Here is a 55513-nt window from a genome sequence, read left to right on the forward strand (position 1 = left end):
ACGGCGTGATCGATGGGGCGATGGCCGCGCGCAGCGCCCTGATCGTCGAGAATGGCCGCACCTTCTCCTATCTGCTGCATGACGGTACGCCGCGGATCACCGTCACGCAGGGCGACGTGCGCGCCATACAGCTTGCCAAGGCGGCCCTTTATGCGGGCGTCAAGCTGCTGCTGGACAAGCAGGGGGTGGATCACGTCGATGGAATAGGGCTGGCCGGTGCCTTCGGCACGTTCATCGATCCGAAATATGCGATGGTGCTGGGCCTGATCCCAGATTGCGACCTCGCGCAGGTGAAGGCTGTCGGCAATGCCGCCGGTACCGGTGCCCGCATGTGCCTGCTCAACCGGGATTACCGGCGCGAAATCGAAAAGACGGTCACCGTGATCGAAAAGGTGGAGACGGCGCTGGAGGCGAAATTCCAGGAGCATTTCGTCGCAGCGATGGCGCTGCCCAACAAGGTCGATGCGTTTCCCCATCTCGGCATGGTCGTGACATTGCCGGAGCGCAAGGCGGTTGCCGACGCCGGTACCGACGGTGGACGCCGCCGGCGGCGCTCGCGCGAGTGAGCACCGCCGTGCAGCGGCTTTGTCGTGACAAGATCAGGCAGCGACCGCATCCAGCGAGCTGAACGTGTCCCTGATGCCCTCGGCGACGGCCTTGGCCGGTACCGACAGGTTCGGCGCGGTCATCAGCCTGATATCGAAGCTGATCAGTTCCGGCATGCCCTCCTTGGAGCCGAGCACCTGCATGTCGTCGGTTATGTAGGAGAGCGGGAACGGCGCGATGGCGAGGTCGGAAACGACCGCCGCGCGTTGCGCCATCGTGTGGGCGCTCGCATAGGCGATGCGATAGGGACGCTTCTGCCTGTCCAGCTGCGAGATCGCATCCTGACGCCAGACGCAGCCCTCTTCCCATACGGAAATGGGCAATGGATCGCGCAGATAGGCGGTGCCGCATTTGGCGCCGGCCCAGACCAGCTTTTCGGTGTGGATGATCTCGCCACCGGTCGGGAACGGACGCGTGGCACAGTTGATCAGCGCCAGATCGAGGCGCTGCTCCTCCATCCGCTTCCTCAGAAGCAGGCTCTGATCGACGGTGACATCGACCATGATGCCGGGAAACTGCTCGCCGAAATCCTTCAGGAGCCTCGGCAGCAGACGCTCGGCTATGTCGTCCGGCGCGCCAAGCCGCACCACGCCCGACAATTCCGGCATGACGAAGCGCGACACCGCCTCGTTGGACAGCGCCAGCATGCGCCGTGCGTAGGATAACAGCATTTCGCCGCTCTGGGTCAGCGATACCGAGCGCGCATCGCGCAGGAACAGCGTCGTCTTCAGCTGCTCTTCGAGTTTCTTGATCTGCATGGAGACAGCCGATGGCGTTCGCAGCACCACTTCGGCGGCGGTGGAAAAATTGCCGGTCTCGGCAATCGCGACGAAGGTGCGCAGGACATCATTGTCGAGCAATGGCAGAGGGGTTCTGAACGGGACGGTCATGGCGATATCCATCAATTTTTCTGAACATAAGCACCATATCATTTCGTTTGATTGAAAGTCAAACCCGGCAGATAGTCTCAATCATCGAAATGAGGCGCTGATCCACCACCCTCATGAATGAAACACCCCTCACCCATCCGAAGACATGATGGATGAACGACGTGCGGCTCTGTCGACCACCGATGGCCCGACAGATACGCAGAGCACCAAGGAGCAGAAACATGACCATGATAACCTATCTCGACGAACATAGAGTATCGGCCCGTGCACAGGGCAAAACAGCCAGGAAGAGCTGGATTTCCGCCTTCTCCGAACGCGTTCATGCCAACTGGAACCGCCGCAAGACCGAGCGGATGCTGGAAGGCCTGCCGCAGGAAATCCGCAAGGACATCGGCTGGCCGACAATGGCTGGAAAATGACGATCGCCCCTGTCGCATGCGCCACAACACGGCAAGGGCGGAGGCCAAAGTGAGATCTATAGCCTTCTAGACATGGTCCGCAGCACGTCGCGCGGGCCATGTCGCGTTTCGGCAACCACCGCATCCGGCAGAAAGCCGACCACATGTCACGACAGCGACGCCTATATGTCGCAAAAATGCCATTTCCCTGTCGTCAAAAGCTCTTCTAATCGCTAGCATCCATGCGAGTGTCGCATTCACGACGTGCAAGACCGTAACAAGCGGCAGCAAGGGGAACGACGACAATGGATCTTACCAGCAAGAATCCCGGCAAGAAGCGCGCGATCGTCTTCTTTCTGGTCCCGCATTTCACCATGCTGCCGTTTTCGGCGGCCGTGGAGACGCTTCGCATCGCCAACCGCATGCTCGGCTACACCGCCTATACATGGCGGCTCTGTTCCGCCGACGGCCAGAAGGTATATTCGTCGAGCGGCATCGGCATAGAGGTCAATTCGTCGCTGGCCGACGAGCGGCGTCATCTCGGCGGCGAGAACCGGCCGAACATGGTGCTGGTCTGTTCCGGCGTCTATGTCGAGGAATTCAACAACAAGTCGGTAAATGCCTGGCTGCGCGAAACCTATAACCGCGGCATTGCAGTGGGCAGCCTGTGCACCGGCGCGCATGTGCTGGCGCAGGCGGGGCTTCTCAACGGCAAGCGATGCGCCATCCATTGGGAGAACCTGCCGGGCTTTGCCGAAGCATTCCCGCAGGCGGAGGTCTATGCCGATCTCTACGAGGTCGACGGCAATCTCTATACCTGCGCCGGCGGCACGGCATCGCTCGACATGATGCTCAACCTGATCGGCCAGGATTTCGGCGACAACCTCGTCAACCGGGTCTGCGAGCAGCAGCTGACCGACCGGGTGCGCAATCCGCATGATCGCCAGCGCCTCCCCCTCAGGGCGCGTCTCGGCGTACAGAACTCCAAGGTCCTGTCGATCATCGAGCTGATGGAGAACAATCTGGCCGAGCCGCTGTCGCTGATCGAGATCGCCGACGATGCAGACCTGTCGCGCCGTCAGATTGAGCGGCTGTTCCGCCAGGAAATGGGCCGTTCTCCAGCCCGCTACTATCTGGAAATCCGGCTGGACCGGGCACGGCACCTGCTTGTGCAGTCCTCCATGCCGGTGGTGGAAGTGGCGGTCGCCTGCGGCTTTGTCTCGGCGTCACATTTTTCCAAATGCTACCGCGAGGTCTATAACCGCTCGCCGCAGCAGGAACGCGCCGAACGCAAGCTGACGATCAACACGTCACGCACCGGCGTGGTGGTGTAAGGGCAGAAGGCCGCGTCGAAAGCCGCTGGCTATCATGCACCTCGGGCGCGACCCGAGGTGCCATTCCCGCAGAACAAGACTAGACGTTGAAATACTCGGGACGAGCCCGAGCATGACTTAGGTGAGCGATGCCACATTCTGCGGCGACGCGCCTCAGGACTCGTCCTTGACCGTTTCCTTCTGGGTGATCAGGCGAGCGCTGTGCTGGCCGGACAGATAGATCCACAGCCAGCTCCAAGCGACGGCTGCGCGTGAGCGGGTGCCGATCAGGAAGTAGATATGGGCGAGACCCCATATCCACCAGGCGAGCCCACCCTTCAGCTTGAACTTGCCGAAATCGATGACGGCGGCGCGCTTGCCGATCGTCGCCAGGCTGCCCTGGTGCTTGTACTTGAAGGGAGCAGGCGCAGCCTTGCTCTGAAGCCGTGCCTTGATGACGTTGGCAACATAGGAACCCTGCTGCTTGGCGGCGGGCGCAATGCCGGGAACCGGCTTGCCGTCTTCCTGGGTGACAAGCGCCGTGTCGCCGATGACGAAGATGCTCGGATCCGTCTTGACCGCCAGATCGGGACCGACGACGGCGCGCCCTGCCCGGTCGGCCTCGGAGCCGATCCATCGGGCGGCCGGCGACGCCTGGACGCCGGCGGCCCAGACGACGGTACGGCACGGAATGAACGTATCACCGACGGTGACACCTTCCTCGGTAATGGCGGTGACCGGCTTGCCGACATGCACTTCGACGCCGAGCTTTTCGAGCGCCGACTTGGTGTAGGCCGACAGGTCTTCGGTAAAGGCCGGCAGAACGCGCGGGCCGGCCTCGATCAGCAGAACCCGTGTGCGGGTCGTATCGATGCGGCGAAATTCCTTCGGCAGAACCTTGTTGGCAAGTTCGGCGATCATGCCGGCCATTTCAACGCCGGTCGGACCGGCACCGATGATGGCGAAAGTCAGCTGCGAATCGAGATCGGCCGTCTTTTCGGCGGCTTCCGCACGCTCGAAGGCGAGCAGGATGCGGCGGCGCAGCGTCGTCGCGTCCTCCAGCGTCTTCAGACCGGGAGCAACGCTTTCCCATTCGTCACGGCCGAAATAAGCATGGCGGGCGCCGGTTGCCAGAACGAGCGTGTCGTAATTGACCGTGTGGCCCGAGCTGAGCCTGACGGCCTTTGCCTCCGTATCGACGTCGAGCACTTCATCGAGAAGCGTCGTGACATCCTTGCGATCGCGGTACAGCCGGCGGATCGGCCAGGCGATTTCGGAGGTCGCAAGGACGGTCGTCGCGACCTGATAGAGAAGCGGCTGGAAGAGATGGTGATTGCGCCGGTCGATCAGCGTAATCTCTGCCCCGGCTCCCGCGAGCCCATGGACAGTTTGCAGTCCTCCAAATCCTCCACCGACGACGACGATCCTGTGCTTGGTCACCTTAGGCATTTCCCTGACTGACGAATGACAACTTATTGCTGCATGGCAGCGTGCTCTTAGTCCGAGTTGCGGCAAAACCGAACTGCGGCACATTGTCTTATCTTGATCGGAATCAAGGACAAATGCGCTGAGCGCATATCTCCAATCCACCTGACGCGGGTGCGCGGCCGCGAATCGGGTCGTGGATCAGTCGATCTTCTGGCCGCAGGCGCGGCGGAAACGACGCACCGTTTCAGCCATTCCGTATTCCAGGGCATCGGCCGTCAGACCGTGGCCGATCGAGACTTCGGCCAGCCGAGGGATACGCTTGACCAATGCGGGGAGGTTTTCGACCGTCAGGTCATGGCCGGCATTGACCCCGAGCCCGAGCGCCAGCGCGGCATCTGCGGTCCTGCCGAGATCCTCGAGGATGTCGGCGGCGCGTTCGGGCGCATCGAAGCAGCCGCCATAGGGGCCGGTATAGAGTTCGATCCGATCGGCGCCCGTCGCCCTGGCAAGCCCGACCGCCTGCTCGTCGCCGTCGCCATCGGCAAAAAGCGAGACGCGCATGCCGGATTTCTTCAGCCGCGCCACGACCGGCTTCAGCATTTCGCCATCGCGGCGGAAATCGAATCCGTGGTCGGATGTCGCCTGCGACGGATCATCCGGCACGAGCGTGACCTGTTCCGGCTGGATGCGTTCGCAAAGTGCCAGAAAATCCTCGCTCGGATAGCCCTCGATATTGAACTCGGCCTGAGGAAACTCGTCGTCGATCAGGGCGCGGATGACAGGCAGATCGGCAAAGCGGATATGCCGCTGATCCGGGCGCGGGTGGACTGTTAGACCAGACGCACCCGCCTTCAGCGCAATCCGGCCCAGAGCCTCGACACTCGGCCATGGCAGATCACGGCGATTGCGGAGCATGGCGACTGCATTGAGATTGACGGAGAGCAAGGTGGGCATGGGGCGGGCATCCGGGCTTCGACTATGACGCCATTCCTACGTCATGAGAACGGCAATGACCACCGGCTGAGCGCGATGATTTTCATCAAGATTCTTAATGCGTAGCGTGCCGTACGTGAGTTTACGCCTTACGCGGGCTTGGCTTGAATCGCATTTTATATTAGATTTATCTAACAGAATTCGCCACGTCACCCACCGGACTGACGGCGGCGGCGGACCGGGCCTGTCGGGGCGAATTCTGTCACCGTTCTTTTCGTCGGGTCTGGAATTCCAAGATCTCTTACTTGGCGCGGCATCTGGTCCGCTCGCTCTCGCCACACGATCAATCCCACACTGCGCGCGCAACATGCATTGGCGCGCTACGTTCAGCGCTACATCCTATTGATATGATGGGAAAACTTGGTCGGAGTGGAGAGATTCGAACTCCCGACCCTCTGGTCCCAAACCAGATGCGCTACCAGACTGCGCTACACTCCGTATCCAAGGTGGAGGCGAGATACACGGTTACGGGCAAGGCCGCAACTGCAAAATTCGATTTTTCTCTCTCAGTATCAGCCGCTGCCCGGAATTGCCTTGCCGATGACCTTGTCGCCGACGCGAATGCCGAGCTTTCGTGTCGCACCTGCATTGAGTTCAAGCACATAGCGGACGGGTCCGTGCGAATCGATGACTTCGCGCGAATAGGGAACCGCGTTCTGGCGAATGTGTGAAATCGTGCCGTCCAGCTGGATGAACAGCATGTCGAGCGGCAGGACGGTGTTTTCCATCCACATGGCAACCGGGCGCACGGCGCCGAAATCGAACAGCATGCCGGCATCCGCCGCCATCTGGGTGCGGAACATCAGGCCGTGAGCGCGCTGATCATTGTTCAGCGCCAGTTCGACGGTGAAAGGATGATAGCGGCCGGCCTTGGTCTGGATGGTCAGTTCGGACTTGCCGAACACGACCTGCTGATCTTGCGTCTGCGCAATGGCATTTCCTGCCGTGGCGACGCCTGACAATGCTATGGAGACCGCGAGTACGGCCGCTTTTGAAACCAAGGCCACCCGTGACGCGACGGAAGACTGGGCTACTGCGGATGACGCCCGCGACATCAGTGCGACCGGCTTGCCGGGACAACGTTGTCCGGGTGGATTTCTGCCGCCATGAGCCCCTTGTCGCCGGGTCCGAAGCGGACGAGAACGACCTGTCCGGGGCGCAGTTCGGCCAGACCGAAGCGACGCAGCGTTTCCATATGGACGAAGATGTCCTCGGTCCCCTCGCCGCGCGTCAGAAAGCCGAAGCCCTTGGTGCGGTTGAACCATTTGACCAGAGCGCGCTCCAGCCCGCTCGTCGGCGTGACCTGAACATGGGTGCGCACCGGCGGCATCTGCGACGGGTGAACAGCCGTCGACTGGTCCATGGAGAGAATGCGGAAGACCTGGTAGCCGCGTTCGCGTCGCTGGACGAGCGCCACGATGCGCGTGCCTTCCAGAATGGTCTGGTAGCCGTCGCGGCGCAGGCAGGTGACATGCAACAACACGTCCTGCATGCCGTTGTCCGGTACGATGAAGCCAAAACCCTTGGCGACATCGAACCATTTCACCACGCCGGTGATCTCGACGAGGTCGACTGGTTCGCCTGCGAGTTCCTCGAACGTCGCAATGCCCTTCGATGACATCCTGTCTGCCATATTCAATCGGCCCCTCGGTTACGCGTCACAACACGACGGTTAACTGATTCTTAGACATTAGATTAACATTGCGCCAACCGTCCAGCGCAAGTCTCGTGTTCTTCTTATTCACTCCCTTTCTAGTCGCGGTGGCTTGCTCCAGGCTGGCGGCTGATCCATATCGGGTGCGGTCGCACTGCATCAATGAGGAGACCAGAATGCGCTATCTCCACACCATGGTCCGGGTCAAGGATCTGGAAACCTCCCTTCATTTCTACACAACGGTGCTCGGGTTGAAAGAGATCCGCCGCATCGAAAACGACAAGGGACGCTTTACGCTCGTTTTCCTGGCTGGTGACAAGGATGTCGCCCAGGCGAGCGAGACCCAGGCGCCCTGCCTCGAACTGACCTATAACTGGGACACCGAGGATTATACCGGTGGCCGCAATTTCGGTCATCTCGCCTATGAGGTCGACAACATCTACGAGTTCTGCGAGCACCTGCAGAAGAACGGCGTGACCATCAACCGCCCGCCGCGCGAGGGTCGCATGGCGTTCGTGCGCTCGCCGGACGGGATTTCGATCGAACTTCTGCAGAAGGGCGAAAACCTGCCGGTCGCCGAACCCTGGGCATCCGCGCCGAATATCGGCAGCTGGTAAGCTTTGAAATTGCGACAGCGGCGTGTTGCGCGCCGCCGTCTTCTCTCCTCACTCATATCTGCCCCTTGCCCGATCGGGTCATTCGGGCGATTCTTCGGACATGATTCGCCGGCGCATGAGGCGCAGAACGGCCAAGAGGCATGTCCATTGAAATTCGCCCCTTCCCCTCAACCATCCTTACCGCCCGTATCCTTGCCGCCCAAACGGACGGCGCTTGTTCGCGGCGCGCTCATCATCGGCATGGCAACGGTTCTTGCCGGCTGCTCGACCAGCAAGGAGGCTGCCGACACGGGTGATGGCGCGACTATTCCTCTGGTCGGCACGGCGCCCGGCGCCGATGGCACGCCTGACGGCAGCCGCGCATCTCGTTCCGGCCGTTATGTCGATCCCATGATCTCGACAGCAGGCGGGCAGACGTCGGCGCGCGCCGGCGCGCAGGCGGGACGTTCCGCCGCCTCGCCGGCTGCGGCGACCAACGCATTCCCCGAAGCACCGCCGTCGATCGCCGGCATGACGACTCAACCGACCGGGGTGCAGGCCGGCAGTTTCAGCATATTCTCGTCCGCACAGCCGCAGGCTCAGGCTCCTGTGGCGCAAGTACCGGCGAATGGTACTGCCTCGATGGCGCCGGTCGCGCCGCAAGGTGGGGCCGGCGTCAGCGCGGCGCGGCGCAGCGTATTCAGTTCGAATACGCCGGCAACCGTCCCGACTTGCGGAACCGACGCTCAAGGGGTTCCGCTAAGCTGCTGATTGCGCGGCTTATTCCGCGATTTCCCACAGGCGCAAGGCGGCTGTCATTTTTTTGAAGAAAAGCGCGTTTTGGCGCTTGCGGGAAAGAAATCCCCTCTCTATAAGGGCGCCACAGCACGCGCCCTTCGTCTATCGGTTAGGACGTCAGATTTTCATTCTGAAAAGAGGGGTTCGACTCCCCTAGGGCGTGCCACTCCCCTTTTCCCAAGTATTTGTTTCCAAACAGATATCCGCGTCAATCCACGGGTTTGGAGCGCTTCTAAAATTGTCGTCCGAAAGTGCATTTTTGCGCTTGCGGTCTTTCAAAACCGCCCCTATAAGGGCGCCACAGCACGCGCCCTTCGTCTATCGGTTAGGACGTCAGATTTTCATTCTGAAAAGAGGGGTTCGACTCCCCTAGGGCGTGCCACTCCCCTTCTCCCAAGTTATTACGATCACAGACGAAAAGCGGATTTGCACGCGTATTGCCGCGCTGTAATTTTTCTGTCGCACAGATACATTTTTCGCTTGCGGACTCATCAAGCAGCCCCTATTAGAGCGCTCACCGCACGCGCCCTTCGTCTATCGGTTAGGACGTCAGATTTTCATTCTGAAAAGAGGGGTTCGACTCCCCTAGGGCGTGCCACTCCCCTTCTCTTTTTCGACGTTGATCAAGACGCCTTCACGGCATCCAGAAGCCTGATCTGCATGCGGCGATTGCCCTGCCAGTAATCGGCGCTCAGCGTGCCGGCGGCATGGATCTGCAGTCCACGGGAATTCATCAACAGGTCACCGAGCGGCGTATCGGCAGCGCGGAACGCTATGCCATCGAGACGCGCGCCATCAGCGGCTTCGAGCGTGATCTTGATGTGCGCCGTACCGACCGGGCGCACATCGCGCAATCGGTGGGCGGGAATGGCGAAGATCGGCTGCGGGTGGCCCGAACCATAGGGACCGGCCTTTTCCAGCTGGTCGAACAGCGCCAGCGTTGCGCCCGAGGCGGAAAGCGCACCGTCGATCTTGAGCGAATGGCTGGAGACGAGCGCCGGCACGCGGGATGCCGCCATTTCCTCGAAGAAGGCGCGCAGCGCACCGAGTTTGGCGCGCTCGACGGTGAGGCCGGCCGCCATCGCGTGACCGCCGCCCTTGACCAGCAGGCCGCCATCCACGGCGGCGCGGACCATGTGGCCCATGTCGAAACCGTTGATCGAGCGGCCGGAGCCGGCACCCTTGCCTTGCGAATCGAAAGCGATGGCAAAGGCCGGGCGCTTGAACTTTTCCTTCAGGCGCGCGGCGAGAAGGCCGACGATACCCGGATGCCAGCCATCATGGGCGGTCACGAGGACGTTGGCGCCCTCGCCGTCTCCATACTCGGCCAGAACCTCGGCTTCCGCCTCGGCCAGCATCGCAGCTTCCATCGTCTGACGATCGCGGTTGAGTTCGTCGAGGCGCGCGGCGATTTCCTCTGCCTGCACGTCGTCGTCGAGCGTCAGGAGGCGGCTGCCGAGCGCCGCATCGCTGATACGGCCGCCGGCGTTGATTCTCGGACCGATCAGAAAGCCGAAATGATAGGGCGTGACGGGGCCGGAGAGCCCCGCCTTCTTGAACAGAGCGGCCAGGCCGGCATTGCTCATGTGACGGGCGGCGATCAGACCTTTCACCACATAGGCGCGGTTCAGGCCTTTCAGCGGAACGACGTCGCAGACAGTGGCGAGCGCCACGAGATCGATCCAGGAGAGGAGATCGAGATCGGCCGCACGCCTGTCACCGGCCTCGCGCAGCACGCGGGCCGTGGCGACGAGCACGAGAAAGACGACGCCGGCGGCACAGAGATGCCCCTGACCGGAGAGATCGTCCTCGCGGTTCGGATTGACGAGCGCGGTTGCAGGCGGCAGTTCGGTGCCCATCTGGTGATGGTCAATGACGACGACGTCGCAGCCTTTTGCCGCCGCTGCGGCCAGTGATTCGTGGCTGGTCGAGCCGCAGTCGACGGTGACAATCAGTCCGGCACCGCGCTCGATGAGCTGTTCCATGGCCGCGACATTGGGGCCATAGCCTTCGAAGATGCGGTCAGGGATGTAGATTTCGGCATCGACGTCGAAATGCTTGAGGAACCGGTAGAGCAGTGCCGAGGAGGCCGCGCCATCGACGTCATAGTCACCGAAGATCGCGACGCGCTGGCGCCTGGCGATCGCTTGCGCAATCCGGGCTGCGGCCTTGTCGCAATCGGTCAAGGTCAGCGGATCGGGCATCAGCGAGCGGATGGTCGGATCGAGAAATGCCGGCGCGTCGTCTATTCCCACGCCACGGCCTGCGAGCACGCGTGCGACGATCTCGGGGACGCCGTGAACCTGGGCGATCGCCAGCGCCCGGTTCTGGCCGCCCTGATCGAGGCGCGACATCCAGCGCTGGCCGGATGCCGAGCGCTCGACGCCGAGAAAGGCGCGCTGCACGGGGTCGGCCGGCTCTGGCGGAACGATGGGGGAAAAGATCTTCGTGTTCATCCGCTATCCTTAGCCGATGATTTTCAAAACCGGAATCGGTTTTAAACGAAAGGCCGGGCATCGCGGCGATACCCGGCCTTTCAAACAGAGAGCGTCTTTCAGGATCAGAGCGCCTTGGGGCGCTCGATGCGGATCACCTGCGGTTCGCCGACCAGATAGGTCTCGGCCTTGATGCCTTCGACCGCCTTGCGGACCGACGCCTCGGTCGTGGCATGGGTGACGAGGATGATCGTCTTGTCGGTTTCGCCCTCGGCCGGCTTGGCGCGCTGAACGATCGATTCCAGCGAGATGCTGTTTTCGGCCATGCGGGTGGCGACGCTGGCAAACACGCCGGCGCGGTCGGCGACCGTCAGGCGGATGAAATAGCCACCTTCATGGCTGCGCATCTGCGCCTGCCTGTAGGGCGCAAGGCTTGCCGCCGGCTTGCCGAGAACCGGGACCTGCTGGGCGCCCGGACGGCTCTTGGCGATGTCGGCGATATCGCCAAGCACGGCGGATGCCGTCGCATTGCCGCCGGCACCGGGGCCGACCATCAGCAGCTCGCCGAGAATGTCGGATTCGATCGCCACTGCATTGGTAACGCCATCGACCTGGGCAATGACGCTGTCATGCGGCACCATGGTCGGGTGGACGCGCTGCTCGATACCGCTTTCGGTGCGCTGGGCAACACCCAGAAGCTTGATGCGGTAGCCGAGATCGGACGCCGCATGGATGTCGTCGATCGAGATATTGGTGATGCCTTCAAGATAGATCTCGTCCGCGGCAATCTTCGTGCCGAAGGCGAGTGTCGTCAGGATCGACAGCTTGTGGGCCGTGTCGTTGCCCTCGATGTCGAAGGCCGGATCGGCTTCTGCATAGCCGAGACGCTGGGCTTCCTTGAGGCAATCCGCGAAGGAAAGGCCTTCCTTCTCCATCTTGGTGAGGATGTAGTTGCAGGTGCCGTTCATGATGCCGTAGACGCGCGACACGGTGTTGCCGGTCAGCGATTCACGCAGCGCCTTGATGACCGGGATACCGCCGGCAACGGCTGCTTCGAAATTCAGCAGCGCACCCTTTTCCTCGGCGATCGTCGCAAGTTCGACACCCGAGGCGGCGAGAAGCGCCTTGTTGGCGGTCACCACATGGAGACCACGCTGAAGCGCGGTGCGGACCGAGTTTGCGGCAGGGCCGTTGGCACCACCGATCAGCTCGACGAAAACGTCGATATCGGCTTCGGCGGCAAGCTGTTCAGGCGTATCGAACCAGGTGATGGCGGACAGGTCGACGCCACGGTCACGGCTCTTGTCGCGCGCCGTGACGGCGGTAATCGTAATGGCCCGGCCGCAGGTCGTCGCGAGTTCACCCGCGCGCTCTTGGAGGATCCGGACGAGCGAGGCACCCACGGTGCCAAGACCCGCAATGCCGACTTTCAGGGCATCAGCCATTCTTGTACTTCCTGCGGTTTTCATGGAAAAAATGACGGCCGGAAAACGGCCGCCACGGGAGTGTAACTTCAGCGGCGGGTGTTGAGCGAGACGACGTTGTGCATCGTGTCGTCGGCCGTCGAGAAGAACTTCTTGATGTTGCGCGCAGCCTGACGGATGCGGTGCTCGTTTTCGACGAGCGCCAGACGGACGTAATCATCGCCCATCTCGCCGAAGCCGATGCCGGGAGCAACGGCCACATCTGCCTTCTCGACGAGCAGCTTGGAGAATTCGAGGCTGCCGAGATGGCGGAACTTTTCCGGGATCTTTGCCCAGGCGAACATGGTGGCTGCCGGCGGCGGAACCTCGAATCCGGCCTTGCCGAACGTGTCGACCATGACGTCACGGCGACGCTTGTAGACATTGCGGACTTCCGCGATGTCGGAACCATCGCCGTTCAGCGCATGGGTGGCAGCGACCTGGATCGGGGTGAAGGCGCCGTAATCGAGGTAGGACTTCACGCGTGTCAGGGCCGCAATCAGGCGCTCGTTGCCGACGGCAAAGCCCATGCGCCAGCCGGGCATGGAAAAGGTCTTGGACATCGAGGTGAACTCGACGCAGACATCCATCGCGCCCTGCACTTCGAGCACGGAAGGCGGCGGATTGTTGTCGTCGAAATAGATCTCCGAATAGGCAAGGTCGGAGAGCACGATGAGATCGTGCTTCTTCGCGAACGCGATGACGTCCTTGTAGAAATCCAGCGAGGCGACATGCGCCGTCGGGTTGGACGGGTAATTGATGATCAGCGCCAGCGGCTTCGGGATCGAATGCTTGACCGCGCGTTCCAGCGGCGGGAAGAAGCTTTCGTCCGGCTCGACCGACATCGAACGGATAACGCCGCCTGCCATCAGGAAGCCGAAGGCATGGATGGGGTAGGTCGGGTTGGGGCAGAGAATGACGTCGCCCGGCGCGGTGATCGCCTGCGCCATGTTGGCGAAGCCTTCCTTCGATCCGAGGGTGGCGACAACCTGCGTATCCGGGTTCAGCTTGACGCCGAATCGACGGGCATAATAGGCAGCCTGCGCACGGCGCAGACCGGGAATGCCCTTCGACGAGGAATAACGGTGGGTGCGCGGGTCCTGGACCACTTCGCAGAGCTTGTCGACGATCGCCTTGGGGGTCGGCAGGTCGGGATTGCCCATGCCGAGATCGATAATGTCCGCGCCGCCCGCTCGCGCGCTGGCTTTCAAACGGTTGACCTGTTCGAAAACATAGGGCGGCAGTCTGCGGACTTTATGAAACTCTTCCATCTCTCTTCCCATTGGGCGCAAGGCCATCGAGGCGCGGGGCAAAGCGGCGCAAACCATGCGCCGCATCCGCCTGCTTTGCGGCCAAACGGTGCGAAACGCAAGAGCTATTTGGAAAAGCCGATCAGGCCGCCGTCAGGCCCCGATCAACGCCTGACGGTCAGGGGGACTTGGTGATCGTGCCGAGCGCATCGGTGCCGTGCTCGGCTGCGAGCTTGCGGTATTCGACGACGCGTCTGCGATACTCGGCTTCCGAAATGTTGCCGGCGCGGCGGGCGCGGGCAAGCGCGGCAAGGCGCGGCTCGGTGCTTTCGTAATCGGCATCCTCGATCTGTTCGTTGGCGGCGACAAGCGTCCGGTCGAAGGTGGGATAGGTGCCGGTATCCTTCCTGGCCAACGGACCGGGCTCACGCACGGTGGTCGTTTGCGAGATCACCGCGGGCGGCGGCGTATTCGGGCGACCGTCATCGAGCGCAAAGCTCTGGCTGTTGCAGGACGCCAGGAAGGGCAGCACCGCCAAAGGCGCCATGATGGACGCGCATCGCATTCCGTGCCTTACAAATCCCATAAGCCTGCCCCATCTCCGTCGAAACTGATGACGGGCCGTGCATCGGCGCAAAGCATGGCACAGACCCGTTTGCGGCACTTGTATTCGCTTTCACGGCCATTGTACAAACGAAAACAACGGTCATGCACGGGAGGCTGCGATTGGCCCACAAGTCCGACGATCACGGACCTGCCGGACAGGATTCTCCAGGCTTCGACACCAAGGGGTTCGGCGCCGGGTTCGATGCGTTGTTCGAGGCCTACACGATCAAGGACCCGCAATCGCTGATGATGAACGGCGCGCGGGCGCTGGAGAATCTCGGCCGCGCCGCCGCCGAATGGCTCGGACCACGCGAGCGCGGCGAGATTACCGACGACATGTTCGCCGCCCCGGTCGGCGATTTCATCAATACGATGTCGGCGCTGACCGAGTACTGGATGTCCGACCCGAAGCGGCTGATCGAGGCGCAGACGCTCATTCTGTCCACCTATGTCGAGATCTGGATGCGCAATGTGCAGCAGATGGGCGGCGTGGACGAATCCGGTGCCGCGGCAATGGCCAAGGCCGAGATGGCTGCGAACAAGGATCGTCGCTTTGCCGACGAGGACTGGTACAAGAACCCGTTCTTCGCCTTCCTGCGGCAGGTGTTTCAGGCCAGTGCTTCATGGGCCGACCGGCTGGTGACCGAGGCGGACGGCCTCGACGAGATCACACGATACAAGGCCCGTTTCTATATGCGGCAGATGACGGCGGCATTTTCACCGGCCAATTTTGCAGTCACCAATCCGGAAGTCTATCGCAAGACGGTGGAAAGCCACGGGATGAATTTCGTGACCGGCATGCGGATGTTTGCCGAGGACATCGTCGCCGGCGGCGGACATCTGCGGCTGCGCCAGACGGATAGCGAAGGGTTTGGCGTCGGACGCAATCTGGCGATCACGCCGGGCAAGGTTATCGCCCGCAACGGGCTTTGCGAAGTGCTGCAGTATGCGCCGGCGACGGAGACGGTACTGAAACGACCGCTCGTCATCGTGCCGCCGTGGATCAACAAGTTCTACATTCTCGACCTCACACCGGAAAAAAGCTTCATCAAGTGGTGTGTCGAGCAGGGGCATACGGTGTTCGTCATCTCCTGGGTCAACCCAGACAAAAGCCACGCGGCAAAGGACTGGGAGGCCTATATCCGTGAGGGCATAGACTTTGCGATCGCCGCCGCCACAGAGGCGACGGGCGAAAGCAAGGTGAACGCCATCGGCTATTGCGTCGGCGGCACGCTGCTTGCGGCGGCTCTTGCGCTGCATGCACAGGAGAAGGACGAGCGTGTCGCATCGGTCACCTTCCTGACGGCGCAGGTTGATTTCGAGGAGGCGGGCGACCTGAAGGTTTTCGTCGATGAAGAGCAGCTCGCGGTGATGGAAAAGCAGATGGCCGCGACCGGTTATCTGGCCGCCTCGCAGATGGCGGCCGTGTTCAACCTTCTGCGCTCGTCGGAACTGATCTGGCCCTATATGGTCAATAGCTACCTGATGGGCCGCGATCCCCTGCCCTTCGATCTTCTCTACTGGAATTCCGATTCCACCCGCGTGGCCGCCGCCAACCACGCCTATTACCTGCGCAACTGCTATCTCGACAACGCGATGAGCGGCGGGCGGATGACGCTCGGCGGCACGACAATCGACCTCAAGGACATCACCATTCCGATCTTCAATCTCGCCACGCGCGAAGACCATATCGCCCCTGCCCGCTCCGTCTATCGCGGCAGTGCCGCGTTCGGCGCACCGGTGGAATTCGTGCTCGCGGCGTCCGGCCATATCGCCGGCGTGGTCAATCCGCCGTCGCGCCACAAGTATCGCTACTGGAGCGGCGGCGGCAAAGCCGAGACGCTGGACGGCTGGCTCGAGACGGCTACGGAAACCGGCGGCTCGTGGTGGCCACACTGGCAGCGATGGGTGGAAGCGCAGGACGACGCGCGTGTTCCCGCTCGTCAGCCGGGCGATGGCGACCTGTCACCGGTCGGAGATGCGCCCGGTGCTTATGTTCTGGCGCGCGGCTGACGAGACCGGACATTCATGAAATTCGATCCGCCGCTTACACCCGCAACGCTGGTGCAGCGCTACAAGCGCTTTCTGTTCGACGCCGTGCTGAAAGACGGCACGCCGATTACCGGTTCGTGCCCCAATACCGGCTCGATGCGCGGGCTGACCACGCCCGGATCACGCATCTGGCTGTCCGAACATGACAGCCCGACGCGCAAATACCGCCATGTTTTCGAGATGATCGAGGCGGATGGCCAGATGGTCGGCGTCAATACCGGCATGCCGAACCGATTGGCCGAGGAGGCAATCCGGGCCGGCCTCGTGCCCAGCCTCTCCGATTATTCGACGATCCTCAGGGAACAGAAATACGGACGCAGTTCGCGCATCGACTTCCTTCTGAAAGAGGCCGGATTGCCGGACGCCTATGTCGAGGTGAAGAACGTGCATTTCAGCCGCGAACCGGGGTTTGCCGAATTTCCCGATACGGTGACGAAACGCGGCGCCAAGCATCTGGAGGAACTCGGCGACATGGCAGAGGCCGGTCACCGGGCGGTGATGATCTATCTGATCCAGCGGGCCGACTGCAAACGCTTTGCAATCTGCGCCGATCTCGACCCCTTCTATGCGGTGTCGTTTCAGCGGGCCAGGCTGCGCGGCGTTGAGGCCTATGCAATCCGCTGTGCCGTATCGCAAGAAGGGATCGCGGCGACCGGGCTGGTACCGGTTCTGGAGACACAAGGCGGCGTCCTGATCTAGCGCTTTCTGGCAGCCTCATAGACGGCATTGCGATCACGGCGGCCGATTGCGACAACGAGCACGATCAGTTGCCCATCCCTGACCTCATAGACAAGCCGATAGCCGGCGGATCGCAACTTGATCTTGTAGCGATCCTTGCTGCCATGAAGCTGAGCGGCCGGCACCCGAGGGATCTCCAGCCGCTCGGCAAGCTTCTTCCTGAACTGCTCGCGGATATTGGCGTCCAGTTTGCGCCATTCCTTCAGAGCCGCGTCGAGAAAAGCCAGCTCATAGCTCATCAAGCCTGACCTTGACGACGGGCTCATTGACCCGGCTGTCAGCCAGCGCATTGAGTTCCATGTCTTCCAAGCGCTCCAGCATGGCTTCATATGCGGCAGCAGGCACGCAGTAGAATGCCGGTTCGTTGCGGTTGAGGATAGCAACCGGCGAACCGTCTCCCGCAGCGACGGTTCCCATCGGGTTGCGCTTCAATTCCGAGATGCTGGCCGTCACTTCGGCAAGGACGATGCTGACCATGAATTTTTCTTTCGTGCCTTTAAGAGCACTCTATATAGCACTTGCAACAGGCAGATGGAATATGCGCTCAAGCGCGCTCGAACGACAATCCGGTCGAACTCGCTCAACGGCATGGACGAACCCCGCCATGCTGCATTATGAACGGGTAAGCGAAGAGAGAAACATGATGGTAAATTACATTGAGGCGGCTTCCGCCCCCCTGAAGAACACAGGCGCGATCCGTCTTTACAACACGACCGACGATTTTGCCGGGATGCGCAAGGCATGCCTTCTGACGGCACGATGCCTCGACGAGCTGGCATCGATCGTCAAGCCGGGCGTTACCACCAGCGCGATCGACCGCTTCGTCTTCGAATTCGGCATGGATCACGGCGCGCTGCCCGCGACGCTGAACTATCGCGGCTACAAATATTCCGTCTGCACCTCGATCAACCACGTCGTCTGCCACGGCATGCCCGACGACAAGCCGCTGCGCGAAGGCGAGATCGTCAATATAGACGTGACCTACATTCTCGACGGCTGGCACGGCGATTCAAGCCGCATGTATCCGGTCGGCGAAATCAAGCGCGCAGCAGAGCGGTTGATGGAAGTGACCTATGAGTGCCTGATGCGCGGCATTGCAGTGGTCAAACCCGGCGTGCGCACCGGCGCAATCGGCGAAGCGATCCAGACCTATGCCGAGGCCGAGCGCTGCTCCGTCGTGCGCGATTTCTGCGGCCACGGCGTCGGGCGGCTGTTCCACGACACCCCCAACATCCTGCATTACGGACGCGCCGACGAAGGCCCGGAATTGAAGGAAGGCATGATCTTCACGATCGAGCCGATGATCAATCTCGGCAAACCGCATGTGAAGGTGCTCGCCGACGGTTGGACGGCGGTGACCCGCGACCGATCGCTTTCGGCACAGTACGAACACGCCATCGGCGTGACCGCCACAGGCTGCGAAATCTTCACCCTATCGCCCGGCGGCTTCGATCGCCCCGGCCTGCCGCCGCTTCAGGGCTGACCGATGAACAAGCGCCCCCTTTCCTCGCAGGATCCTTCCGAACCGAACGAGGACATGGGGCGTGACGACCTGTTTGCCGACGAACGTGGATATTTTGCCGAACAGCCGGCAAAGCGCGCTTCCCTGAAGACGGGCCCGGCTGCCGAGGCCGACGAGCACTATCACGGCCACCGCGAACGCCTGCGCGAAAAATATCGCGAACACGGCGATACCTCGCTGGCCGATTACGAGATCCTCGAACTGCTGCTGTTCCGCTCCATCCCGAGACGCGACACCAAGCCGCTGGCGAAAGCGCTGCTTGCGCGGTTCGGTTCGCTTGCGGGTGTCTTCGGTGCGCCGGTAGCCCTGTTGCAGGAGGTGAAGGGGATCGGCGAGACGGTGGCACTGGACCTGAAACTCGTCGCCACCGTCGGACAGCGCATTCTGCGGAGTGAACTGCGCGAGAAGCAGGTTCTCTCATCCTGGTCTTCGGTGATCGACTATTGCCATGCGGTGATGGCGTATGAAGCCCGCGAACAATTCCGCGTCCTGTTTCTCGACAAGCGCAATGCGCTGATCGCCGATGAAATCCAGGGCAAGGGAACGGTGGATCACACGCCCGTCTATCCCCGTGAAGTGATGCGGCGGGCGCTGGAGCTTTCGGCGACGGCGATCATATTGGTGCACAACCACCCGAGCGGCGACCCGACGCCGTCACGGGCCGATATAGACATGACGAAGACGATCATCGAGACGGCCAAGCCACTCGGCATCACCGTCCACGATCACATCATCATCGGCAAGGATGGTCATGCCAGCCTCAAGGGACTGAGGCTGATCTGAGGCCAACAAAAAGCCGGCGCGATGGCCGGCTTCCGTTTGTTACGCCATCTGAACCATGTGGCCCGGCGATACTTCGCGGTATTCCCGCTTCGGGGGCTGGTAGTCCATGCCGCGCACCGGGCTTTTCAGTTCGTCGTTGGAAATGCCACGGCGGATGCCACGGCGCGACGGGTCAGGCACTGGAACGGCCGACATCAGCTTCTTGGTGTAGGGATGCTGCGGATTGTCGAAGACGGCAGCGCGCGGGCCGATCTCGACGATCTCGCCGAGATACATGACCGCGACACGATGGCTGACGCGCTCGACCACCGCCATGTCATGGGAGATGAACAGGAAGGCGAGGTTGAGGCTCTGCTGCAGGTCGAGCAGAAGATTGCAGACCTGCGCCTTGATCGACACGTCGAGCGCCGAGACGCTTTCGTCGGCGACGATGACCTTCGGGTCGAGGGCTAGCGCACGGGCAATGGCGATACGCTGGCGCTGGCCGCCCGAGAATTCATGCGGATAGCGGCTCGCCATGTCGGCTGCAAGGCCGACCTTTTCGAGCAGATCAGCCGTCTTTTCCTTGGCCTGTTTCGCAGTGCCGAGCTTGTGCTTGATGAAGGGCTCGGAGATCGCCGTGCCGACCGTCATGCGCGGGTTAAGCGAGGAGAACGGGTCCTGGAAGATCATCTGCACGGACTTGCGCATGTTGCGCAACGCCACCGTATCGAGCTTCATCACATCGTAGCCGTCGAGCGACACGTCGCCGGCTGTCGGCTCGACGAGGCGCATGATCGAACGGCCGGTCGTGGACTTGCCGCACCCGGATTCGCCGACGAGCGACAGCGTCTCGCCCTGGAAGAGATCGAAGGAGACGTTCTCGACCGCATGGACCGCACCGGTCTGGCGCGACAGAAGGCCTGACTTGATCGGGAAGCGGGTAATGAGGTTCCTCACCTGCAGAACCGGCGTCTTGCCGCCGGCCACCGTGTTGGCGACCTCGACCGGCTCTGCCGTCTCGCCGGTCGTAGCATCGAGAACCGGAAAACGCGTCGGCCACTTGCGGCCCTGCATCGAGCCGAGCTTCGGCACAGCCGACAGGAGTGCGCGGGTATACGGGTGCTTGCCGCGCAGGAAGATGTCTTCGGTCGGGCCGGTTTCGACTTCATCCCCGCGGAACATGACGATCGTGCGGTCGGCGATTTCGGCAACGACGCCCATGTCGTGGGTGATGAAGAGGACCGACATGCCCTCCTCTTCCTGCAGGATCTTGATCAGGTCGAGGATCTGTCCCTGGATGGTGACGTCGAGTGCCGTCGTGGGTTCGTCGGCAATCAGGAGCTTCGGGCGCGAGGCAAGCGCCATGGCGATCATGACGCGCTGGCGCATGCCGCCGGAAAACTGGTGCGGATACTCGTCAAAACGGCCGGCGGCGTTCGGGATACGGACCTTTTCGAGAAGACGGATCGTCTCGGCGCGAGCCTCGGCCTTCGACATGGCCTTGTGGCGGATCAGAACCTCAGAGATCTGTCGGCCGATGGTGAAGATCGGGTTGAGCGAGGTCATCGGCTCCTGGAAAATCATCGAGACTTCGTTGCCGCGCACCGCCCGCATCTCTTGCTCAGAAAGAGCGAGGAGATTGCGGCCGTTCAGCATGACCTCGCCTTCGATACGGCTCGCCGCCGGATTGAGGAGGCGCATCAGCGACAGCGAGGTGACGGACTTGCCGGAACCAGATTCGCCGACGATGGCAACGGTTTCGCCCGGCGCAACGTCGAAGGACATGTTGCGCACGACGCTCTTCCATTGGCCGTCAACCAGGAAGGAGGTGGAGAGGTTCTTGACGGAGAGGACGGGAGCTTGGGTCATAGTGGTTTCCAGGGGGTAGCAAAGGAAGCGGAGGCACGGCCTTCCGCGTCGCGGGCAGCTTCGAGCGCTGCGATTTTCTGATCGATGACGCTGCGGTCGATCATCCCGTGCGGGTTGTCGCGGGTGGGCATGGTCTCGGCAACATGAAGGTATCGCTCCTGCGCCACGGCATAGAGCCTGCGCAGTTCGACAAGCGGCTCTGCGTGGTCATCGGCATGGATGCGCAGCCAGGGATAATCCTGATCGCGGTAGATGACGATCGCTGCCGACTGACGCCCGCGCTTGTCGCCACCAGCGGCCTCGCCGGCATCCATCGCGTCGAGCAAGCATTCCGCCATCGGCTTTCCCGATGCGGCACGGTCCTTGTAGACCCGCAACGTCTCGGCGATAACCTCCGGTCCGGCGAGCATGTTGCCGGCGACGGAGACGTTGTCGTCCACCAGATGACCGGCCCAATCGACGCATTTTTCACCGGTGAAGGCGGCGGTGCGGCCTCGCCCGTCGATCAGGTGCATCTGGCGCTGGCGATAGCCGTCGTCGCGGGCGGTGAGCGTCGCGATGATCTCGTCCGGCGACTTGCCATCATCGAGAAGCGTCAGGCCGTCGGTGCCGTAGAGCGGGCTGACAAAGGCCTGGGTGGCGATTGCTCCCACCCCGCCCCTGACATGCGGCACCGTGCCGCCGACCGCGAAGAAGCGGCTGGCGACGGCGATGCCCAGATGGCCCGTCTTTTGATCGCGTGCGACGATCGACCAGGTCATGGCTTAGCGTCCAATCGCATAGGCCTGCATCAGGCGCGGGGTTGCAGCGGCGTGCAGCAGGCCGTCGGCATCACGGCGCGCAGCCGTCAGGCGACCCACCGTCCACGGATCGGCGACCTTGACCTTGTGGCCACGGCTGCGCAGCGCTTCGAGCGTCGCCTCGCCGATCGTGCTTTCCACCATGATCTCGCCCGGCGAACTGGTGCGAGGATAGAAAGAGCCGGGAAAGTGCGACGTGTGGAACAGCGGCATGTCGATCGTCGCCTGCAGGTTCTTTCCGTGATGGGCATAACGCAGGAAGAAGGGCAGTTGCCACTGGTCCTGCTGGTCACCACCCGGCGTACCGAACACCATTGAGGGCTTGCCCTGATGCAGTGCCAGCGACGGGGTGAGCGTCGTGCGCGGGCGCTTGCCCGGCGCGAGCGAGGTCGGCAGACCTTCCTTCAGCCAGAACATCTGGGCGCGGGAATTGAGCGCGAAACCGAGGCCCGGCACGATCGGCGAAGACTGCAGCCAGCCGCCCGACGGGGTGGTCGAGACCATGTTGCCCCAGCGATCGATGACGTCGATATGGACGGTGTCGCCCTTCTTCTCGGTGAGGTGCGACATGGTCGGCTCGTAGACCGTGCCGGTGCCGCTCATCTCGGCAAGCATGGCCATCGTCGCATCGACCTGGCGCTCATAGCCCGGTACGGTGCCGGGACGCAATTCGAGCGATGCGGTCGAGCCGATCAGCTTGCGGCGCTCGGCATTGTAGCCTTCCGACAGAAGATATTCGGTCGGGATCTGGCCGAATTCCGGATCGCCGTAGTACACCTCGCGGTCGGCATAGGCGAGCTTCATGGCTTCCACGATCGTGTGGACGAAATCCGGGCCGGAAGGGTCCATGGCGGCGAGATCGAAACCCTTGAGCAGCGCCAGCGACTGCAGGAGCACCGGCCCCTGCCCCCAGGCCGGCGTCTTGGCGATCGTCCAGTCCTGGTAGTCGAGCGTCTGCGGTGCTTCCACCGTGGCGCGCCAGTTGGCCATGTCTTCTGCCGTCAGCACGCCCTTGTGCTTCGAGCCGGAGGCATCCATGACCTCGGCGGTCCGGACGTAGCGATCGATCGCCTCGGCGACAAAGCCGCGATAGAAGGCGTCGCGAGCGGCTTCCACCTGATTTTCGCGACCTGTCTTCGCCTCGGATTCGGCGATGATGCGCTTGTAGGTTTCGGCCAGAACCGGGTTCTTGAAATTGGCATGGGCTTCCGGTGCAGCACCGCCGGGCAACCATGTCTCGTAGGAGGTCGGCCATTCCTTCTCGAAGAATTCGGCAAGGCCCTTGATCGTGGCGGATACGCGCGGCAGCGTCGGGTGGCCATGCTCGGCGTAGTAGATTGCCGGCTCAAGCACTTCGCGGACGGTCATCGTGCCGTAGTCGCGCAGCATCAGCATCCAGCCGTCGAAAGCGCCGGGAATGACGGTCGCCAGCAGGCCGTCGCCTGGGATCAGCTTCAGGCCTTCATTCGTGTAGTGCTCGATCGTGGCGCCAGCCGGCGCCGGAGCCTGAGCGCAGATGACCTCGACCTTGTCGGTCTTCTTCGAATAGAAGACGGCCGGCATGTCGCCGCCGGGACCGCACAGATGCGGCTCGACGATCTGCAGCACGAAGCCGGTGGCAACAGCCGCATCGAAGGCGTTGCCGCCCTTTTCGAGGATCGCCATGCCGACAGCGGACGCAATCCAGTGGGTGGAGGTGACGACGCCGAATGTGCCGAGGATTTCGGGGCGCGTGGTAAAGTCACTCATTATCGCATTCCTTGAGGATTAGTTTTCACGCGGGTCGAGCGCATCGCGCAGACCGTCGCCGAGCAGGTTGAAGCCGATCACCACGAAGAAGATCGCGATACCGGGCCACAGCGTCATCCATGGCGCCTGGCTCAGGAAGTTCTTGGCCGTGTTGAGCATGGAACCCCAGGAAGGCGCCGGCGCCTGCTGGCCGAGACCGAGGAAGGAAAGGCTCGCTTCGGCGATAATGGCGGTGGCGACCGTCAGGGTTGCCTGAACGATGATCGGGGCAAAGACGTTCGGCAGGATGTAGCGGACCATGATGTCCATGTGGTTGAGGCCGATCGAACGAGCGCCTTCCACATAGTCTTCCGTCTTGACGGCCAGAACCTGGCCGCGGGTCAGCCGCACGAAGATCGGCATGGCGGAAAGGCCGATGGCGATCATCGCGTTGGTCAGGCTCGGGCCGAGGAAGGCTGCGAGCGCGATCGCCATGATCAGGAACGGCATGGCCAGCAACGCCTCGGTGACACGCGAGATCACCATGTCGACCCAGCCGCCGAAATAGCCGGAGATCAGGCCGAAGGGAACGCCGATGGCAACCGCGATGAAGACCGAGATGACGCCCGCCATCAACGAGGCCTGCGCGCCCCAGATCATGCGCGAGAGGATGTCGCGGCCGAGATCGTCGGTGCCGAGCCAATGAGCGGCGGAAGGCGCACGGCGGATCGCACCCCAGCTTGTGGCGATCGGATCGGCGATCGGCAGGATAGGTGCCGCAACGGCGAGAAGGCTGAAGAAGGCAACGATGACGAGGCCGACAAGCGCCGACTTGTTGCGCTTCATCTTCTTCCAGGCGCGGCTTTCCTGTCGCTTGACCGGGACGGGAACGGTGGAGTTGAGTGCGGTCATATCGTCAGCCTCAGATAGTCGCCCTGAGGCGCGGATTGAGCATTACATAGGCGATGTCGGCGAGCAGGTTCATCAGGATGAAGCCGATGGCGGTGCACAGCACGATGCCCTGGACGACGGCGTAATCGCGGGTGAACACGGCATCGACGGTCATCTTGCCGAAACCCGGAATGGTAAAGATCTGTTCGGTCAGGACAGCGCCGCCCAGGAGTTCGCCGAAGAGCAGCGCAAGAAGCGTGATGACCGGCAGAAGCGCGTTGCGGAAACCGTGCGACATGACGATCTGCCAGGGTGAGAGACCCTTGGCGCGTGCCGTGCGGATGTAGTCGGAGCTCATGACTGCAAGCATGGCCGAGCGGGTATGGCGCATCAGCGTTGCAGCAAGCGCCGTGCCCAGTACGAAGGCCGGCATGATCATCGTCTCGATAGAGCGAACCGGATCGACAAAGATCGATTCGTAGCCCGAGGCCGGCAGCCAGCCGAGCTGGACGGAGACCAGCAGGATCAGCATGATGCCGAGCCAAAAATTCGGAATGGAAAGCCCCGACAACGCCACGATATTGGCCGTGTAGTCGATCCAGGTATTCTTCTTCACGGCCGCCAGAATGCCCATCGGGATGCCGATCATCATCGCGAAGATCATCGCCATGATGGAGAGCTGGATGGTGACAGGCAATTTCTGGCCGATCAGTTCCAGCACCGGCTGGTTGGTGCGCAGGGAAATGCCGAAATCGCCTGTCACGACGCCGCCCAGCCAATTGACGTACTGGATCGGCAGAGGATCGTTGAGGCGATACTTCTCGCGCAGGAATTCGATGGTCGCCGGATCGCGCTCTTCACCGGCCATGGCCAGGATAGGATCACCGGGCAGAAGCTTCTGCAGGGAGAAGACGAAGATCGAGATGATCAACAGGGTCGGGATGGCGACCAGCAGTCGCTTGCCGATGTAGACAGGCATGGCATTGCCCTCGTTTAGGGTAAGTCTGGCAGATAGGGATATTCCGGCCGCACGGAAAACGCGTGCGGCCGGAACGGATGCGGATTAGTCCTTGGAAACGCCGAGAAGGCGGATCATGCCGTCCGGCGAAGGCTTCCAGCCCTTGACGCTGTTGGAAACAGCATAGGCATAGGGCTGGTGGCCGAGGTAGATGATCGGCATGTCGTCCGCGAGGATGACGGATGCTGCGTCATACTTTTCCTTGCGAGCGGCATCTTCTGTCGAGGCGCGAGCTTCGTCGAGCAGCTTGTCGACTTCCGGGTTGCAGTACTTCACGTCGTTGATGCCGCCCTTGCAGGTGACGAACTGGTGAAGGTTACCGTCCGGATCGATACGGCCCGACCAGTCGGAACGCGACAGCTGGTAATTACCGGCGGTCTGCTCGGACAGAAGCGTGGCGAATTCGGTCGCCTTCAGCGTGACGTTGAAGCCGGCTTCCGCCACCATAGACTGGATGACCTGCATCATCTGCGTCTGCGTGGTGTTGTTGGCGTGCTGAAGCTCGACGTCGAGCGTCTCGTAGCCCGCTTCCTTCATCAGTTCCTTGGCCTTCTCGATATCACGAGCCGGGACCGGCAGGTTCTGGTTGAACCACGGGCTGGTCGGCGGATAGGGCTGGTTGCCGGCCTTGGCGGTGCCTTCATAGACGATCTGGCTGATCGCTTCGCGGTCGATGGCGAGCGAGAAGGCCTGACGCAGGCGCTTGTCCTTGCCGAGCGGGTTATCTGCACGCGCGCCGTTACCGACGTTGACATACATCGCCATGTAGCCCGGACCGATAACGTCGGCATAGGTCAGGTTCGAATCACTCTTCACCGACTCTGCGTCGGAGGCCGAGATGCGCTCCGCCATGTCGAGATCGCCCGAACGAAGGTTGGCGAGCTTTACGGTCGTGTCCGGGATCGGCAGGTAGGTTACCTTGTCGACGAGAACCTTGTCGGCATCCCAATAGTCGGCGAACTTTTCAAGCACGATGCGGTCCTGCGCGATGCGCTCGACGAACTTGAACGGACCAGCACAAACCGGAGCGCTGCCGAAGTTGGCGCCGAGTTCGGCTGCCGCCTTCGGAGCAACGATCATGCCGGCGCGGTCGGTCAGCTGGGCAAGCAACGTAACATCGGCAGACTTGAGCGTGAACTTGACTTCCAGCGGGCCGGTCGCCTCGACCTTTTCAACCGAGGACAGCTCGCTCTTGCGGCGCGATTCGGGCAGGGTCATGTTGCGAACGATCGTGGCGACGACGGCTGCTGCATCGAGCGCTTCGCCATCGTGGAACTTGACGCCTTCGCGGATCTTCATCGTCAGAACCTTGCCCTCTTCGGACCAGGCCCATTCGGTGGCGAGCTGCGGGACGATCTTCATGTTCTCGTCGATGTCGACGAGCTTGTCGCACATGGCGGTGTAGACGATACGGCCGACGAAGGTGCGCGACTGTGCCGGATCCAGCACGTCGGCATCGTCGTTGAGGCCGATTCGCAGTTCCGATGCCATGGCCGGGGCGGCCAGGAAGGCACTGGCGAGAAGCGCCGCAGTGAGAGTGGAGAATTTCTTCATGATTGGTCCTCTGGTCTGACTATCTCTGGTGGCTATTGTTGTTATTGGCCGGCAAGCGCCGGCGGGTGTTTCCGGCGGTTCACGATGCGGCGCTCAAGGGCGACGCGTCGGTCTCCGCAAGTTCTGAGGGGCCGCCTGCCGCCCCAACCTCGTCGAGAGCCTCGAGCGAGGTGGCGCGGATCAGGCGTTCCTGGTGCATGAGAAGATGCTGGCGCATTGCCTCGCCCGCCCTGCCCGGATCGCGGGCGGCAATTGCATCGACGATGGCCATATGCTGCTCGTAGGAGGTGCGGCCATTGGTGCCGGTGCGACGCGCGCGCTCGCGGATCGACTGCCAGGCTTCGTCCTGACGAATGCGGTTGATGACGTCGAAGATCGACAGGAAAAGCTTGTTGCCGGCGCTCTGGGCGATCTGGCGGTGCAGCGATCCGTCCCACAATTCCTTGCTGTCGGCATCGGTGCTCTGACCGGTCTTTTCGGCGAGGGCGCGCATGCGCTCGATCTCCGCCGGTTTGGCCCGCATCGCGGCAAGCTGTGCCAGCTGCGGCTCAATGCGCAGGCGCACTTCCATGATTTCCATGATGTCGGTACCCGCGACCAGCGCCTCCACATGGTCGCTCCAGCCATCCGGCTTTTCGCCGACAAAGGTCCCAGCGCCCTGACGACGCCAGATCAGGCCTTCCGACTCCAGCACTTCAAGCGCACGACGAACAGCCCGGCGACTGACGCCGAGCGCATCCGTCAGCGCGCGCTCGGTCGGCAAGCGGCCTTCGCTGCCGAATTCGTTCGAGGCGATCATCGCCCGCAAGCGCCCTAGAGCATAAGTTGAGTTGTCTGCGGCCAATTCGCCTACCGGACCATTCATTGAACCAATTATCGATTGGTCACAAAAAACCCGATCGCACCTCCGAGGTCAAGCCACTTTTTCATCAATTTTTTACTTGCCCATTTTTTGATCTTTTAGCTGCTTTTTGAGGCTTGTGCGCTGCAATCAAAATTTTAGAATAGACCTGTAGGTTTTCAGCGGTGGGCCAAGCCTAACCAGCAGTTTCAAGCGGAGAATTTCATGCACCAGTACGATCTGATCGTTGTCGGCAGCGGACCGGCCGGGCGCCGCGCGGCCATTCAGGCGGCCAAGCTCGACAAGAAGGTACTTGTGGTGGAACAGGGCCGCCGCGTCGGCGGGGTCTCCGTCCATACGGGCACGATCCCGTCGAAGACATTGCGCGAGACGGCACTGAACCTTTCGGGCTGGCGCGAGCGCGGATTCTATGGTCGCTCCTACCGCGTCAAACAGGAGATCAGCGCCGAAGACCTGCGCCGTCGCCTGCTGATCACGCTCGACCATGAGGTCGACGTTTTGGAACACCAGTTCGCCCGCAACCGCGTGCAGCACATTCGCGGCAAGGCAAGCTTCGCCTCCAAGGACACGCTGCAGATCGTCAAGGATGACGACGATATCGTCCATGTTACGGGCAAGAGCATACTGCTTGCCGTCGGCACCCGGCCCTACCGCCCCTCCTCTATCCCCTTCGACAACAAGACGGTTCTCGATAGCGACGAACTGCTGGAAATCCACAATCTGCCGCGATCGATCGTCGTCATCGGCGCGGGCGTCATCGGCATCGAATATGCGACGATCTTCTCGGCGCTCGATGCGGCCGTGACCGTCATCGATCCGAAGCCGACATTGCTCGACTTCATCGACAAGGAAATCATCGAGGACTTCACCTACCAGCTGCGCGACCGCAACATGAAGCTGCTGCTCGGCCAGAAAGCCGAGAAGGTGGAGAAGATGGCGGACGGCAAGATCGCCGTCACGGTCGATACCGGGCGCAAGATCATCGCCGACATGGTGCTCTATGCAGCCGGCCGCGTCGGCGCCACCGATACGCTGAACCTTGCCGCCGCCGGCCTCGAGGCCGACAGCCGCGGGCGCCTGCGCGTCAACCCGGAAACATTCGAGACGTCGGTTCCCGGCATCTATGCCGCCGGCGACGTCGTCGGCTTCCCGAGCCTTGCATCCACCTCGATGGAACAGGGTCGCATCGCCGCCCGCGTCGCAGTCGGTGCGATCGCCATGGAACCGCAGAAATACTTCCCCTACGGCATCTATGCCGTGCCGGAAATTTCCACCTGTGGCCTTACCGAGGAAGAGATGAAGGAGCGCGGCATTCCTTATGAATGCGGCGTCGCGCGTTTTCGCGAAACCTCGCGCGGCCATATCATGGGTCTCGACAGCGGCCTTCTGAAATTGATCTTCTCGCTGAAAACCCGCCGCCTGCTTGGCGTCCACATCGTCGGCGAAGGCGCGACAGAACTCGTGCATATCGGCCAGGCGGTTCTGAACCTCAAGGGAACGGTCGAGTATTTCGTCGAGAACACGTTCAACTACCCGACGCTTGCCGAAGCCTACAAGATCGCCGGCCTCGACGCCTGGAACCGGATGGGCGAGAAGAAGGACCAAGACGGCGCCAATACGGTAAAGACGACGGACGTGACGACAGCGACCACGGTCGAAAAGACCGTTACCTCGGAAAAGAAGACCTCCACCAAATAGGAGTGCCTTGCGGCAACACAACAAAAAAGCCGCTCCTTTTGGGGCGGCTTTTTTGTTGCTTTCGGCAGATACGAAAATGGCCCCTTGCGGGGCCATTCGTATTCCAGAATTTTCGTCGCGATTAACGCGAGTAGAATTCGACGACCAGCGACGGTTCCATGATGACCGGGTACGGTACATCAGACAGAGCCGGAACGCGGGCGAAGGTGGCAACCATCTTGTTGTGGTCGACTTCGATGTAGTCCGGAACGTCGCGTTCAGCGAGCGAAACGGCTTCGAGAACCGTAACGAGCTGCTTCGACTTCTGGCGGACCTCGATGACGTCGCCGGCCTTGCAACGGTAGGAACCGATGTTGACGCGGACGCCGTTGACCGTGACGTGGCCGTGGTTGACGAACTGACGGGCAGCAAAGACCGTCGGAACGAACTTGGCGCGGTAGACGATGGCGTCCAGACGGGCTTCGAGCAGACCGATCAGGTTTTCACCGGTGTCGCCCTTGCGGCGGTTGGCTTCTTCGTAGATCGCGCGGAACTGCTTCTCGCGGATGTCGCCGTAGTAGCCCTTCAGCTTCTGCTTGGCGCGGAGCTGAACACCGAAGTCGGAGAGCTTGCCCTTGCGGCGCTGACCGTGCTGGCCAGGGCCGTATTCGCGGCGGTTAACCGGGGACTTCGGGCGGCCCCAGATGTTTTCGCCCATACGGCGGTCAATTTTGTACTTGGACGATTCGCGCTTGCTCATCGCATTTCCTTTCAAACGGTTTCACCGGTTTGTTGCCAAACCGGATCAAGGAAACACGCCCTCCTCTGAACCCTCTATTTCAAGAGCTCTGACAGGTCTCTCACGACAGCGATCGGAGATGACCACGGGACATGTCAACAAAAACACCGGGCGTTGCCACCCGGCGCTGGCGGGTCTTTAGGCGGCTGTCATGGAATTGTCAACTGCTTCGGGCCGTTGTGCGCGCGATCTGCGGCGTTCGCCCCGTTGTTTTTGCAGCTGAACATCCGATGTCTGCCCCGCCTGCTTCAAACACGGCGGCCGACATCCGCCGCCGCGTTGGCGGCGTGGCATGCTGCGGTATTATTCCGCAGCGATCTTGGCGTCGACCTCGTCCGGGGCCTCGGCGGCTCCGGGGGCGGTTTCGGCCTGCAGATCCGGGAAGGCGACGATGCGCTTGCCGGCGAAATCCGCATGCACGACGATCAGCCCCTGCTCCTCGAAATAGCCGAGAAGGCGGCGGGCGCGGCGGGCGGAATGGGTGCCGTAGGCACGGGCAATACGGGCATCGGACGGGCAGGCCTCACCGCCGAGCGCTGCCTTCGCCATCATCAGGAAAACGCCCTGCAGATCGTCGGAAACGCCGTTCGACAGCGACAGAACGGTTGCCCAGGCATCGCTTGCGGCCATGGCTGCATCGACACCGGAACGGGCGATTGCGGTGCGGCGGCGGAAATCGCTGAGCGAGATCGGCGGGCCGGGCAGACGACGCATGCGGGCGCGGACGAGGAAATCCTGATAAAGTACGCTGTCGGTGCGATAGGCCGATTGCGGATCATCTAGGATTTCCGACAGAACCGCCATCAACCGCTCCTCCCGCTCCTCGTCGGTAAGCTCCGGCATCGGCACCCGCGCGTCGTTGGCGGCGGGCTGGATGGCTGCGGGCGTCGAGCGCGAAAGTTCGGCCAAGATATCGGTCGTCGGACGCGGTGCGGGCGTCGGGCGGCGCACGGCCGTCAGCGGCCTTGCGAATTCTTCCGGGTCCGGCGTGAAGATCAGATCCTCGACATCCTGCGGCGCATCCGGCAACGGCATCAGCTTCGGGCTAGACGAGCGGGCCGAGGTCTCGACATGGCCGATGACGATCGGCAGCGGTCGACGCGACAGAGCCGGGCCGAGGGCGACGAAATTGCCGCGCTTCAGATCGCGGAACATTTCCGCCTGGCGACGATCCATGCCGAGCAGATCTGCGGCGCGCGCCATGTCGATATCGAGGAAAGTCCGGCCCATCAGAAAGTTCGACGCTTCGGCCGCGACGTTCTTGGCAAGCTTTGCCAGACGCTGGGTGGCGATGACGCCGGCCAGACCGCGCTTACGGCCGCGGCACATCAGGTTGGTCATCGCGCCGAGCGACATCTTGCGGGCATCTTCGGACACATCGCCGCCGACGGAGGGCGCGAACATCTGCGCTTCATCGACGACGACGAGGACCGGATACCAGTAATCGCGATCGGCATCGAACATGCCATTCAGGAAGGCGGCGGCGGCACGCATCTGCTCTTCGAGGTCGAGACCTTCGAGCGTCAGCACGCAGGAAACGCGGTTCTTGCGGATGCGGTTGGCAATGCCGGCAAGCTCGGCCTCGGTGCGCTCGCCATCGACAACGACATGGCCGTACTTATCCGAAAGCGTGACGAAGTCGCCTTCCGGATCGATGACGACCTGCTGCACCCAAGGGGCCGATTGTTCGAGAAGGCGACGCAGAAGATGCGATTTTCCCGAGCCGGAATTGCCCTGCACCAGCAGACGCGTTGCCAGAAGCTCCTCGATATCGAGCTTGGCCGGCGCGCCGCCGGACACAGTTCCCATATCGATGCCGACCTGCAATGCCCTACCTCGTATGCTGTATTATGCTGTTCGTTCGGCGGTCTCTTCGCGGTGACGCGGCTTGCCGAACCCTCCCTTTAGCAGAGACTAGGATTCGTTTCGCCCGGCAAGTGAGAAAATCAACAGGGTTTGCAAATCAGGCCGAAGCCCGCCTGAAGCCGAGCGACAACAGCCCTGCCCCGATCATCAGCGAGCCGCCGGTGCGATTGACGATGCGCTGTACCTTCGGCTTGCGGATCGTGTCGCGCGCCATCGAGGCAAGCAGCCCGTAGAGTGCGGCGTTGAGCGTAGCGAGGATCAGGAAGGTCACTTCGAATATCGCCATCTGGAAGAAGAGCGGCTTCGCAAGATCAAGGAACTGCGGCAGGAAGGCGACGAAGAATACCATGCTCTTCGGGTTTAGCGCCGTAACGGCATAGGTATGAAGGAAAACGCGGAATGGACGCACCGCCGGGGGCTCCGCCTCATCCACCGCCACCGTCTTGTCGGCAACCGGCGCGCGCCAGAGCTTGATGCCGAGATAGATCAGATAGGCGGCACCGGCCCATTTCAGCACCGTGAACAGCATGGCGGAGGTCGCGAGCAGTGCGCCGAGGCCGAGCATCGATGCCGTCATGGCGGTGAAATCACCGAGTGCCACACCGGCAACGGTCGCGCTCGCCACCTTGCGCCCGTGGCTCAGCGAATAGGAAATGACGAGAAGAATGGTCGGCCCCGGTATCGCCAGAAGGATGGCCGAGGCGGCGACGAAGGCCAGCCAGTGTTCGAGCGACATGATATTCCTCCCTTGGATCACCGCGAGCAAGCCACGGAAAATGTGGATTGGCAAGCGACCCGCCGCAGCAGCCGTGCCGTACCTTCCGGATCGCAGGCACCCGCCGCGCAATCCCTGGGACGCAGGAAACCTGCGGTCGCCGGGCCAGAGCCGTTAAGGCAAGCTCGGCGACCGCTGATGGCACTATTCAGAGATAGTATTTCCACTGGTCGAAGCGTGCCTCAAGGACACGGTCGACATCACTGTCCAGCTCGCGCAGGCCGATATCCCTGCGCATATGGTTGTCGAGGTCGAGAACGTCGTTGACCTCCCGACGCAGCGACCGGCGGACAAGGCTGGCAAGGAGTGCCTGCATCAGCCGCCGGAAACCGTGCCGCTGATGGAGTGCGTCTATTTCGGCCGACAGGCCATCGGCAATCATTACGTGCATTTCACGCATGGCTTTTCCGCCCCGCATCGCTGTATCGAGCGGGTCCTTTCGAGGTTTGGAAGACGCGCGCGGAAATGCGGACGACAGAAGCCGCCGAACTGCCTAGCCGGTCACGTCAAATGTTTTTGAAGAATGGTGCCAAAAGGCGGTTTCCGGGCGCAATCAGCCCCAGAAAGCTAGTCCAAGCACAGGGCGCGGTCGGGTGACCCGCATGATTCGGACAGATCCGCCAGAGCGGCGCATATCGGCAGAAATTACAGTCATGTCGGCGCTCCCTTGATTGTGAGTTGCGGATGACGGAAACATGGCACGGTCTTCCCATTCGCGCAAGACGACACAATCGAAAATTGCACCAAGGACCTCGATCGTTGCGGATTTACAACAGCACTTCTGCAGAAAGCCCGAACAGCACCGTCGTATCGAAAGACAGAAACTTGGCCTTACACCGTCAGGCCAAAGCCCTGCATCAGACGGCGTGTGGAAAAATCCGGTTTGCCGGAGGTGAAGATGGCGAAATCGAATCCGTCCGGATGTTCGGCGCCGTCGATCAACGGCACCTTGCGGCGCGCCTGCCTAGCGATGGCCTCGGCCGGATCGAGCCAATCGACCGGCCATGGCGCCAGGCGGCGGAAAAGATTGGCCATGAACGGGTAATGGGTGCAGGCGAGCACGACGATATCGGTCTTTTCGCCATCCTTCTCGACGAAACACGGGGCGATTTCGGCGGCAACCGCCTCGTCGGCAATCGCATCGCCGCGAATATAGCTTTCCGCCATGCGGGCAAGGTTTTCCGAACCGACGAGCCGGACATGGCATTGCGTGGCAAATGACTGGATGAGATCGCGGGTATAGGCGCGTTTCACCGTACCGGGCGTCGCCAGCACCGAGACGAGGCCGGAGCGGGTGCGTTCCGCCGCAGGCTTGATGGCCGGCACCGTGCCGACGAAGGTCATACCGGGGAATTTTTCACGCAGGGCAGCGCCGGCGAGCGTGAAGGCGGTGTTGCAGGCGATGATGCAGAGTTCGGGGCGGTAATCGGCCAGCAGCGTTTCGAAGAGAGAGAGAATGCGCATCTGAAGAGCGCCCTCCTCCCAGCTGCCATAGGGAAAGGCTGCATCGTCGGCGATATAGATGAAGCCGCGTTCCGGCATCAGCACGCGGGCCTCGCGCAGCACGGTCAGGCCGCCGATGCCCGAATCGAACACCAGAACCGGCTTCAGCTCATTCGTCGGCGTCATTCCCCGCATTCTCCCCCGCATCAGCGGCCTTCTTCTGTCTCGGCGTCACCTTTCGCGGCCACTGGCGCGGGAAGCGGTCGAGCGAGTTGATCACGCCGCGAAAGACACTGATCTCCTGCTCGGAAAAAGCACGCCGCGACAGCACGGCGCGCAGGTTGTCGATCATTTTCGGCTTTTTTTCAGCGGGGTGGAAATAACCACGGGCATCAAGCGCCTCCTCGATATGCTCGAACATGCCGAGCACCTGATCCTTGGTCGACGGCTTCTGCTCAATGGGCTGGAAGCGGGTTTCCTCGAGGTCGTCGATGCCGGACTTCATCCAGTCATAGGACATCAGAAGTACGGCCTGGGCGATATTGAGCGAGGCGAAGGCGGGATTGACCGGGAATGTGACGATCTCGTCGGCGAGCGCCACTTCCTCGTTGTTGAGACCCCAGCGTTCGCGACCGAAGAGGATGCCGGTCTTTTCACCGGCCTTGAATTTTTCGCGCAACGTGGCGGCGGCGAAAACCGGCGAGCGGACCGGCTTGAAACCGTAACGCTCGCGCGCCGTCGTCGCATAGACGAAGTTCAGGTCGTTGATCGCGTCTTCGAGTGTCTCGTAGACCTTGGTGCCGTCGATGACATGGTCGGCCTTGGAGGCGGCAGAGCGCGCCTTTTCGCTCGGCCAGCCGTCCCGCGGGTTGACGAGGCGCAGTTCCGCCAGGCCGAAATTGGCCATGGCGCGCGCCACCATCCCGATATTTTCCCCGAGCTGCGGCTCGACCAGAATGATGGCCGGACCTTCCGCGATCAGTTCGCGCTCGCTGTTTGTCCCTGACATTTTCGCTTCCGCTGATGTTTTGCAGGGCAAATAGCGGCCATGCGGCAGCATCGCAAGGAGAAAGGGGCACTCGCCCGCTATTCGCCGCTTATTCCCCCTTGGCGATCGTTTCCATTTCGGCGATCAGGGAATCGCTTTCGCCATCGGCAACGCGGTGGATATCGTCGATGACCGGGCGACCGTCTTCGTCGATGACGTCGAAATGAACTTCCGAAATGCTGTCCTTCAGGTCGGCATCGTCGATGCAGGTCCACTGCTTGAAAGTCACCTTGAAGCTCGTTCTGCCCGCCTCGGCATTACCGGAAACGATCGCAACATCCGTCAGCGGGCAACCATCCTGCGAGGCGGTGACGACGTCATAACCGAAGGGATCGCCGGGTGCATTGTTTTCCGTTTCATAGGCCGGATGCTTGGAGGCTTCCGCATAGGCCGCCTGGAACTTTTTGCTGAACAGGCGCGACAGCGGATCGGCATCGAAGATGAACTTCCAGTCGCTGTCGTTGCTTTTCCAGTTATCCTCGGTGATCTTCATCACTTCGTTCACGGGCGCTGCCGGATCGGTGGCGAGCGCGGCAGACGAGAGAAGCGAGAGGGCGAGCGCGAGGGGCAGAAGGCGCATGGGGCAATTCCGTATTCGATGCATTTTCGCGCGGACCTTACGCCTGAAAGGCCATTTGGCAATCACCAATATCATCGCTTCCACCGGGGAATTTCGACCCGTTCAAATCATGTCGAAATGACCAGAATCGGGACCTCACGCCTTTGCAGGGTTGCCACGCGATGCTATAGCGCAACCCGTTGATCAATCAGGGGCCGGTTGGCCCGCTCACGACAAGAGGAAGTCCATGCAGAAGATCAAGGTAGCGAACCCGGTCGTCGATCTCGACGGCGACGAGATGACCCGCATCATCTGGCAGCTCATCAAGGACAAGCTGATCCTTCCCTATCTCGATCTCGACATCGAATACTATGACCTCTCCGTCGAGAACCGCGATGCCACCGACGATCAGGTGACGATCGATGCCGCCAACGCCATCAAGAAGCACGGCGTCGGCATCAAGTGCGCCACGATCACGCCGGACGAGGCGCGCGTCGAGGAATTCAGCCTGAAGAAGATGTGGAAGAGCCCGAACGGCACGATCCGCAACATTCTCGGCGGCGTCATCTTCCGCGAACCGATCATCATGCAGAACGTGCCGCGCCTCGTTCCGGGCTGGACGAAGCCGATCATCGTCGGCCGCCACGCCTTCGGCGACCAGTACCGCGCAACCGACTTCAAGTTCCCCGGCAAGGGCAAGCTGTCGATCAAGTTCGTCGGCGACGATGGCCAGACCATCGAGCACGACGTCTTCGACGCCCCGTCCTCCGGCGTCGCGATGGCGATGTACAACCTCGACGACTCGATTCGCGACTTCGCCCGCGCTTCGTTCAACTACGCCCTGCAGCGCGGCGTTCCCTGCTACCTGTCGACCAAGAACACCATCCTCAAGGCTTATGACGGCCGCTTCAAGGATCTGTTCCAGGAGATCTTCGACGCCGAATTCAAGGAACAGTACGACGCTGCCAAGATCTGGTACGAACACCGCCTGATCGACGACATGGTCGCCTCTGCCCTGAAGTGGTCCGGCGGTTACGTCTGGGCGTGCAAGAACTACGACGGCGACGTGCAGTCGGATATCGTCGCGCAGGGCTTCGGCTCGCTCGGCCTGATGACCTCGGTCCTGATGACGCCGGATGGCAAGACGGTAGAAGCCGAAGCCGCACACGGCACCGTGACGCGCCATTACCGTCAGCACCAGAAGGGCCAGGAAACCTCGACGAACTCGATTGCCTCGATCTTCGCCTGGACCCGTGGCCTCGCGCACCGCGCCAAGCTGGACGACAATGCCGAACTTTCCAAGTTCGCGCTGACGCTCGAGAAGGTCTGCGTCGACACGGTCGAAGCCGGCTTCATGACCAAGGATCTGGCACTCCTGATCGGTCCGGACCAGCCGTGGCTGTCGACCACCGCATTCCTCGACAAGATCGACGAAAACCTGAAGAAGGCGATGGCGTAAGCCATAATCTTCGGAGTAGATTTGAACGGCGGGGCTTTCCCCGCCGTTTTCTTTTGTGCGAGGAGGCCCGCGTTGTCTGCACATCGTCCCGTTGAAATCCGTCCCCTCGAGCCTTCGGATCGCGCAGCGTGGCAGCCGCTGTTCGAGGCCTATATCCGCTTCTACGAATCGGAACTGCCGAAAGACCAGTACGACATCACATGGGCGCGCTTTCTCGATCCGGCCGAGCCGATGCATGCACTCGGCGCCTTCGACGACGGCAAGCTGGTCGGCATCGTGCATGCGCTCTTCCACCGCTCGACATGGCTGCCGGATACGACCTGCTACCTGCAGGATCTCTATGTCGACAACAGCCAGCGCGGCCGCGGTGTCGGCGAGGCGCTGATCGAGAAAGTGGCGCTTCTGGCGCGCGACAGGAATGCCGGTCGGCTCTACTGGCTGACGCAGGAACATAACGACGCGGCTCGCCGCCTTTATGACCGCGTCGCTGTGGCGCCCGGCTTCATCCAGTATCGCAAGCCTCTCTGAGCCTCCGGTCCCGTCGCTGCGCCTTGACTGTCCTTCCCTGCGCCCCACAACAAGGGGAGCGACAGGAGGACTGCGGATGTCAGACGAACTCGTGCTCTACACCAATCCGATGTCACGCGGGCGCATAGCCCGCTGGATGCTGGAGGAGGTCGGCGTTGCCTACAGGACAGAGATCCTGCAATTCGGAACCGACATGAAGGACGACAGCTACAAGTCCGTCAACCCGATGGGCAAGGTTCCGGCGATCGTCCATGGCAAGAAGACGGTGACGGAATGCGCCGCGATCTGCGCCTATCTGGCTGATGCGTTTCCACAGGCCGGCCTTGCGCCTTCACCTGCCGATCGCGCCGACTACTATCGCTGGATGTTCTTTGCCGCCGGGCCGCTGGAAGCCGCCGTCAGCAACAAGGCGCTCGGCTTCGATGTCCCGCCGGGGAGCGAGCGGATGATCGGCTATGGCAGCCATGCCGACGTGATGGATGCGCTGGAACTGGCAGTCCGGACCAACTCCTACATAGCCGGCGAAAAATTCTCGGCCGCCGATGTCTATGTCGGCTCGCAGGTCGGCTGGGGCCTGCAGTTCGGGACGGTCGAAAAGCGACCGGCCTTCGAACAGTATTTCGGCCGGCTCGCGCTGCGCGACGCCTATCAGCGAGCGACGGAGAAAGACGACACGGCGGCCGCTGAAATGCAGTCGATGTCCGAGGGTTAACAGCCGGATTCATCATGAATCGAAGCGCCGATTGCGAGCCAATTAGCTTGTGCTAATTTTAATCCGCCCGATCATGGGCTGGGAGGCTGCGATGAACAAATCCATCCGCATGGCCGCAGGCGTTTCTGCGGCCCTTTTCGTCATGACCGCGACTGCGCGCGCCGATGACCTGATCTTCATGCTGACAAACAAGACCGATGGCGTCGTCGAGCGCTTCTACACGTCGCCCGTCGGCGTCGACGAGTGGGAAGAGGATGTGTTCGGCAAGGATGTGCTGGAACCCGGCGACAGCGTAAAGATCACCATCGCCGACGGCAGGCGCGTGTGCAAATACGACCTGCGCTTCGAATTCACCGAGGATTCGGGCTATGAGGACATGGAGGATACCCAGGACCTCTGCCAGATGGGCTCCTACACGATCACCGAATAGTCGGGGCTCAATCCGTCTTCTTCTTGCGCGCATAGATGACGCAGTTGTCGATCATGCTGACGCACAGGCCGTTGAGGTCCGTCGCCGTATTGTTGTCGCCGGCGAATTCGACCTGCGTCAGCTTGGCGTCGGCGAAGCGGAACTGCGTGCTGCAATTGCCGCCGGATTGACCGCTCCTTGAGGTATTGACTGCCGGAATGGCGCCGAACAGCGTGATCGACGGATTGACGACATTCCAGCTGCCGCGCGGCATGTCCCGCCTGTAAGCCCATATGGATCCGCCATCGGCTGTCGCACTGCTGGCAGTGGGGAAGCCGGCGCACATCCTGACGTCGTCCTGATCGAGACCGACCAGTTCCTCGCGCGCCGCGGCTATGGTGGAATTTTCACCGACCACGCGCGAGGTATCCGGCGGGATAGTGCAGCCGGAAAGCATCAGGGCCAAAATAGACATTCGGGCGAGCGCCCGCAAACGCAGTGTCTGAAAATCCATAATCCAACATCGCCGTTTAACCTCCCATAGCCTCCTGAAGGCTAGCTAGGGGCACGGCACGATGGATCAAGGTTATCAGTCGACGACCGGCCGGTTGGCCGATCACGATTTGCCGATTGCAATCGACAGAATGTCAGGCAACGAGACCTGGCGCCTCGTAACCGGTGCGCTCGACATATTCGCGATACCCGCCGTCATAGCGGTGTATTCCATCCGACGAGACTTCGAGCACACGGTTCGACAGTTCCGACAGGAAATGGCGGTCGTGGCTGACGAAGAGCATCGTGCCTTCGTATTCCGACAGAGCCTTGATCAGCATTTCCTTGGTGTCGAGATCAAGATGGTTGGTCGGCTCGTCGAGAACGAGGAAGTTCGGCGGATCGAACAGCATCGCGGCCATCACGAGGCGGGCCTTTTCACCGCCCGACAGAACACGGCATTTCTTTTCAACGTCATCGCCGGAAAAGCCGAAGCAGCCGGCCAGCGTCCTCAAGGCTCCCTGCCCGGCGCGCGGAAATTCGGATTCCAGCCATTCGAAGACAGTCTGCTCGCCGTCGAGCACATCCATGGCATGCTGGGCGAAGTACCCCATCTTGACGCTCGCGCCGACCGCGACCGTGCCCTGATCCGGTTCGGCCGAACCGGCGATCAGCTTCAGGAGCGTCGACTTGCCCGCCCCGTTGACGCCCATGATGCACCAGCGTTCCTTGCGGCGGATGGAGAAATCCAGCCCTTCATAGATGACCTTGCTGCCATAGGCCTTGTGGATGCCCTTGAGGTTGGCGACATCCTCGCCCGAGCGTGGCGGCGCCTGAAATTCGAAGGCGACGGACTGTCGACGCTTCGGCGGCTCGACGCGTTCGATCTTGTCTAGCTTCTTCACCCGGCTCTGCACCTGGGCAGCGTGCGAGGCACGCGCCTTGAAGCGTTCGATGAACTTGATTTCCTTGGCCAGCATCGCCTGCTGACGCTCGAACTGCGCCTGCTGCTGCTTCTCGTTCTGCGCTCGCTGCGCTTCGTAGAAGCCGTAATCTCCTGCATAGGAATTGAGCGAACCGGCATCGATCTCGATGATCTTGTTGACGATGCGGTTCATGAACTCGCGGTCATGAGAGGTCATCAGCAGTGCGCCGTCATACCCCTTGAGGAACTGTTCGAGCCAGATCAGGCTTTCGAGATCCAGGTGGTTGGACGGTTCGTCGAGCAGCATCACGTCGGGGCGCATCAGCAGAATGCGGGCAAGCGCCACACGCATCTTCCAGCCGCCAGAGAGCTTGCCGACATCCCCGTCCATCATTTCCTCGCTGAAGGAGAGACCGGCCAGTACTTCGCGGGCACGGCTTTCCAGTCCATAGCCGTCGAGCTCCTCATAGCGGGCCTGCACCTCGCCATAGCGCTCGATGATCGCGTCCATCTCGTCGATGCGGTCGGGATCGACCATGGCGGCTTCCAGCTCGCGCAGTTCGGCGGCAACGGTGCTCACCGGCCCTGCCCCGTCCATCACTTCGGTGACGGCACTGACGCCGGACATCTCGCCGACATCCTGGTTGAAATAGCCGATGGTGACGTGCTTATCGACCGAGACCTGACCTTCGTCCGGCACTTCGCTGCCGGTGATCATGCGAAACAGCGTCGTCTTGCCGGCGCCATTCGGGCCGACCAGTCCAATCTTCTCGCCCTTGTTGAGAGCTGCCGATGCCTCGATATAGAGAATACGGTGGCTGTTCGACTTGCTGATGTTTTCGATGCGGATCATGGCTGCCGGTCTTCTTAGGGGAATTCGGCCTGCCTTATGTCACGAGACGTGGGGAATGTCGCGGGGTTTTATCCCGCTCCATTCCTCATTCCGCTGGATGCCTATCCCGCGGCGGCTTGGGGTCGTTGCGCGTTACATATGCCGCTATAGCCAGACCCGACGTGCCGATCAGAATCGGCAAGACATACCAGAAAAAGAAATATGCTGAGGTCATGAGCGTAAGCCTCCTAGCACTTGCCTTCCCGCAATATGTAACATTGATGCGCCGATGATCCAAATCGCAACTTCGAATAGCGACTGCCAGGATATTGACAAAGTTGTCGATTGGACGACTTGCCCGAACACCCCAAGTGCCAAACACGCTGTCGATGCTCGGTCGAATGCAACAGCCAAATACTTTCTACGCTCGTTATGCACCAGATCCATCTATGCGCCCCATTATTGCGACTATAAATCACATTAATGCGAAGCGCTGAAGAGTTTTCAAGCCTTCCCTACAACGCAAAAGGCCGGGTCGTTTCCGACCCGGCCTCTCGTCATTCATGGTCCGAAAAGATTACTCGGCGCTGTCTTCAGCAGCCTTCTTCTTCGGGGCAGCCTTCTTCTTCGGAGCGGCCTTCTTCTTGGCCGGCTTGTCTTCGCCTTCGGCTTCGTCGTCAGCCATCAGCTCTTCCTTGGAGACGGTCTTGTCGGTGACCTTCACTTCGGACAGAAGCTTGTCGATGACCTTCTCTTCGAAGATCGGGGCGCGCAGCGAGTTGGAAGCGCCAGGCGTGTTGCGGAAGAAATCGAGGATTTCCTTCTGCTGGCCCGGGAACTGCTGCAGCTGTGCGTAGAGCGCACGCTGCATTTCCTCTTCGGTCACTTCGACGCCGGCCTTCTCACCGATTTCGGAGAGGACGAGGCCGAGGCGAACGCGGCGTTCAGCCAGCTTGCGGTATTCCGCGCGGGCTTCTTCCTCGGTCGTGTCTTCGTCTTCGAAGGTCTTGCCGGACTGGGCGAGATCGGTGTTGATCTGGCGCCAGATGTTGTCGAACTCGGCGTCGACAAGCGACTGCGGGGTGTCGAACTGGTACATCTCGTCGAGCTGGTCGAGGATCTGACGCTTGACCTTCTGGCGGGTCAGGTTGCCGTACTGGCCTTCGATCTGGCCGCGGACGATTTCCTTCAGGCGGTCAGCCGATTCAAGGCCGAGCTTGGAAGCGAGCTCATCGTTGATTTCGACTTCGCCAGGAGCCGCAACGTCCTTGACGGTGATGTCGAAGGTAGCTTCCTTGCCTGCGAGGTTCGCAGCCGGATACTGTTCCGGGAAGGTGACGGTGATGACAGTCTCGTCACCGGCCTTGACGCCGACCAGCTGGTCTTCGAAGCCCGGAATGAACTGACCCGAACCGAGAACCAGTTCGGCATCTTCGGCGGTGCCGCCATCGAAGGCTACGCCGTCAACCTTGCCGAGATAGTTCATGGTGACGCGGTCGCCATTGGCAGCCTTGCCCTTCTTGGTTTCGAAGGTGCGGGCGCTCTCGGCGATCTTGAGGATCTGCTCGTTGACTTCCTCGTCGGCAATCTCGACGACTTCGCGGGTCACTTCGATCTTGTCGGTCGACTTCAATTCGATCGGCGGAATGACTTCATAGGATACCGTGAATTCGAAATCGGCCTGTGCAGACAGGATCTTTTCGGCTTCCGCTTCGTCCTCGGTCATGGAGATGGACGGCTGGGTCGCCGACTTCTCGCCGCGCTCCGACAGGATCTTGGTCGGGCGTTCACGAACGATCTCGTTGACGAGATCGGCCATGATCGACTTGCCGTAGGTCTTCTTGAGGTGCGCGAGCGGCACCTTGCCCGGACGGAAGCCGTTGATGCGGACCTTATCCTTGGCGTCGGCGAGACGAACATTCAGTTCGGCTTCCATGTCCTGCTTCGGGATAACGACCTTGATTTCGCGCTTCAGCCCTTCAGCGAGCGTTTCGGTAACCTGCATTTTTAAACCTTCATATCGTGGCGGCGGTACCCAGACACCCGACATACGGCCGGATTGAAGAATGAGCACATCGCCGGAACTTCTAAGAGACCAGCCGCGGCATTAAAGACGCCGGTCATTCGCCACCCTTGGCGTCGGACCGCACCTTGACGGCGCTGGTGCGGGTAGAGAGACTTGAACTCCCACGCCTTGCGGCACCAGAACCTAAATCTGGCGTGTCTACCAATTTCACCATACCCGCGCCCCAACCGCGTCGAAATCCTCGTCGCCTGAGGCCTTCCGGAGCGCGCGTCTCTATATCACCCGTTTTTCCGGGCGCAAAGGAAAAATGACGTTCCTGCAACAGAACCACAAACAAGTTTTCGCGCATGGCAAAGGCCGCGCCCACAGCTGACTTTGCAAGTCAGATCGCAACAATGGCAGAGCGAAATCGTCCCAGGACAAGCCGAACCGGAAGCCATGCGCATACGGCATGACATCCATTCGAAGTCTGCAGTGCACAAATCGATTAGATTTCTGTACATAAATCCCAACGAACGAAGCAAAGTCTTCTACAACACAATTCGGGACACGCACTCCTCCTCCCAAGCGTGAGCCCGTGCAGACTGGCGATACTCCTCCTCCCGATCGCCAGTCACCGATATGACGCCCGCCGGACCTCCTCCCCCGGTGGGCGTTATTCGTTTCATCGCCCCCTTCTCCATTGCCGCCAATCACCGCCACAACCTGCAATGCATCTGACGCATAGGTGGCATTCCTAATGGACGCTGTTTTTTAGGCAGAAGACGATTTAAAACGATTAGCAGATGAAGAGGGCGGTTGAAGTCGCCCACAGGGCAAAAGGATACCCACCATGAACATCGCTCAGAAATTCAGCAACTGGCGCAAGTACCGCGAAACCGTCACCGAACTCGGCCGCATGACCGACCGTGAGCTCGGCGACCTCGGCATCGGCCGCGCAGACATCCGCCGCGTCGCACGCACGGCAGTCGGCTTCTGATTAAAGCTTTGACATTTACGGTCGATCGAAAACGCCTCCTTCGGGAGGCGTTTTTCGTTTGAGCTGTAGCAAGTTCGGCGACACACCTCCCCTGCCGTCTTTTTCAGCTTCGCTCCTAAAAGCGGCAACCCACTGCACAATTGCATGGCAGTCGCACAGTTTTTGCACTCCACATTCTTATTATGCGAGCGTATAAGAACCTCATCGCCGGAGCCGATAACGAGCGCCGGGAAAAAGACGATTTGAGGAAACCACCATGAACCCGGTCCGCATCGCAAAGAACTGGATCAGCTACCGCCGTACGATGAACGAACTCGGCAGCCTGTCCAACCAGGCCCTGTCCGACATCGGCCTGACCCGCTACGACATCCGCAACATTGCGGCTCGTTCGTTCCGCTAATCCCCAAGCGGCCGGCGGCGTATCAACCGCCAGCGAATGATGGTCTAGCGACCGAAATGCCCAAGGATGATCAAAGGCACCTTTTCAGGTGCCTTTTTGATTCCTGCGGCATTGCTTTTTCTTTCCTGTCCACGGCCGGCCATGATAATGACGCGCCCCATGACAGATAGATCCCAAGCTACATCCTATTCCCCCATCCACGTCGTCGGCGGCGGGCTTGCCGGCTCCGAAGCCGCCTGGCAGATTGCACAGGCCGGTATCCCGGTCATCCTGCACGAGATGCGCGGCGTGCGCGGCACCGATGCGCACAAGACGGACGGCCTTGCCGAGCTCGTCTGCTCCAATTCCTTCCGCTCCGACGACGCGACGGCCAATGCGGTCGGCGTCATCCATGCGGAGATGCGGCTTGCCGGTTCGCTGATCATGGCCTGCGCAGACAGACATCAGGTTCCGGCCGGCGGCGCGCTCGCCGTCGATCGCGACGGGTTTTCCGACGCGGTGACTGCCGAGATCTCGGCTCATCCGCTGATCACTGTCGTACGCGAAGAAATCCAGGGGCTTCCGCCGAAGGAATGGGATCTGGCGATCGTTGCCACCGGGCCGCTCACCTCGCCGTCGCTCGCTGCAGCCATCCAGGCGGAAACCGGCGAAGACCAGCTTGCCTTCTTCGACGCGATCGCGCCGATCGTGCACCGCGAATCGATCGATATGGAAACCTGCTGGTACCAGTCCCGCTACGACAAGGTCGGACCGGGCGGCACGGGCAAGGACTATATCAACTGCCCGCTCGACAAGCACCAATATGACGCCTTCGTCGATGCGCTGATCGCCGGCGATACGGTCGGCTTCAAGGAATGGGAAGGCACGCCCTATTTCGACGGCTGCCTGCCGATCGAGGTGATGGCGGAACGCGGTCGTGAGACACTGCGCCATGGCCCGATGAAGCCGATGGGCCTGACCAATTCGCATAACCCGACGGTCAAGGCCTATGCGGTCGTGCAGCTGCGCCAGGACAATGCACTTGGCACGCTCTACAACATGGTCGGCTTCCAGACGAAGCTGAAATACGGGGCGCAGGCGGAGATCTTCCGCATGATTCCGGGCTTGCAGAATGCGGAATTCGCCCGTCTCGGCGGCCTGCACCGCAATACCTACATCCAGTCGCCGATCCTGCTCGACAAGTCGTTGACGCTGAAAAGCCGGCCGGGCCTGCGCTTTGCCGGCCAGATCACCGGCTGCGAAGGTTATGTGGAAAGTTCGGCGATCGGTCTTCTTGCCGGCCGCTTCGCCGCCGCCGAACGCAAGGGTGAGGCTTTGTCCGCGCCGCCCGCGACAACCGCCTTCGGCTCGCTGCTCGGCCACATTACCGGTGGTCACCTCATCCATGACGAGGAGCCGGGCAAGCGGTCGTTCCAGCCGATGAACATCAATTTCGGCCTGTTCCCGGAGCTGGAACCCGGCTCGATCGTCAAGCCGGAAGGCGTCAAGCGCTTCCGCGGCAAGGACAAGACGATCATGAAGCGGCAGCTTCTTTCGGCCCGCGCGCTGAAGGATTGCGCTAGCTGGCTGGGTCAGGCTTAGGCGTCTCGCCGCCTTCTGTCCCTTCGGCCTTACTCTTCGGGCCGCCATCCGCATCCTCGGCATGGCGGTCCGCAACGCTGACATAGTTGTCGAGCAACCACAGCGACACTTCCGCCGCCTCAGCCTCCCTGGCAAAGAGGAACTCGCCGTTATGGGTCGGATTGTCGAGAAACTCCGCCTCAAATCCCCGCGCATTGACCAATGGCGTGACACGCACGCGGCCGGGTTCGATGATGCTGCACGCATAATGATTGCGACGCGAGCGCATGAAGCCGGTCTTGTTGTTATGCAGGCGCACGAAGATCGCGCTGCCGTCGGCGGTGAAATGCAGGCTGCGGATCGCTTCGTCCGGAAAGGCACGACCGAATTCCATAAGCGCCACACCGACGTCATGGCCGCCCTGCTGCTCGCTCTTGGCTGCCATCCGGCTGATGTAGGCGATCAGGATGAGGATCAATCCAACGATCGTGGTCCAGACGATGATAGGACTCAAATCGCGTCTCCTTGGCGCAGCCTTGTTCTGGTTGCGCGATGTCTAACGCGTGAGGCTTGCGCGAGAATGTTATCGAGCGTGACCGTCTCGTCAGAGGCGGCGCAGAAGGCCGGCCTTGACCATGCGCAGCTGGCGGCGCCATTGCGGCGGCTGCAGGGACTTCTCGATTACGGCAGCGCCGAGCTTGCGGGCACGCAGCAGAACCGGTTCCGCCAGCGTGGCGGGCAGGAAGGCGGGGAAAACGGAGGCCGGGACCCTGCCCGCACCGCGCGCCTTCGACAGGTGTTCCAGGCCAAGACCGGCAAAGGCCTCGACTGCCGCAGAGATACGCACCTTGTCGGTTCCGGTCAGAAATCCTTCCCGGTCCAGACCGGTGGCGGATAGGATATCGAGCGGAATATAGAGCTGGTTGCGCCGCCCATGCAGCGGAAGAAGCAGCAGCATCCCGGCAATCGACTGGGCAACGCCGGCATGACCCGCAGTTTCGGCGGTTGTGGTCGCGTCTTCAGGCGCAAGGATCAGGCTCGCGAGCTGGATCAGCGCCGAGGCGGTTTCCCCGGCATAGCCTTCGAGCGCATTGCGGTCCGGCATGGCATCGTCATAGAGATCGAAAATGCGGGCCTCGGTCATGGCAACGAGTGTATTGCGCGGCAGACGGTAGCGTTCGATCGCCTGCAGAAGACCGACGGCGACGGGGTTGCCGCCGGTATCGCCTTCTGCTGTGCCTTCCAGCAGATCGCGCCACCATTGCAGGCGGATTTCGCCCGGCAGAGGCTCACGCGCCACGTCGCGAACACGGGCGATCTCGGCGTTGAAAGCATAGAGGGCGGCCAGCGCATCGCGCTTGTCCGGCGGCGACAGAAGACAGGCGAGATAGCGGTCGCGATCCGTCTCCCGCAATGTCGAAAGGCACAGGGACGCGTTGTCGGCCTGGTTTTCCGTCATGTCAGACCGCAATGAGCGCGGCCGCGACGGCGCGCGATTCGGCCAGCATGATATTGTAGGTGCGCACAGCAGCCCCGGTGCTCATCGGATCGGAGGCGATGCCTCTGGCCTTCAAAGCCGCCTTAAGCTCGGCCGGCAGAGGCTTGAGGTTGGCGCCGGTACCGACCAGCAGGACCTCGATATCACCGGATTCTTCGATGACACGGGCGAAATCGGCCGACGTAAGCGGCGCCCCCTCTTCCATAGCCCAGCCGTGGATGCCGGAGGGAAGGCAAAAAATGGAGCCACGATGCGACATGTCGGCGAAGCGGAAACCGCCATTTCCATAGGCATCGATCGGCGCGCGACCGGGGAAATGGGCTTCGCGAATTTCGATGCCTTTCGCCATGGCCGCATGCTTTCTCAAGAAATGTCATGATCGGCCAAGCCGGATATCATCCGGCCCGGCCATGATGGTTGCGATTACTTCGCAGGCGTCTCGGTCTTGACCGGCTCGCCCTTGACCTTCACTTCGGCGATATAGGCGCGCATGGCGCGGATCTTAACGCCTTCGGCGATTTCGACTTCCAGTTCGTTGTCATCGACGACCTTGCTCACCTTGCCCGTAATGCCGCCACCGAGAACGACCTGATCGCCGCGACGGATGCTGTTGAGCGTTTCCTGGCGCTTCTTGGCCTGGGCGCGCTGCGGACGGATGAGGAAGAAATACCACACCACCATCAGGGGCGCGAAAAGCAGGACCATCTGCAGGATCGAATCCGTGCTGGACGGTGCTGCTGCGCCGCTCGCCTGGGCGAATGCTTCGGTAATGAACATCGAGAACTCCTAAGACTGCCGGAGACGCTCTCAGATATTCTGGGCCCCCGTTTCAAGCCGCCGGAATATAGTTGCGATGGCTTCAAATGCAACAGAAAGCGGCAATCGGCCGTACCGAATCCACGGCTCTCTAGCTTTCTCTCCAATGACGAGCATGTTACCGCCAGCCGAAACTGACGTATCGACCGAAAGAGGGCATCATGAGCGACGATTTCAACGGCCAAGTGCTGGCCGAACTGAAGCGACTTTCGGACGCGGTCGAGCGCCTTGCCGGCCCTGCCCCCGCGGTCAACGATTTCGATGCGGCCGACTGTTTCGTCTGGGTTCCGGCGAACAAACGCCTGCAGCCGATCCCGCGGCCGAACCGGATTGCCCTCTCGCTGATCCGTGGCGTCGATCATGTGCGCGACATCCTGCATGAAAACACCTTGCGTTTCGCCGAAGGTTACCCGGCGAACAATGTGCTGCTCTGGGGCGCGCGCGGCATGGGCAAGTCGTCGCTGGTCAAGGCGGTGCATGCCGATGTCCGGGGTGAGACGGGTGCTGCGCTGAAGCTCGTCGAGGTGCATCGTGAAGACATTTCGTCGCTTCCGGCGCTGCTCGACATTCTCAAGACCTCGGGTCTGCGCGTCATCGTCTTCTGCGACGACCTGTCCTTCGATCACGACGATACGGCCTACAAGTCGCTGAAGGCCGCGCTCGACGGCGGGATCGAGGGCCGGCCGGACAATGTTCTGTTCTACGCCACCTCCAACCGCCGCCATCTTCTGCCGCGCAACATGATGGAAAACGAGCAGTCGACGGCGATCAATCCGGCAGAAGCCGTGGAAGAGAAGGTGTCACTCTCCGACCGGTTCGGCCTGTGGCTCGGCTTCCACAAATGCAGCCAGGACGATTATCTGGCGATGATCGACGGCTATGCCGCCCATTTCGATCTTGGCCTTGCGCGCGAAACGCTGCATCACGAGGCGCTGGAATGGGCCACCACGCGCGGTGGGCGCTCGGGCCGTGTCGCATGGCAGTACATCCAGGATCTCGCCGGCCGGATGCGCAAGCCGCTAGACCGGGCTTGAGACAACCGGACTGATGCACGCAAAAAAGCCCGGCACTGCCGGGCTTTTTCGTCATGACCTTGAAACGCACTACAATTATTCAAGGAAACTGATGGGGTTGATCGGGGTCGCGTCCTTGCGGACCTCGAAGTGAACCTGCGGACGCTGGGCGTCGCCGCTCATGCCGGAGGCAGCAAGCGTCTGACCACGGGTGACCTTCTGGCCGCGCGACACGTTGATCGAGCCGGCATGGCCGTAAACCGTGACCTTGCCGTCGTCGTGGCGCACGAGAACCGTATTGCCGAGCTGCTTCAAACCGTTGCCGGCATAGATGACAACGCCGTTCTCGGCTGCCTTGATCGGCGTACCCTCAGGGACGGAGATATCGATACCGTCATTGCGGCTGCCGTTGACGTTGGAACCGTAGCCGGCGATGACCGCGCCGTTGACCGGCCAGCGGTACTTGCCGATGCCGGTCGATTGCGGAGCGATCGAGGCGACTTCGGACTTCTTCTCGACTTCGCTGACCGATGCTTCCGGGGCAGGCCTTGCGGGAGCCGAGACCTGTTCGACCCTTGCGACGGCCGGCTGCTGCGGTGCGGCGGCAACCTTCGGGGCTGCGGGCGCCGGCTGGGCGGGAGCCTGCGGCACGGATGCCGTGCGAACCGGATCGGTGCCGGCGGCACCACCGGAAACCTTCAGCGTCTGGCCGATGCGGATATTGCCGTCGGTGAGGCCGTTTGCCGCCTTCAGCGCGTCGACAGACGTGCCGGTGGCGCGAGCCACCTTGGTCAGCGTGTCACCCGGCTTGACGGTATAGGTGCCGTCGAGCGGCTTGCCGCCGGGAGGAGAAACCTTGGCCGGTGCAGCAAGCGACTGGTCGCGCGATGGCAGGACGGCAACCTTCTGTTCCGACTGCGACGCCGGCTGCGGCGCGCGGTTCGGCAGGTCGATATCGCCTGCAGCGGTCTTTGCAGAGTTGCGGGCCGGACCGAAGGTCGGGATGACGACCGTCTGGCCGGCAGCAAGAGAGCCGCCGTTGGCCTTGAGGATTTCTGCTTCCGGCACGCCGTAGCGGTTGGCGAGCGTCTTGGCCGTTTCGCCGGGACGAAGCGTGATGCGCGGCGCGTTGGTCGTCGACCAGCCGGACATCGACCGGACGGTACCGGTGGTCAGGTTGTCGTCGTTGCGCGCTGCGGCCTGCTGCTGCGGGAAAGGCTGAGCCATCGCCTGCTGGCGGTTCTGAGGCTCGGCACCCGGCGCTGCGAGCTCAGTCCGCTGCACGGCCGCCGGGGCGGCAGCGACACGCGACGGAGACGAATAGCCGCCATTGCTCTGATAGGTCTGGGCCGGGGCTGAATTGTAGGAGCCGTACTGCTGCGGCATCTGCTGAGCCTGCGCGACATCGCCGCGTGGAACAGGAGCCTGACCATAGGCGCCAGCACCCTGGCGCTGAGGAACCGATGCCGTGGTGATGTTATCCGTGCCGTCGAACAGGCCCGAGAACCGTGTGGCGTCCGAACTGCAGCTCGTCGCAGCGCTTGCCAAAAGGGCTGCCGCTGCGAACTTTACAACGGATTTACCGAATTTATGGGTACTCTTAACGCGCATTGACTCGACCTACTCATGACGCAACCATCATGCTGATCATTAAAGCGCGTTAGTCTTACCGGTCAGTTAAGGTGATGCTCAAGAACTTACTTTTTTGACAAATCGCTAACCATGCCGGTCGCGGTCACAGCGCGGCCGCGACATGCGGCACGAGCGGGAGATAGGGCGCGATGAACAGATCCTCGCGCTCGAAACGGCTTCCGGTCTTGGTCAGCCGCACCATCGTGCATGTCTCATCTTCGTTCATCAGCGGCGCGATCATCGACCCGCCATGGGTCAACTGGTCCGCGTAGAATCGCGGCAACACCGGAAAGGCTGCGGTGACGAGAATGCGGTCGAACGTCCCCTCGCCCGGAACGCCGTTGCTGCCGTCGGCCTGGCGGATGACGACGTTGCGCAGGCCGAGCGCATCCATGCGGGTGTTGGCGGCTGCCACCAGCGTCTTGTAGCGCTCGACAGTCAGCACGCGCTCGGCGATGCGGCCCATGACGGCGGCCGTGAAGCCGCTACCGGTGCCGATTTCCAGCACGCGGTGGCCGGGCTTGACCTGAAGACGATGCAGCAGGCGCACGGCAAGATCGGCCCCTTCCATGAAGGAGCCGCAATCGATCGGGATCGTGCGGCTGGAATAGGCTTCCTCCGCCATCATCGCCGGAACGAACTGTGAGCGTTGCGCCTGCTCGACAGCCGTCAGGAGGTCGAGATCGGAAATGCCCTCCGAGCGCAGGCGCAGGACCAGCGCGGCAAAACCTTCCTTCTCGACCATTCCCGGTTTCAAGCTCTCAACTCCTCGTCTGCGCGGACAGAATCACTCGGCCAGCGCGGCTTCGAGGCGATCCTGCACCGAGTAGTCGGTCAGGTCCAGCTTCAGCGGCGTGACGGAAATCCTGTTCTCCTTCAGCGCCTGGATGTCCGTGCCGGCGGGGAAATCGCCGTTGCGGGCGGAGAATTTCAGCCAGTAATACGGACGCCCGCGCCCGTCCTCACGCGCCTCGGTGATCAGGCCATGGTCGAGCTTGCCCTGATGGGTAACGACGACGCCCTGAACCTCGTCCGGCTCGCAATGGGGGAAGTTGACATTGAGGAAGGTGCCGGCCGGCAAGTCGATGACCATCAGCTTCTTCAACAGATCGCCGGCATAGGCTTCCGCCACATGCCAGGGCGTGTAACGACCGTTGTCCTTGCGGGCGGTCTGGCTGATGGCGATCGAGCGCACACCCTGCAGCGCGCCTTCGATCGCACCGGCAACGGTGCCCGAATAGGTGATGTCGTCCGCCATGTTGCCGCCGTCATTGACGCCGGACAGGATGAGATCAGGCTTGACGTCCATGATCTCGCTCGTCGCCATGATGACGCAATCGGTCGGCGTGCCGCGCAGGGCGTAACGCTTGTCGTCGATCTTCCTCAGCCGCAGCGGTTCAGACAGGCTCAGCGAATGGGCAAGGCCGCTCTGATCGGTTTCCGGCGCGACGATCCAGACATCGTCGGACAGGCTGCGGGCGATCCGTTCGAGAACCGCCAGGCCTTCCGCATGAATGCCGTCGTCGTTGGTGAGGAGAATGCGCATTTCGTCGTCCTTCTTAAGCCTTTTCGATTTTCGTCAGGCCGCCCATGTAGGGCAGAAGGGCATCCGGAATTGTGACAGAACCGTCTTCATTCAGGTAATTTTCGAGAACCGCAATCATGCAGCGGCCGACGGCCGTGCCCGAACCGTTCAGCGTGTGGACGAAGCGCAGCGCCTTTTCATCCTTGACGCGGTAACGGGCGTTCATGCGGCGGCCCTGGAAATCGCCGCAGACCGAGCAGGACGAGATTTCGCGATAGGTATCCTGCCCCGGCAGCCAGACCTCGATGTCGTAGGTCTTGCGCGCGCCAAAGCCCATGTCGCCGGTGCAGAGCGTCATGGTGCGGAAATGCAGGCCGAGGCGCTTCAGCACGTTCTCGGCGCATTCCGTCATGCGCTCATGCTCGGCGACAGCGCTTTCGGCATCGGTGATCGAAACGAGTTCGCATTTCCAGAACTGGTGCTGGCGCAGCATGCCGCGGGTATCGCGGCCGGCAGAGCCGGCTTCCGAACGGAAGGACGGGGTGAGCGCGGTGAAGCGCAGCGGCAGCTTTTCCTGTTCCAGCGTTTCGGCCGAGACGAGATTTGTCAGCGTTACTTCGGCGGTCGGGATGAGGTAGCGGCCGTCCGTCGTCTTGAACAGGTCTTCCTCGAATTTCGGCAACTGGCCGGTGCCATACATGGCTTCCGCCTTCACCATCAGCGGCGAGGAGACTTCGGTGTACCCATGCTCCGTCGTGTGCATGTCGAGCATGAACTGGCCGAGTGCGCGCTCCAGACGGGCAAGCTGGCTGGTCAGAACGGTGAAGCGCGAGCCCGACAGCTTGGTGGCGCGCTCGAAATCCATGTAACCGAGCGCTTCGCCTATGTCGAAATGCTCCTTGGCCGGATGATTCCAGGCGGGCTTTTCGCCGACGACACGCTTGACGACATTGTCGTGCTCGTCCTTGCCGACAGGCACGTCATCGAAGGGGATATTGGGGATGCGCGACAGGGCATCGTCGAGCGCCGCAATCGCCTCGCGCTCGTCCTGCTCGGCGGCAGGCATCGTATCCTTGATGGCGGCGACTTCGGCCTTGAGCTTTTCGGCCAGCTCCATGTTCTTCTGCGCCATCGCGGCGCCGATTTCCTTGGAGGCGGCATTGCGGCGGGACTGCATGTCCTGCAGCTTCTGGATCACGTTGCGGCGGCGATCGTCCATCGCCGCAAGTTCCTTCGCCATCGGCTCGACGCCGCGCTTTGCAAGCGCTTCATCGAAAGCCTGTTCGTTTTCACGGATCCATTTGATATCGAGCATCGGTCCTCAAGCCTTGTACGCGAGACACCACGCGCACAGGCCAGGGAACAAAACCTCAGACCTTCTCGCTCTCGGCGACGTCCGACGACGATTCTTCGGTCTCGGAATCCTCATCACGTCTGCGCTCGACGAGTCGCGCGGCGTAGATGGCAATCTCGTAGAGAAGGATGGTGGGTATAGCAAGGCCGATCTGGGACATCGGATCCGGCGGCGTCAGCACGGCCGCGACGACGAAGGCGATGACGATGGCGAACTTGCGCTTTTCCCTCAACCAGTCGCTGGTCAGCAGGCCGACGCGAGCCAGAAGCGTGGTGACGACCGGCAGCTGGAATACCAGACCGAAGGACAAAACCAGCGTCATGATCAGGCTCAGATACTCCGAAACACGCGGCAGGAGCGAAATGCCCACCTCGCCTTCCGTCGGTGCCTGCTGCATGGCGAGGAAGAACCACATCACCATCGGCGTGAAGAAGAAATAGACGAGCGCGCCGCCAAGCAGGAACAGGATCGGCGAAGCGATCAGGAACGGCAGGAAAGCCGATCGTTCATTCTTGTAGAGGCCGGGCGCGACGAACTTGTAGATCTGCGAGGCAATCACCGGAAAGGCGATGACCAGCGCGCCGAACATCGCCACCTTCACCTGGGTGAAGAAGAATTCCTGCGGCGCGGTATAGATCAGTTCGGACTTGGCAAGGTCGAGACCGGCCCAGACGACCGCCCACTTGTAGGGCACGACGAGCAGGTTGAAGAGCTGCTTGGCGAAGAAGAAGCAGACGACGAAGGCGATGAAAAACGCGCCGATCGACCAGATCAGCCGGGTGCGCAGCTCCATCAGATGTTCGATGAGCGGCTGCGGCTTGTCCTCGTAGTCTCCGCTCATGCTTCGTCCTTCGGCGTTTCAGTCTTTTTCGTGGCCCGCTTGCGGGCAGCAGGCTTGGCAGCCTCGGTCTTTGCCGCGGCGGACTTTACCGGAGCGGATTTTACAGCGGGTGCCTT

56 protein-coding genes and 5 tRNA genes (2 of these 61 cut by a window edge) are annotated in these 55513 nt (G+C 61.5%); 21 read left to right on the top strand and 40 right to left on the bottom strand.

Features of this window, described 5'->3' with window-relative positions:
• On the top strand, positions 1 to 566 hold the 3' portion of the coding sequence (locus tag AC0JZ4_RS15585; protein WP_471887262.1) for an ASKHA domain-containing protein. Its footprint begins 1471 nt before the window's first position; only the last 566 of its 2037 coding nucleotides appear in the window; its start codon lies beyond the left edge, outside the window; its stop codon occupies positions 564 to 566.
• A 33-nt stretch (positions 567 to 599) separates the two neighbouring features.
• On the opposite strand, the gene AC0JZ4_RS15590 is transcribed toward AC0JZ4_RS15585, so the two are convergent.
• Positions 600 to 1538 (bottom strand): LysR family transcriptional regulator, encoded by a 939-nt coding sequence (locus AC0JZ4_RS15590; protein ID WP_471887263.1) that lies wholly within the window; start codon positions 1536 to 1538, stop codon positions 600 to 602.
• A gap of 179 nt (positions 1539 to 1717) precedes the next feature.
• Between AC0JZ4_RS15590 and AC0JZ4_RS15595 the strand changes: the two genes are divergently transcribed.
• Both AC0JZ4_RS15595 and AC0JZ4_RS15600 read left to right on the top strand, forming a co-directional pair.
• Entirely contained in the window at positions 1718 to 1915 is a 198-nt protein-coding gene (locus tag AC0JZ4_RS15595; protein ID WP_471887264.1) for a hypothetical protein, read from the top strand.
• A 284-nt stretch (positions 1916 to 2199) separates the two neighbouring features.
• The gene (locus AC0JZ4_RS15600) at positions 2200 to 3228 is read left to right on the top strand and encodes a GlxA family transcriptional regulator (RefSeq protein WP_471887265.1); all 1029 of its coding nucleotides are present in this window, start codon (positions 2200 to 2202) and stop codon (positions 3226 to 3228) included.
• A gap of 153 nt (positions 3229 to 3381) precedes the next feature.
• Here the strand turns inward: AC0JZ4_RS15600 and AC0JZ4_RS15605 are convergent, their stop codons facing one another.
• The 5 genes from AC0JZ4_RS15605 to AC0JZ4_RS15625 form a co-directional block, all read right to left on the bottom strand.
• The gene (locus tag AC0JZ4_RS15605) at positions 3382 to 4647 is read right to left on the bottom strand and encodes an NAD(P)/FAD-dependent oxidoreductase (protein WP_471887266.1); all 1266 of its coding nucleotides are present in this window, start codon (positions 4645 to 4647) and stop codon (positions 3382 to 3384) included.
• Positions 4648 to 4833: 186 nt separating this feature from the next.
• Positions 4834 to 5589: a pyridoxine 5'-phosphate synthase gene (locus tag AC0JZ4_RS15610; protein ID WP_471887267.1), complete on the bottom strand. Its 756-nt coding sequence runs from the start codon at positions 5587 to 5589 to the stop codon at positions 4834 to 4836.
• 400 nt (positions 5590 to 5989) lie between these two features.
• A tRNA-Pro gene (locus AC0JZ4_RS15615) sits at positions 5990 to 6066 on the bottom strand.
• Positions 6067 to 6140: 74 nt separating this feature from the next.
• A complete protein-coding gene (locus tag AC0JZ4_RS15620; protein ID WP_471887268.1) occupies positions 6141 to 6683 on the bottom strand; it encodes a DUF192 domain-containing protein in 543 nt (180 codons plus the stop codon).
• Positions 6683 to 7261 carry a cold-shock protein gene (locus AC0JZ4_RS15625; protein ID WP_471887269.1) on the bottom strand — a complete coding sequence of 193 codons (579 nt, stop codon included), beginning with the start codon at positions 7259 to 7261 and terminating at the stop codon, positions 6683 to 6685. Before AC0JZ4_RS15625 ends, AC0JZ4_RS15620 begins: the two co-directional genes overlap by 1 nt.
• Before the next feature lie 197 nt (positions 7262 to 7458).
• Here AC0JZ4_RS15625 and gloA point away from each other — a divergent pair, with 197 nt between their 5' ends.
• The 5 genes from gloA to AC0JZ4_RS15650 all read left to right on the top strand — a co-directional run bounded on the left by gloA (position 7459) and on the right by AC0JZ4_RS15650 (position 9274).
• On the top strand, positions 7459 to 7899 hold the full coding sequence (gene gloA, locus AC0JZ4_RS15630; protein ID WP_471887270.1) for a lactoylglutathione lyase: 441 nt from the start codon (positions 7459 to 7461) through the stop codon (positions 7897 to 7899).
• Positions 7900 to 8091: 192 nt separating this feature from the next.
• Positions 8092 to 8649: a hypothetical protein gene (locus AC0JZ4_RS15635; RefSeq protein ID WP_471887271.1), complete on the top strand. Its 558-nt coding sequence runs from the start codon at positions 8092 to 8094 to the stop codon at positions 8647 to 8649.
• Between the two features lie 118 nt (positions 8650 to 8767).
• Positions 8768 to 8842, top strand: a tRNA-Glu gene (locus AC0JZ4_RS15640).
• Positions 8843 to 8983: 141 nt separating this feature from the next.
• Positions 8984 to 9058 (top strand) — tRNA-Glu (locus AC0JZ4_RS15645).
• A 141-nt stretch (positions 9059 to 9199) separates the two neighbouring features.
• A tRNA-Glu gene (locus AC0JZ4_RS15650) sits at positions 9200 to 9274 on the top strand.
• 25 nt (positions 9275 to 9299) lie between these two features.
• Here the strand turns inward: AC0JZ4_RS15650 and recJ are convergent.
• From recJ to AC0JZ4_RS15670, 4 genes are all read right to left on the bottom strand, one after another.
• The gene (recJ, locus tag AC0JZ4_RS15655; RefSeq protein ID WP_471887272.1) at positions 9300 to 11132 is read right to left on the bottom strand and encodes a single-stranded-DNA-specific exonuclease RecJ; all 1833 of its coding nucleotides are present in this window, start codon (positions 11130 to 11132) and stop codon (positions 9300 to 9302) included.
• A 104-nt stretch (positions 11133 to 11236) separates the two neighbouring features.
• On the bottom strand, positions 11237 to 12556 hold the full coding sequence (locus AC0JZ4_RS15660) for a homoserine dehydrogenase (RefSeq protein WP_471887273.1): 1320 nt from the start codon (positions 12554 to 12556) through the stop codon (positions 11237 to 11239).
• 68 nt (positions 12557 to 12624) lie between these two features.
• A complete protein-coding gene (locus AC0JZ4_RS15665) occupies positions 12625 to 13857 on the bottom strand; it encodes an LL-diaminopimelate aminotransferase (protein WP_471887907.1) in 1233 nt (410 codons plus the stop codon).
• Positions 13858 to 14002: 145 nt separating this feature from the next.
• Entirely contained in the window at positions 14003 to 14371 is a 369-nt protein-coding gene (locus AC0JZ4_RS15670; RefSeq protein ID WP_471887274.1) for a hypothetical protein, read from the bottom strand.
• A 179-nt stretch (positions 14372 to 14550) separates the two neighbouring features.
• Here AC0JZ4_RS15670 and AC0JZ4_RS15675 point away from each other — a divergent pair, with 179 nt between their 5' ends.
• Positions 14551 to 16443: a PHA/PHB synthase family protein gene (locus AC0JZ4_RS15675; protein ID WP_471887275.1), complete on the top strand. Its 1893-nt coding sequence runs from the start codon at positions 14551 to 14553 to the stop codon at positions 16441 to 16443.
• 15 nt (positions 16444 to 16458) lie between these two features.
• Positions 16459 to 17181: a DNA/RNA nuclease SfsA gene (gene sfsA / locus AC0JZ4_RS15680; RefSeq protein ID WP_471887276.1), complete on the top strand. Its 723-nt coding sequence runs from the start codon at positions 16459 to 16461 to the stop codon at positions 17179 to 17181.
• Here sfsA and AC0JZ4_RS15685 read toward each other — a convergent pair.
• The gene (locus tag AC0JZ4_RS15685; protein ID WP_471887277.1) at positions 17178 to 17459 is read right to left on the bottom strand and encodes a type II toxin-antitoxin system RelE family toxin; all 282 of its coding nucleotides are present in this window, start codon (positions 17457 to 17459) and stop codon (positions 17178 to 17180) included. The two genes, sfsA and AC0JZ4_RS15685, sit on opposite strands and share 4 nt — an antisense overlap.
• Complete coding sequence (locus AC0JZ4_RS15690) at positions 17449 to 17697, bottom strand: type II toxin-antitoxin system Phd/YefM family antitoxin (protein WP_471887278.1); 249 nt, start codon at positions 17695 to 17697, stop codon at positions 17449 to 17451. The genes AC0JZ4_RS15685 and AC0JZ4_RS15690 overlap by 11 nt, the downstream gene beginning before the upstream one ends.
• 166 nt (positions 17698 to 17863) lie before the next feature.
• Between AC0JZ4_RS15690 and map the strand changes: the two genes are divergently transcribed.
• Positions 17864 to 18703, top strand: coding sequence for a type I methionyl aminopeptidase (map, locus tag AC0JZ4_RS15695; RefSeq protein ID WP_471887908.1), 840 nt, complete (start codon positions 17864 to 17866; stop codon positions 18701 to 18703).
• A gap of 3 nt (positions 18704 to 18706) precedes the next feature.
• Entirely contained in the window at positions 18707 to 19525 is an 819-nt protein-coding gene (radC, locus tag AC0JZ4_RS15700) for a RadC family protein (RefSeq protein WP_471887279.1), read from the top strand.
• A gap of 39 nt (positions 19526 to 19564) precedes the next feature.
• Here radC and AC0JZ4_RS15705 read toward each other — a convergent pair whose 3' ends face one another.
• From AC0JZ4_RS15705 to AC0JZ4_RS15735, 7 genes are all read right to left on the bottom strand, one after another.
• Positions 19565 to 21376, bottom strand: coding sequence for an ABC transporter ATP-binding protein (locus tag AC0JZ4_RS15705; protein ID WP_471887280.1), 1812 nt, complete (start codon positions 21374 to 21376; stop codon positions 19565 to 19567).
• Complete coding sequence (locus AC0JZ4_RS15710) at positions 21373 to 22137, bottom strand: DUF1028 domain-containing protein (protein WP_471887281.1); 765 nt, start codon at positions 22135 to 22137, stop codon at positions 21373 to 21375. Before AC0JZ4_RS15710 ends, AC0JZ4_RS15705 begins: the two co-directional genes overlap by 4 nt.
• A gap of 3 nt (positions 22138 to 22140) precedes the next feature.
• Positions 22141 to 23925, bottom strand: a complete 1785-nt coding sequence (locus tag AC0JZ4_RS15715; RefSeq protein ID WP_471887282.1) for a gamma-glutamyltransferase family protein — start codon at positions 23923 to 23925, stop codon at positions 22141 to 22143.
• 18 nt (positions 23926 to 23943) lie between these two features.
• On the bottom strand, positions 23944 to 24816 hold the full coding sequence (locus AC0JZ4_RS15720; RefSeq protein ID WP_471887283.1) for an ABC transporter permease: 873 nt from the start codon (positions 24814 to 24816) through the stop codon (positions 23944 to 23946).
• Between the two features lie 10 nt (positions 24817 to 24826).
• Entirely contained in the window at positions 24827 to 25774 is a 948-nt protein-coding gene (locus tag AC0JZ4_RS15725) for an ABC transporter permease (protein WP_471887284.1), read from the bottom strand.
• An 84-nt stretch (positions 25775 to 25858) separates the two neighbouring features.
• Positions 25859 to 27367, bottom strand: a complete 1509-nt coding sequence (locus AC0JZ4_RS15730) for an ABC transporter substrate-binding protein (protein WP_471887285.1) — start codon at positions 27365 to 27367, stop codon at positions 25859 to 25861.
• A 79-nt stretch (positions 27368 to 27446) separates the two neighbouring features.
• On the bottom strand, positions 27447 to 28232 hold the full coding sequence (locus AC0JZ4_RS15735; protein WP_471887286.1) for a FadR/GntR family transcriptional regulator: 786 nt from the start codon (positions 28230 to 28232) through the stop codon (positions 27447 to 27449).
• Between the two features lie 201 nt (positions 28233 to 28433).
• On the opposite strand from AC0JZ4_RS15735, the gene sthA reads away from it, so the two are divergent.
• On the top strand, positions 28434 to 29927 hold the full coding sequence (gene sthA, locus AC0JZ4_RS15740; RefSeq protein WP_471887287.1) for a Si-specific NAD(P)(+) transhydrogenase: 1494 nt from the start codon (positions 28434 to 28436) through the stop codon (positions 29925 to 29927).
• A 121-nt stretch (positions 29928 to 30048) separates the two neighbouring features.
• On the opposite strand, the gene rpsD is transcribed toward sthA, so the two are convergent.
• From rpsD to AC0JZ4_RS15775, 7 genes are all read right to left on the bottom strand, one after another.
• On the bottom strand, positions 30049 to 30666 hold the full coding sequence (rpsD, locus tag AC0JZ4_RS15745; RefSeq protein WP_471887288.1) for a 30S ribosomal protein S4: 618 nt from the start codon (positions 30664 to 30666) through the stop codon (positions 30049 to 30051).
• A 342-nt stretch (positions 30667 to 31008) separates the two neighbouring features.
• Positions 31009 to 32532, bottom strand: a complete 1524-nt coding sequence (locus tag AC0JZ4_RS15750; RefSeq protein WP_471887289.1) for a helicase HerA domain-containing protein — start codon at positions 32530 to 32532, stop codon at positions 31009 to 31011.
• Between the two features lie 136 nt (positions 32533 to 32668).
• Positions 32669 to 33307 carry a LysE family translocator gene (locus tag AC0JZ4_RS15755; protein WP_471887290.1) on the bottom strand — a complete coding sequence of 213 codons (639 nt, stop codon included), beginning with the start codon at positions 33305 to 33307 and terminating at the stop codon, positions 32669 to 32671.
• 187 nt (positions 33308 to 33494) lie between these two features.
• Entirely contained in the window at positions 33495 to 33746 is a 252-nt protein-coding gene (locus tag AC0JZ4_RS15760) for a hypothetical protein (RefSeq protein WP_471887291.1), read from the bottom strand.
• A gap of 431 nt (positions 33747 to 34177) precedes the next feature.
• On the bottom strand, positions 34178 to 34975 hold the full coding sequence (gene murI, locus AC0JZ4_RS15765) for a glutamate racemase (RefSeq protein ID WP_471887292.1): 798 nt from the start codon (positions 34973 to 34975) through the stop codon (positions 34178 to 34180).
• The gene (locus tag AC0JZ4_RS15770; RefSeq protein WP_471887293.1) at positions 34959 to 35798 is read right to left on the bottom strand and encodes an RNA methyltransferase; all 840 of its coding nucleotides are present in this window, start codon (positions 35796 to 35798) and stop codon (positions 34959 to 34961) included. The genes murI and AC0JZ4_RS15770 overlap by 17 nt, the downstream gene beginning before the upstream one ends.
• An 88-nt stretch (positions 35799 to 35886) precedes the next feature.
• Complete coding sequence (locus tag AC0JZ4_RS15775) at positions 35887 to 36417, bottom strand: hypothetical protein (protein WP_471887294.1); 531 nt, start codon at positions 36415 to 36417, stop codon at positions 35887 to 35889.
• Between the two features lie 226 nt (positions 36418 to 36643).
• Between AC0JZ4_RS15775 and AC0JZ4_RS15780 the strand changes: the two genes are divergently transcribed.
• The 4 genes from AC0JZ4_RS15780 (at position 36644) to AC0JZ4_RS15795 (ending at position 39525) form a co-directional block, all read left to right on the top strand.
• Entirely contained in the window at positions 36644 to 37855 is a 1212-nt protein-coding gene (locus AC0JZ4_RS15780) for an NADP-dependent isocitrate dehydrogenase (RefSeq protein WP_471887295.1), read from the top strand.
• A 72-nt stretch (positions 37856 to 37927) separates the two neighbouring features.
• On the top strand, positions 37928 to 38383 hold the full coding sequence (locus tag AC0JZ4_RS15785; RefSeq protein ID WP_471887296.1) for a GNAT family N-acetyltransferase: 456 nt from the start codon (positions 37928 to 37930) through the stop codon (positions 38381 to 38383).
• A 76-nt stretch (positions 38384 to 38459) separates the two neighbouring features.
• Positions 38460 to 39095 carry a glutathione S-transferase family protein gene (locus AC0JZ4_RS15790; protein ID WP_471887297.1) on the top strand — a complete coding sequence of 212 codons (636 nt, stop codon included), beginning with the start codon at positions 38460 to 38462 and terminating at the stop codon, positions 39093 to 39095.
• A 109-nt stretch (positions 39096 to 39204) separates the two neighbouring features.
• Positions 39205 to 39525, top strand: coding sequence for a hypothetical protein (locus AC0JZ4_RS15795; protein WP_471887909.1), 321 nt, complete (start codon positions 39205 to 39207; stop codon positions 39523 to 39525).
• A gap of 7 nt (positions 39526 to 39532) precedes the next feature.
• Here the strand turns inward: AC0JZ4_RS15795 and AC0JZ4_RS15800 are convergent, their stop codons facing one another.
• The 4 genes from AC0JZ4_RS15800 to AC0JZ4_RS15815 all read right to left on the bottom strand — a co-directional run bounded on the left by AC0JZ4_RS15800 (position 39533) and on the right by AC0JZ4_RS15815 (position 43999).
• Positions 39533 to 39979: a hypothetical protein gene (locus AC0JZ4_RS15800; RefSeq protein ID WP_471887298.1), complete on the bottom strand. Its 447-nt coding sequence runs from the start codon at positions 39977 to 39979 to the stop codon at positions 39533 to 39535.
• A gap of 172 nt (positions 39980 to 40151) precedes the next feature.
• Positions 40152 to 41774, bottom strand: a complete 1623-nt coding sequence (locus AC0JZ4_RS15805; protein ID WP_471887299.1) for an ABC-F family ATP-binding cassette domain-containing protein — start codon at positions 41772 to 41774, stop codon at positions 40152 to 40154.
• 556 nt (positions 41775 to 42330) lie between these two features.
• On the bottom strand, positions 42331 to 43758 hold the full coding sequence (gene tig, locus AC0JZ4_RS15810; RefSeq protein ID WP_471887300.1) for a trigger factor: 1428 nt from the start codon (positions 43756 to 43758) through the stop codon (positions 42331 to 42333).
• Between the two features lie 156 nt (positions 43759 to 43914).
• A tRNA-Leu gene (locus AC0JZ4_RS15815) sits at positions 43915 to 43999 on the bottom strand.
• A gap of 612 nt (positions 44000 to 44611) precedes the next feature.
• Here AC0JZ4_RS15815 and AC0JZ4_RS15820 point away from each other — a divergent pair.
• The 3 genes from AC0JZ4_RS15820 to trmFO all read left to right on the top strand — a co-directional run bounded on the left by AC0JZ4_RS15820 (position 44612) and on the right by trmFO (position 46739).
• Positions 44612 to 44758 carry a DUF1127 domain-containing protein gene (locus AC0JZ4_RS15820; RefSeq protein WP_471887301.1) on the top strand — a complete coding sequence of 49 codons (147 nt, stop codon included), beginning with the start codon at positions 44612 to 44614 and terminating at the stop codon, positions 44756 to 44758.
• Positions 44759 to 45014: 256 nt separating this feature from the next.
• The gene (locus AC0JZ4_RS15825) at positions 45015 to 45158 is read left to right on the top strand and encodes a DUF1127 domain-containing protein (RefSeq protein WP_471887302.1); all 144 of its coding nucleotides are present in this window, start codon (positions 45015 to 45017) and stop codon (positions 45156 to 45158) included.
• Positions 45159 to 45317: 159 nt separating this feature from the next.
• Positions 45318 to 46739 carry a methylenetetrahydrofolate--tRNA-(uracil(54)-C(5))-methyltransferase (FADH(2)-oxidizing) TrmFO gene (gene trmFO, locus AC0JZ4_RS15830; protein WP_471887303.1) on the top strand — a complete coding sequence of 474 codons (1422 nt, stop codon included), beginning with the start codon at positions 45318 to 45320 and terminating at the stop codon, positions 46737 to 46739.
• On the opposite strand, the gene AC0JZ4_RS15835 is transcribed toward trmFO, so the two are convergent.
• The 4 genes from AC0JZ4_RS15835 to yajC form a co-directional block, all read right to left on the bottom strand.
• Positions 46717 to 47163 carry a hypothetical protein gene (locus AC0JZ4_RS15835; RefSeq protein WP_471887910.1) on the bottom strand — a complete coding sequence of 149 codons (447 nt, stop codon included), beginning with the start codon at positions 47161 to 47163 and terminating at the stop codon, positions 46717 to 46719. The two genes, trmFO and AC0JZ4_RS15835, sit on opposite strands and share 23 nt — an antisense overlap.
• Positions 47164 to 47322: 159 nt before the next feature.
• Positions 47323 to 48177 (bottom strand): phytoene/squalene synthase family protein, encoded by an 855-nt coding sequence (locus AC0JZ4_RS15840; RefSeq protein WP_471887304.1) that lies wholly within the window; start codon positions 48175 to 48177, stop codon positions 47323 to 47325.
• 1 nt (position 48178) lies between these two features.
• Positions 48179 to 48565, bottom strand: coding sequence for an Mth938-like domain-containing protein (locus AC0JZ4_RS15845; protein ID WP_471887305.1), 387 nt, complete (start codon positions 48563 to 48565; stop codon positions 48179 to 48181).
• A gap of 74 nt (positions 48566 to 48639) precedes the next feature.
• Complete coding sequence (gene yajC / locus AC0JZ4_RS15850; RefSeq protein WP_471887306.1) at positions 48640 to 48993, bottom strand: preprotein translocase subunit YajC; 354 nt, start codon at positions 48991 to 48993, stop codon at positions 48640 to 48642.
• A 200-nt stretch (positions 48994 to 49193) separates the two neighbouring features.
• Here yajC and AC0JZ4_RS15855 point away from each other — a divergent pair, with 200 nt between their 5' ends.
• Positions 49194 to 50066 (top strand): ATP-binding protein, encoded by an 873-nt coding sequence (locus AC0JZ4_RS15855; RefSeq protein WP_471887307.1) that lies wholly within the window; start codon positions 49194 to 49196, stop codon positions 50064 to 50066.
• A 75-nt stretch (positions 50067 to 50141) separates the two neighbouring features.
• On the opposite strand, the gene AC0JZ4_RS15860 is transcribed toward AC0JZ4_RS15855, so the two are convergent.
• The 6 genes from AC0JZ4_RS15860 to tatB form a co-directional block, all read right to left on the bottom strand.
• Positions 50142 to 51656, bottom strand: a complete 1515-nt coding sequence (locus tag AC0JZ4_RS15860) for a peptidoglycan DD-metalloendopeptidase family protein (protein ID WP_471887308.1) — start codon at positions 51654 to 51656, stop codon at positions 50142 to 50144.
• 124 nt (positions 51657 to 51780) lie between these two features.
• Positions 51781 to 52422 (bottom strand): protein-L-isoaspartate(D-aspartate) O-methyltransferase, encoded by a 642-nt coding sequence (locus AC0JZ4_RS15865; RefSeq protein ID WP_471887911.1) that lies wholly within the window; start codon positions 52420 to 52422, stop codon positions 51781 to 51783.
• Between the two features lie 42 nt (positions 52423 to 52464).
• Positions 52465 to 53223 (bottom strand): 5'/3'-nucleotidase SurE, encoded by a 759-nt coding sequence (gene surE, locus AC0JZ4_RS15870; RefSeq protein ID WP_471887309.1) that lies wholly within the window; start codon positions 53221 to 53223, stop codon positions 52465 to 52467.
• A 13-nt stretch (positions 53224 to 53236) separates the two neighbouring features.
• The gene (gene serS, locus AC0JZ4_RS15875; RefSeq protein ID WP_471887310.1) at positions 53237 to 54517 is read right to left on the bottom strand and encodes a serine--tRNA ligase; all 1281 of its coding nucleotides are present in this window, start codon (positions 54515 to 54517) and stop codon (positions 53237 to 53239) included.
• Between the two features lie 55 nt (positions 54518 to 54572).
• Positions 54573 to 55397: a twin-arginine translocase subunit TatC gene (gene tatC / locus AC0JZ4_RS15880; RefSeq protein ID WP_471887311.1), complete on the bottom strand. Its 825-nt coding sequence runs from the start codon at positions 55395 to 55397 to the stop codon at positions 54573 to 54575.
• Positions 55394 to 55513: the 3' end of a Sec-independent protein translocase protein TatB gene (gene tatB / locus AC0JZ4_RS15885; protein ID WP_471887312.1), read on the bottom strand. 711 nt of this gene lie beyond the right edge of the window; 120 of the gene's 831 nt are visible here — the last part of the coding sequence; its start codon lies beyond the right edge, outside the window — the gene reads right to left on this strand; its stop codon occupies positions 55394 to 55396. Before tatB ends, tatC begins: the two co-directional genes overlap by 4 nt.

Source organism: [Rhizobium] kunmingense, assembly GCF_977018605.1.

Coding starts and splice junctions, on each gene's coding strand:
- AC0JZ4_RS15590 (WP_471887263.1), bottom strand. CDS start 1,538: ATGATATGGTGCTTATGTTCAGAAAAATTGATGGATATCGCCATGACC.
- AC0JZ4_RS15595 (WP_471887264.1), top strand. CDS start 1,718: ATGACCATGATAACCTATCTCGACGAACATAGAGTATCGGCCCGTGCA.
- AC0JZ4_RS15600 (WP_471887265.1), top strand. CDS start 2,200: ATGGATCTTACCAGCAAGAATCCCGGCAAGAAGCGCGCGATCGTCTTC.
- AC0JZ4_RS15610 (WP_471887267.1), bottom strand. CDS start 5,589: ATGCCCACCTTGCTCTCCGTCAATCTCAATGCAGTCGCCATGCTCCGC.
- AC0JZ4_RS15620 (WP_471887268.1), bottom strand. CDS start 6,683: ATGTCGCGGGCGTCATCCGCAGTAGCCCAGTCTTCCGTCGCGTCACGG.
- AC0JZ4_RS15625 (WP_471887269.1), bottom strand. CDS start 7,261: ATGGCAGACAGGATGTCATCGAAGGGCATTGCGACGTTCGAGGAACTC.
- gloA (WP_471887270.1), top strand. CDS start 7,459: ATGCGCTATCTCCACACCATGGTCCGGGTCAAGGATCTGGAAACCTCC.
- recJ (WP_471887272.1), bottom strand. CDS start 11,132: ATGAACACGAAGATCTTTTCCCCCATCGTTCCGCCAGAGCCGGCCGAC.
- AC0JZ4_RS15660 (WP_471887273.1), bottom strand. CDS start 12,556: ATGGCTGATGCCCTGAAAGTCGGCATTGCGGGTCTTGGCACCGTGGGT.
- AC0JZ4_RS15665 (WP_471887907.1), bottom strand. CDS start 13,857: ATGGGAAGAGAGATGGAAGAGTTTCATAAAGTCCGCAGACTGCCGCCC.
- AC0JZ4_RS15670 (WP_471887274.1), bottom strand. CDS start 14,371: ATGGCGCCTTTGGCGGTGCTGCCCTTCCTGGCGTCCTGCAACAGCCAG.
- sfsA (WP_471887276.1), top strand. CDS start 16,459: ATGAAATTCGATCCGCCGCTTACACCCGCAACGCTGGTGCAGCGCTAC.
- AC0JZ4_RS15685 (WP_471887277.1), bottom strand. CDS start 17,459: ATGAGCTATGAGCTGGCTTTTCTCGACGCGGCTCTGAAGGAATGGCGC.
- AC0JZ4_RS15690 (WP_471887278.1), bottom strand. CDS start 17,697: ATGGTCAGCATCGTCCTTGCCGAAGTGACGGCCAGCATCTCGGAATTG.
- map (WP_471887908.1), top strand. CDS start 17,864: ATGGTAAATTACATTGAGGCGGCTTCCGCCCCCCTGAAGAACACAGGC.
- radC (WP_471887279.1), top strand. CDS start 18,707: ATGAACAAGCGCCCCCTTTCCTCGCAGGATCCTTCCGAACCGAACGAG.
- AC0JZ4_RS15705 (WP_471887280.1), bottom strand. CDS start 21,376: ATGACCCAAGCTCCCGTCCTCTCCGTCAAGAACCTCTCCACCTCCTTC.
- AC0JZ4_RS15710 (WP_471887281.1), bottom strand. CDS start 22,137: ATGACCTGGTCGATCGTCGCACGCGATCAAAAGACGGGCCATCTGGGC.
- AC0JZ4_RS15715 (WP_471887282.1), bottom strand. CDS start 23,925: ATGAGTGACTTTACCACGCGCCCCGAAATCCTCGGCACATTCGGCGTC.
- AC0JZ4_RS15720 (WP_471887283.1), bottom strand. CDS start 24,816: ATGACCGCACTCAACTCCACCGTTCCCGTCCCGGTCAAGCGACAGGAA.
- AC0JZ4_RS15725 (WP_471887284.1), bottom strand. CDS start 25,774: ATGCCTGTCTACATCGGCAAGCGACTGCTGGTCGCCATCCCGACCCTG.
- AC0JZ4_RS15730 (WP_471887285.1), bottom strand. CDS start 27,367: ATGAAGAAATTCTCCACTCTCACTGCGGCGCTTCTCGCCAGTGCCTTC.
- AC0JZ4_RS15735 (WP_471887286.1), bottom strand. CDS start 28,232: ATGAATGGTCCGGTAGGCGAATTGGCCGCAGACAACTCAACTTATGCT.
- sthA (WP_471887287.1), top strand. CDS start 28,434: ATGCACCAGTACGATCTGATCGTTGTCGGCAGCGGACCGGCCGGGCGC.
- rpsD (WP_471887288.1), bottom strand. CDS start 30,666: ATGAGCAAGCGCGAATCGTCCAAGTACAAAATTGACCGCCGTATGGGC.
- AC0JZ4_RS15755 (WP_471887290.1), bottom strand. CDS start 33,307: ATGTCGCTCGAACACTGGCTGGCCTTCGTCGCCGCCTCGGCCATCCTT.
- AC0JZ4_RS15760 (WP_471887291.1), bottom strand. CDS start 33,746: ATGCGTGAAATGCACGTAATGATTGCCGATGGCCTGTCGGCCGAAATA.
- murI (WP_471887292.1), bottom strand. CDS start 34,975: ATGACGCCGACGAATGAGCTGAAGCCGGTTCTGGTGTTCGATTCGGGC.
- AC0JZ4_RS15770 (WP_471887293.1), bottom strand. CDS start 35,798: ATGTCAGGGACAAACAGCGAGCGCGAACTGATCGCGGAAGGTCCGGCC.
- AC0JZ4_RS15775 (WP_471887294.1), bottom strand. CDS start 36,417: ATGCGCCTTCTGCCCCTCGCGCTCGCCCTCTCGCTTCTCTCGTCTGCC.
- AC0JZ4_RS15780 (WP_471887295.1), top strand. CDS start 36,644: ATGCAGAAGATCAAGGTAGCGAACCCGGTCGTCGATCTCGACGGCGAC.
- AC0JZ4_RS15790 (WP_471887297.1), top strand. CDS start 38,460: ATGTCAGACGAACTCGTGCTCTACACCAATCCGATGTCACGCGGGCGC.
- AC0JZ4_RS15795 (WP_471887909.1), top strand. CDS start 39,205: ATGGCCGCAGGCGTTTCTGCGGCCCTTTTCGTCATGACCGCGACTGCG.
- AC0JZ4_RS15800 (WP_471887298.1), bottom strand. CDS start 39,979: ATGTCTATTTTGGCCCTGATGCTTTCCGGCTGCACTATCCCGCCGGAT.
- AC0JZ4_RS15805 (WP_471887299.1), bottom strand. CDS start 41,774: ATGATCCGCATCGAAAACATCAGCAAGTCGAACAGCCACCGTATTCTC.
- tig (WP_471887300.1), bottom strand. CDS start 43,758: ATGCAGGTTACCGAAACGCTCGCTGAAGGGCTGAAGCGCGAAATCAAG.
- AC0JZ4_RS15820 (WP_471887301.1), top strand. CDS start 44,612: ATGAACATCGCTCAGAAATTCAGCAACTGGCGCAAGTACCGCGAAACC.
- AC0JZ4_RS15825 (WP_471887302.1), top strand. CDS start 45,015: ATGAACCCGGTCCGCATCGCAAAGAACTGGATCAGCTACCGCCGTACG.
- trmFO (WP_471887303.1), top strand. CDS start 45,318: ATGACAGATAGATCCCAAGCTACATCCTATTCCCCCATCCACGTCGTC.
- AC0JZ4_RS15835 (WP_471887910.1), bottom strand. CDS start 47,163: ATGGCAGCCAAGAGCGAGCAGCAGGGCGGCCATGACGTCGGTGTGGCG.
- AC0JZ4_RS15840 (WP_471887304.1), bottom strand. CDS start 48,177: ATGACGGAAAACCAGGCCGACAACGCGTCCCTGTGCCTTTCGACATTG.
- AC0JZ4_RS15845 (WP_471887305.1), bottom strand. CDS start 48,565: ATGGCGAAAGGCATCGAAATTCGCGAAGCCCATTTCCCCGGTCGCGCG.
- yajC (WP_471887306.1), bottom strand. CDS start 48,993: ATGTTCATTACCGAAGCATTCGCCCAGGCGAGCGGCGCAGCAGCACCG.
- AC0JZ4_RS15855 (WP_471887307.1), top strand. CDS start 49,194: ATGAGCGACGATTTCAACGGCCAAGTGCTGGCCGAACTGAAGCGACTT.
- AC0JZ4_RS15860 (WP_471887308.1), bottom strand. CDS start 51,656: ATGCGCGTTAAGAGTACCCATAAATTCGGTAAATCCGTTGTAAAGTTC.
- AC0JZ4_RS15865 (WP_471887911.1), bottom strand. CDS start 52,422: ATGGTCGAGAAGGAAGGTTTTGCCGCGCTGGTCCTGCGCCTGCGCTCG.
- surE (WP_471887309.1), bottom strand. CDS start 53,223: ATGCGCATTCTCCTCACCAACGACGACGGCATTCATGCGGAAGGCCTG.
- serS (WP_471887310.1), bottom strand. CDS start 54,517: ATGCTCGATATCAAATGGATCCGTGAAAACGAACAGGCTTTCGATGAA.
- tatC (WP_471887311.1), bottom strand. CDS start 55,397: ATGAGCGGAGACTACGAGGACAAGCCGCAGCCGCTCATCGAACATCTG.